At 71.1% G+C, this 55,233-nt stretch carries 54 protein-coding genes and 3 pseudogenes; 25 read left to right on the plus strand and 32 right to left on the minus strand.

What is annotated here, in order from left to right; genetic code table 11:
• From ACWEN3_RS01465 to ACWEN3_RS01525, 13 genes are all read left to right on the plus strand, one after another.
• The coding region (locus ACWEN3_RS01465; protein ID WP_452964181.1) for a sensor histidine kinase at positions 1 to 566 on the plus strand (566 nt) is incomplete at its 5' end.
• Positions 567 to 1,223: 657 nt separating this feature from the next.
• Positions 1,224 to 2,171, plus strand: coding sequence for an FAD:protein FMN transferase (locus ACWEN3_RS01470; RefSeq protein ID WP_452964183.1), 948 nt, complete (start codon positions 1,224 to 1,226; stop codon positions 2,169 to 2,171).
• Complete coding sequence (locus ACWEN3_RS01475) at positions 2,168 to 2,899, plus strand: ferric reductase-like transmembrane domain-containing protein (RefSeq protein WP_452964185.1); 732 nt, start codon at positions 2,168 to 2,170, stop codon at positions 2,897 to 2,899. Before ACWEN3_RS01470 ends, ACWEN3_RS01475 begins: the two co-directional genes overlap by 4 nt.
• Positions 2,896 to 4,239, plus strand: coding sequence for an NADH-ubiquinone oxidoreductase-F iron-sulfur binding region domain-containing protein (locus ACWEN3_RS01480; protein WP_452964188.1), 1,344 nt, complete (start codon positions 2,896 to 2,898; stop codon positions 4,237 to 4,239). Before ACWEN3_RS01475 ends, ACWEN3_RS01480 begins: the two co-directional genes overlap by 4 nt.
• A 5-nt stretch (positions 4,240 to 4,244) precedes the next feature.
• Positions 4,245 to 4,490, plus strand: coding sequence for a ferredoxin (locus tag ACWEN3_RS01485; protein ID WP_452964309.1), 246 nt, complete (start codon positions 4,245 to 4,247; stop codon positions 4,488 to 4,490).
• A gap of 146 nt (positions 4,491 to 4,636) precedes the next feature.
• A complete protein-coding gene (locus ACWEN3_RS01490; protein ID WP_452964189.1) occupies positions 4,637 to 5,248 on the plus strand; it encodes a hypothetical protein in 612 nt (203 codons plus the stop codon).
• Positions 5,249 to 5,468: 220 nt separating this feature from the next.
• A complete protein-coding gene (locus ACWEN3_RS01495; protein WP_452964192.1) occupies positions 5,469 to 6,653 on the plus strand; it encodes a 4Fe-4S dicluster domain-containing protein in 1,185 nt (394 codons plus the stop codon).
• Entirely contained in the window at positions 6,650 to 7,468 is an 819-nt protein-coding gene (locus ACWEN3_RS01500) for an FAD/NAD(P)-binding protein (protein WP_452964194.1), read from the plus strand. The genes ACWEN3_RS01495 and ACWEN3_RS01500 overlap by 4 nt, the downstream gene beginning before the upstream one ends.
• Before the next feature lies 1 nt (position 7,469).
• Positions 7,470 to 8,318, plus strand: coding sequence for an NADH-quinone oxidoreductase subunit B family protein (locus tag ACWEN3_RS01505; protein WP_452964197.1), 849 nt, complete (start codon positions 7,470 to 7,472; stop codon positions 8,316 to 8,318).
• Between the two features lie 23 nt (positions 8,319 to 8,341).
• A complete protein-coding gene (locus ACWEN3_RS01510) occupies positions 8,342 to 9,694 on the plus strand; it encodes a Ni/Fe hydrogenase subunit alpha (RefSeq protein WP_452964200.1) in 1,353 nt (450 codons plus the stop codon).
• Positions 9,691 to 10,170 carry a hydrogenase maturation protease gene (locus tag ACWEN3_RS01515; RefSeq protein WP_452964202.1) on the plus strand — a complete coding sequence of 160 codons (480 nt, stop codon included), beginning with the start codon at positions 9,691 to 9,693 and terminating at the stop codon, positions 10,168 to 10,170. Before ACWEN3_RS01510 ends, ACWEN3_RS01515 begins: the two co-directional genes overlap by 4 nt.
• Positions 10,171 to 10,292: 122 nt before the next feature.
• Positions 10,293 to 11,171, plus strand: a complete 879-nt coding sequence (locus tag ACWEN3_RS01520) for a universal stress protein (RefSeq protein WP_452964204.1) — start codon at positions 10,293 to 10,295, stop codon at positions 11,169 to 11,171.
• A gap of 202 nt (positions 11,172 to 11,373) precedes the next feature.
• Positions 11,374 to 11,817 (plus strand): universal stress protein, encoded by a 444-nt coding sequence (locus tag ACWEN3_RS01525; protein ID WP_452964207.1) that lies wholly within the window; start codon positions 11,374 to 11,376, stop codon positions 11,815 to 11,817.
• A 29-nt stretch (positions 11,818 to 11,846) separates the two neighbouring features.
• On the opposite strand, the gene ACWEN3_RS01530 is transcribed toward ACWEN3_RS01525, so the two are convergent.
• The 8 genes and pseudogenes from ACWEN3_RS01530 to ACWEN3_RS01565 all read right to left on the minus strand — a co-directional run bounded on the left by ACWEN3_RS01530 (position 11,847) and on the right by ACWEN3_RS01565 (position 20,190).
• Complete coding sequence (locus ACWEN3_RS01530; protein WP_452964210.1) at positions 11,847 to 12,503, minus strand: potassium channel family protein; 657 nt, start codon at positions 12,501 to 12,503, stop codon at positions 11,847 to 11,849.
• The gene (locus ACWEN3_RS01535) at positions 12,500 to 13,159 is read right to left on the minus strand and encodes a potassium channel family protein (RefSeq protein ID WP_452964212.1); all 660 of its coding nucleotides are present in this window, start codon (positions 13,157 to 13,159) and stop codon (positions 12,500 to 12,502) included. Before ACWEN3_RS01535 ends, ACWEN3_RS01530 begins: the two co-directional genes overlap by 4 nt.
• Positions 13,156 to 16,014 (minus strand): cation-translocating P-type ATPase, encoded by a 2,859-nt coding sequence (locus tag ACWEN3_RS01540; RefSeq protein ID WP_452964215.1) that lies wholly within the window; start codon positions 16,012 to 16,014, stop codon positions 13,156 to 13,158. The genes ACWEN3_RS01535 and ACWEN3_RS01540 overlap by 4 nt, the downstream gene beginning before the upstream one ends.
• The gene (locus ACWEN3_RS01545) at positions 16,004 to 16,462 is read right to left on the minus strand and encodes a CBS domain-containing protein (protein WP_452964218.1); all 459 of its coding nucleotides are present in this window, start codon (positions 16,460 to 16,462) and stop codon (positions 16,004 to 16,006) included. Before ACWEN3_RS01545 ends, ACWEN3_RS01540 begins: the two co-directional genes overlap by 11 nt.
• A gap of 39 nt (positions 16,463 to 16,501) precedes the next feature.
• Entirely contained in the window at positions 16,502 to 17,491 is a 990-nt protein-coding gene (locus ACWEN3_RS01550) for an Acg family FMN-binding oxidoreductase (RefSeq protein ID WP_452964221.1), read from the minus strand.
• 30 nt (positions 17,492 to 17,521) lie between these two features.
• Positions 17,522 to 18,400 carry a universal stress protein gene (locus tag ACWEN3_RS01555; RefSeq protein WP_452964223.1) on the minus strand — a complete coding sequence of 293 codons (879 nt, stop codon included), beginning with the start codon at positions 18,398 to 18,400 and terminating at the stop codon, positions 17,522 to 17,524.
• Between the two features lie 16 nt (positions 18,401 to 18,416).
• A pseudogene (locus ACWEN3_RS01560) lies at positions 18,417 to 18,599 on the minus strand (DUF1918 domain-containing protein); the annotation flags it as partial.
• Between the two features lie 205 nt (positions 18,600 to 18,804).
• A complete protein-coding gene (locus tag ACWEN3_RS01565; RefSeq protein ID WP_452964226.1) occupies positions 18,805 to 20,190 on the minus strand; it encodes a nicotinate phosphoribosyltransferase in 1,386 nt (461 codons plus the stop codon).
• Between the two features lie 163 nt (positions 20,191 to 20,353).
• Here ACWEN3_RS01565 and ACWEN3_RS01570 point away from each other — a divergent pair, with 163 nt between their 5' ends.
• The gene (locus ACWEN3_RS01570) at positions 20,354 to 20,776 is read left to right on the plus strand and encodes an Hsp20/alpha crystallin family protein (protein WP_452964229.1); all 423 of its coding nucleotides are present in this window, start codon (positions 20,354 to 20,356) and stop codon (positions 20,774 to 20,776) included.
• 64 nt (positions 20,777 to 20,840) lie between these two features.
• On the opposite strand, the gene ACWEN3_RS01575 is transcribed toward ACWEN3_RS01570, so the two are convergent.
• The 9 genes from ACWEN3_RS01575 to ACWEN3_RS01615 all read right to left on the minus strand — a co-directional run bounded on the left by ACWEN3_RS01575 (position 20,841) and on the right by ACWEN3_RS01615 (position 28,577).
• Positions 20,841 to 21,461, minus strand: a complete 621-nt coding sequence (locus ACWEN3_RS01575) for a V-type ATP synthase subunit D (protein ID WP_452964232.1) — start codon at positions 21,459 to 21,461, stop codon at positions 20,841 to 20,843.
• Positions 21,458 to 22,852 carry a V-type ATP synthase subunit B gene (locus tag ACWEN3_RS01580; RefSeq protein ID WP_452964234.1) on the minus strand — a complete coding sequence of 465 codons (1,395 nt, stop codon included), beginning with the start codon at positions 22,850 to 22,852 and terminating at the stop codon, positions 21,458 to 21,460. Before ACWEN3_RS01580 ends, ACWEN3_RS01575 begins: the two co-directional genes overlap by 4 nt.
• Positions 22,849 to 24,495, minus strand: a complete 1,647-nt coding sequence (locus ACWEN3_RS01585) for a V-type ATP synthase subunit A (RefSeq protein WP_452964236.1) — start codon at positions 24,493 to 24,495, stop codon at positions 22,849 to 22,851. The genes ACWEN3_RS01580 and ACWEN3_RS01585 overlap by 4 nt, the downstream gene beginning before the upstream one ends.
• Positions 24,496 to 24,647: 152 nt before the next feature.
• Complete coding sequence (locus ACWEN3_RS01590) at positions 24,648 to 25,157, minus strand: hypothetical protein (protein ID WP_452964237.1); 510 nt, start codon at positions 25,155 to 25,157, stop codon at positions 24,648 to 24,650.
• Positions 25,154 to 25,381, minus strand: a complete 228-nt coding sequence (locus tag ACWEN3_RS01595; RefSeq protein WP_452964312.1) for a hypothetical protein — start codon at positions 25,379 to 25,381, stop codon at positions 25,154 to 25,156. Before ACWEN3_RS01595 ends, ACWEN3_RS01590 begins: the two co-directional genes overlap by 4 nt.
• Before the next feature lie 2 nt (positions 25,382 to 25,383).
• Positions 25,384 to 25,797, minus strand: coding sequence for an ATP synthase subunit C (locus ACWEN3_RS01600; RefSeq protein ID WP_452964240.1), 414 nt, complete (start codon positions 25,795 to 25,797; stop codon positions 25,384 to 25,386).
• Positions 25,782 to 27,224, minus strand: a complete 1,443-nt coding sequence (locus ACWEN3_RS01605; protein WP_452964242.1) for a V-type ATPase 116kDa subunit family protein — start codon at positions 27,222 to 27,224, stop codon at positions 25,782 to 25,784. The genes ACWEN3_RS01600 and ACWEN3_RS01605 overlap by 16 nt, the downstream gene beginning before the upstream one ends.
• A complete protein-coding gene (locus ACWEN3_RS01610) occupies positions 27,211 to 28,143 on the minus strand; it encodes a hypothetical protein (protein ID WP_452964244.1) in 933 nt (310 codons plus the stop codon). The genes ACWEN3_RS01605 and ACWEN3_RS01610 overlap by 14 nt, the downstream gene beginning before the upstream one ends.
• Positions 28,140 to 28,577, minus strand: a complete 438-nt coding sequence (locus ACWEN3_RS01615; protein WP_452964247.1) for a hypothetical protein — start codon at positions 28,575 to 28,577, stop codon at positions 28,140 to 28,142. The genes ACWEN3_RS01610 and ACWEN3_RS01615 overlap by 4 nt, the downstream gene beginning before the upstream one ends.
• 167 nt (positions 28,578 to 28,744) lie before the next feature.
• On the opposite strand from ACWEN3_RS01615, the gene ACWEN3_RS01620 reads away from it, so the two are divergent.
• Positions 28,745 to 29,614 carry a CBS domain-containing protein gene (locus ACWEN3_RS01620; protein ID WP_452964250.1) on the plus strand — a complete coding sequence of 290 codons (870 nt, stop codon included), beginning with the start codon at positions 28,745 to 28,747 and terminating at the stop codon, positions 29,612 to 29,614.
• A gap of 12 nt (positions 29,615 to 29,626) precedes the next feature.
• Here ACWEN3_RS01620 and ACWEN3_RS01625 read toward each other — a convergent pair.
• Positions 29,627 to 29,809: pseudogene (locus ACWEN3_RS01625) on the minus strand (response regulator transcription factor); the annotation flags it as partial.
• Between the two features lie 125 nt (positions 29,810 to 29,934).
• Positions 29,935 to 30,591 (minus strand): CBS domain-containing protein, encoded by a 657-nt coding sequence (locus ACWEN3_RS01630; RefSeq protein WP_452964253.1) that lies wholly within the window; start codon positions 30,589 to 30,591, stop codon positions 29,935 to 29,937.
• A 219-nt stretch (positions 30,592 to 30,810) separates the two neighbouring features.
• Between ACWEN3_RS01630 and ACWEN3_RS01635 the strand changes: the two genes are divergently transcribed.
• Together ACWEN3_RS01635 and ACWEN3_RS01640 are read left to right on the plus strand one after the other, a co-directional pair.
• Entirely contained in the window at positions 30,811 to 31,716 is a 906-nt protein-coding gene (locus ACWEN3_RS01635) for a universal stress protein (RefSeq protein ID WP_452964255.1), read from the plus strand.
• A 22-nt stretch (positions 31,717 to 31,738) separates the two neighbouring features.
• Entirely contained in the window at positions 31,739 to 32,647 is a 909-nt protein-coding gene (locus tag ACWEN3_RS01640) for a universal stress protein (RefSeq protein ID WP_452964257.1), read from the plus strand.
• A 234-nt stretch (positions 32,648 to 32,881) separates the two neighbouring features.
• Here ACWEN3_RS01640 and ACWEN3_RS01645 read toward each other — a convergent pair whose 3' ends face one another.
• From ACWEN3_RS01645 to ppdK, 4 genes are all read right to left on the minus strand, one after another.
• Complete coding sequence (locus tag ACWEN3_RS01645) at positions 32,882 to 34,057, minus strand: site-2 protease family protein (protein WP_452964260.1); 1,176 nt, start codon at positions 34,055 to 34,057, stop codon at positions 32,882 to 32,884.
• 93 nt (positions 34,058 to 34,150) lie between these two features.
• Positions 34,151 to 34,723: an Rv1733c family protein gene (locus tag ACWEN3_RS01650; RefSeq protein ID WP_452964262.1), complete on the minus strand. Its 573-nt coding sequence runs from the start codon at positions 34,721 to 34,723 to the stop codon at positions 34,151 to 34,153.
• Between the two features lie 305 nt (positions 34,724 to 35,028).
• The gene (locus tag ACWEN3_RS01655; RefSeq protein WP_452964265.1) at positions 35,029 to 35,493 is read right to left on the minus strand and encodes a pyridoxamine 5'-phosphate oxidase family protein; all 465 of its coding nucleotides are present in this window, start codon (positions 35,491 to 35,493) and stop codon (positions 35,029 to 35,031) included.
• 8 nt (positions 35,494 to 35,501) lie between these two features.
• Positions 35,502 to 38,189 carry a pyruvate, phosphate dikinase gene (gene ppdK / locus ACWEN3_RS01660; protein ID WP_452964268.1) on the minus strand — a complete coding sequence of 896 codons (2,688 nt, stop codon included), beginning with the start codon at positions 38,187 to 38,189 and terminating at the stop codon, positions 35,502 to 35,504.
• A gap of 254 nt (positions 38,190 to 38,443) precedes the next feature.
• Here ppdK and ACWEN3_RS01665 point away from each other — a divergent pair, with 254 nt between their 5' ends.
• From ACWEN3_RS01665 to ACWEN3_RS01675, 3 genes and pseudogenes are all read left to right on the plus strand, one after another.
• The gene (locus ACWEN3_RS01665) at positions 38,444 to 40,162 is read left to right on the plus strand and encodes a sensor histidine kinase (protein ID WP_452964271.1); all 1,719 of its coding nucleotides are present in this window, start codon (positions 38,444 to 38,446) and stop codon (positions 40,160 to 40,162) included.
• 164 nt (positions 40,163 to 40,326) lie between these two features.
• A complete protein-coding gene (locus tag ACWEN3_RS01670; protein WP_452964274.1) occupies positions 40,327 to 41,028 on the plus strand; it encodes a CBS domain-containing protein in 702 nt (233 codons plus the stop codon).
• 122 nt (positions 41,029 to 41,150) lie between these two features.
• Positions 41,151 to 41,498: pseudogene (locus tag ACWEN3_RS01675) on the plus strand (hypothetical protein); the annotation flags it as partial.
• Between the two features lie 107 nt (positions 41,499 to 41,605).
• On the opposite strand, the gene ACWEN3_RS01680 reads toward ACWEN3_RS01675, so the two are convergent.
• Both ACWEN3_RS01680 and ACWEN3_RS01685 read right to left on the minus strand, forming a co-directional pair.
• Complete coding sequence (locus ACWEN3_RS01680; RefSeq protein WP_452964276.1) at positions 41,606 to 42,259, minus strand: CBS domain-containing protein; 654 nt, start codon at positions 42,257 to 42,259, stop codon at positions 41,606 to 41,608.
• A 42-nt stretch (positions 42,260 to 42,301) separates the two neighbouring features.
• Positions 42,302 to 42,760 carry a Crp/Fnr family transcriptional regulator gene (locus tag ACWEN3_RS01685; protein ID WP_452964278.1) on the minus strand — a complete coding sequence of 153 codons (459 nt, stop codon included), beginning with the start codon at positions 42,758 to 42,760 and terminating at the stop codon, positions 42,302 to 42,304.
• Positions 42,761 to 43,434: 674 nt separating this feature from the next.
• Between ACWEN3_RS01685 and ACWEN3_RS01690 the strand changes: the two genes are divergently transcribed.
• On the plus strand, positions 43,435 to 43,854 hold the full coding sequence (locus ACWEN3_RS01690) for a hypothetical protein (protein ID WP_452964315.1): 420 nt from the start codon (positions 43,435 to 43,437) through the stop codon (positions 43,852 to 43,854).
• Here ACWEN3_RS01690 and ACWEN3_RS01695 read toward each other — a convergent pair.
• Positions 43,781 to 46,468, minus strand: coding sequence for a bifunctional acetate--CoA ligase family protein/GNAT family N-acetyltransferase (locus tag ACWEN3_RS01695; RefSeq protein WP_452964280.1), 2,688 nt, complete (start codon positions 46,466 to 46,468; stop codon positions 43,781 to 43,783). The two genes, ACWEN3_RS01690 and ACWEN3_RS01695, sit on opposite strands and share 74 nt — an antisense overlap.
• A 284-nt stretch (positions 46,469 to 46,752) precedes the next feature.
• Here ACWEN3_RS01695 and ACWEN3_RS01700 point away from each other — a divergent pair, with 284 nt between their 5' ends.
• The gene (locus ACWEN3_RS01700; RefSeq protein WP_452964283.1) at positions 46,753 to 47,244 is read left to right on the plus strand and encodes a CBS domain-containing protein; all 492 of its coding nucleotides are present in this window, start codon (positions 46,753 to 46,755) and stop codon (positions 47,242 to 47,244) included.
• Positions 47,245 to 47,344: 100 nt separating this feature from the next.
• Here the strand turns inward: ACWEN3_RS01700 and ACWEN3_RS01705 are convergent, their stop codons facing one another.
• The 3 genes from ACWEN3_RS01705 to ACWEN3_RS01715 are packed head-to-tail and all read right to left on the minus strand — an operon-like array spanning position 47,345 to position 47,837.
• A complete protein-coding gene (locus ACWEN3_RS01705) occupies positions 47,345 to 47,533 on the minus strand; it encodes a hypothetical protein (protein WP_452964285.1) in 189 nt (62 codons plus the stop codon).
• A complete protein-coding gene (locus tag ACWEN3_RS01710; protein WP_452964288.1) occupies positions 47,530 to 47,652 on the minus strand; it encodes a hypothetical protein in 123 nt (40 codons plus the stop codon). The genes ACWEN3_RS01705 and ACWEN3_RS01710 overlap by 4 nt, the downstream gene beginning before the upstream one ends.
• The gene (locus ACWEN3_RS01715; protein ID WP_452964291.1) at positions 47,649 to 47,837 is read right to left on the minus strand and encodes a hypothetical protein; all 189 of its coding nucleotides are present in this window, start codon (positions 47,835 to 47,837) and stop codon (positions 47,649 to 47,651) included. Before ACWEN3_RS01715 ends, ACWEN3_RS01710 begins: the two co-directional genes overlap by 4 nt.
• 311 nt (positions 47,838 to 48,148) lie before the next feature.
• Between ACWEN3_RS01715 and ACWEN3_RS01720 the strand changes: the two genes are divergently transcribed.
• The gene (locus tag ACWEN3_RS01720; protein WP_452964293.1) at positions 48,149 to 48,904 is read left to right on the plus strand and encodes a GntR family transcriptional regulator; all 756 of its coding nucleotides are present in this window, start codon (positions 48,149 to 48,151) and stop codon (positions 48,902 to 48,904) included.
• 228 nt (positions 48,905 to 49,132) lie between these two features.
• Here ACWEN3_RS01720 and ACWEN3_RS01725 read toward each other — a convergent pair whose 3' ends face one another.
• The 3 genes from ACWEN3_RS01725 to ACWEN3_RS01735 form a co-directional block, all read right to left on the minus strand.
• Positions 49,133 to 50,647, minus strand: coding sequence for a DUF1254 domain-containing protein (locus tag ACWEN3_RS01725; protein ID WP_452964295.1), 1,515 nt, complete (start codon positions 50,645 to 50,647; stop codon positions 49,133 to 49,135).
• Positions 50,648 to 50,866: 219 nt separating this feature from the next.
• The gene (locus ACWEN3_RS01730; RefSeq protein ID WP_452964298.1) at positions 50,867 to 51,547 is read right to left on the minus strand and encodes a hypothetical protein; all 681 of its coding nucleotides are present in this window, start codon (positions 51,545 to 51,547) and stop codon (positions 50,867 to 50,869) included.
• Complete coding sequence (locus tag ACWEN3_RS01735) at positions 51,499 to 52,278, minus strand: MFS transporter (protein WP_452964299.1); 780 nt, start codon at positions 52,276 to 52,278, stop codon at positions 51,499 to 51,501. The genes ACWEN3_RS01730 and ACWEN3_RS01735 overlap by 49 nt, the downstream gene beginning before the upstream one ends.
• 537 nt (positions 52,279 to 52,815) lie before the next feature.
• Between ACWEN3_RS01735 and ACWEN3_RS01740 the strand changes: the two genes are divergently transcribed.
• Positions 52,816 to 53,694: a GlxA family transcriptional regulator gene (locus ACWEN3_RS01740; protein WP_452964302.1), complete on the plus strand. Its 879-nt coding sequence runs from the start codon at positions 52,816 to 52,818 to the stop codon at positions 53,692 to 53,694.
• Positions 53,695 to 53,962: 268 nt separating this feature from the next.
• Entirely contained in the window at positions 53,963 to 54,808 is an 846-nt protein-coding gene (locus tag ACWEN3_RS01745; protein ID WP_452964304.1) for an alpha/beta fold hydrolase, read from the plus strand.
• The last annotated feature ends 425 nt before the right edge of the window (positions 54,809 to 55,233 follow it).

The following is a 55,233-nucleotide window of genomic DNA, read 5'->3' on the forward strand; positions in this document are numbered from 1 at the left end:
CCCAGCTTGTGGGAGATGATGATCGAGGTGATGCCCTGGTTCTTCAGCTCCAGGACGGGCTGCTGGCGGTTGCGCGCGCCGAGCATGCGGTGCCTCGGCCGGTGCCGGTTCCGGTGGATCGGGTGGTGGCCGATCGGGTCGCAGCCTGGGAGCCCGTCGCCGACGCCCGCCAGGTCCGGCTCGCCGCCGACTGCCGCCCCGGTCTCACCGCGTCCTTCGGCGGGGGTGATTTGGAGCAGGTGCTCGACAATCTGATCGCCAATGCTCTTGACGCGGTCCCGGAGGGCGGTCGGGTCCTGGTCACCGGCGAGCGGCACAACGGCGCCGTTCTGTTGCGGGTCGTCGACAACGGTCCCGGGATGAGCCGGGTCGCGCGAGACAGCGCGTTTCGCAGGTTCGGCAACGCCGAGGCCGGCGGTACCGGGCTGGGCCTGGCGATCGTCCACCGGCTGGTCACGGCCAACGGCGGTACCGCCGAGCTGCTGGATTCGCCCGGCGGCGGACTGACCTTGGCGCTGTCCCTGCCCGCGTCCCGGCGCCGGCGCGACCGGATCGGGGAGTCCTGATCCGGCGGTACGAGGACGAGCGAGGCCTGAGCCCCGGGTGGGCCGATTCCTGACCGGCCAGCCCGTCCTGAGCACCTCACTTCACCGGTCTGACCAGTGCATTCACCGATCTTTGCGGGTTCTGAAGGATTCCTGAACCGGATATCGACAGACGCCTGCGCAGGCTGGTGGATGGACAGTCACAGGCGTGGCCGCGAGGTGCCGAGCGCCTCGCAGCAGCACGCCGACGGCCGAGGAGGAAACCGTGCCCCGTCCCGACCACCCCACGTCGCCCGGCGCCGTGCGCCGCCGTGACCGCGGCCTGCGCCGGGTCGGAACCACGACCCGCTGGGTGGCCGCCGCAGCGGCGGCCGGCTCCGTGGCGCTCGCCGCCGGATACGCCCAGGCCCTGCCCGGGAAGTCCTCCCCGAAGCCCGGTGACACCTCGCGGCCGCGGACTGTCACGCCTGCACCCGCGTCGACCGCGCCGGCCGTGTCGAAGACTCCGTCCCCCGGGACCGGCGCAGAGTCCTCCCGCCCGGCACCGCGCGCGACCGTCCCGAAGCGACGGACGGCTCCCGTCGCACCGTCCACGCCGCGTCGGGCCGCCCCCGCGCCCACCGTCACGAAGCCCCCTGCACCGACACCACAGCCGTCGCACACCACCTCGGGTGCGTCATGACGGCCGCCGCCACTCGCCCGGCCTCTGCCGTCTTCCCCGCGCTGGGCACCACCGCCTCGCTACTCGTCGCCGACCCGGACGGCATGGACGCGGCACGGCAGGTGCTCGACACCGAACTCGCTGCCATCGACGCCGCGTGCAGCCGCTTTCGGCCCGACTCGGAACTGTCGCGCGCCAACGCCGCACAGGGCGCCGCCGTCCACGTCAGTGCCCTGTTCGCCGAGGCACTGGACGTGGCCCTGCACGCGGCGGAGGTGACCGAAGGCGTCGTGGACCTCACCGTTGGAACCGCGGTGACCGCGCTCGGTTACGATGTCACGTTCGCCGCGCTGCGACCGCAGGATGTGCGTCCGGTACGCCCTGCCGGACCGTCAGCGGGCTGGCGTGCGGTGGCATGGGACCGGGACGTCCGGAGGCTCCGGCTGCCCCGGGGCATCGCGCTCGACCTTGGCGCGACCGCCAAGGCCCTGGCTGCGGACCGGACCGCCCGCCGTGCCGCCGAGGTGGCGGGCTGCGGTGTTCTGGTCAACCTCGGCGGGGATCTCTCCGTGGCGGGCGAGGCCCCGCAGGGAGGCTGGCGGGTCGCCATCGCAGACGACCACGCGGCGCCCGACACCGTCTACCGACCCACGGTGAGCATCACCGAGGGCGGGCTAGCCACCTCCGGCACCGTGGTGCGGGCCTGGCGCCGCGGGGACCGCCGACTGCATCACATCGTCGACCCCGCCACCGGCGACACACCCGTCCCGGTGTGGCGGACCGTCAGCGTCGCAGCCGCCAGCTGCGTGGACGCCAACACCGCCAGCACCGAGGCCGTCGTCCTGGGGGAACGCGCCCTGGGCCGGCTGCGCAGGGCGGGGCTGCCCGCGCGGCTGGTACGCGTGGACGGCACCGTCGAGCGCGTCTGCGGCTGGCCGGAGGACACCCTGGTAGCCGCCCCATGACCGGACTCGTTCCCCTGGCCGCCGGCCCCAGCCCGTTGTGGTACGCGACCCGGGCCGGCGGCACCGTCGCCCTGGTACTGCTCACTGCGACCGTCGCGCTCGGCATCGCCGTGGGCGGCCGGTACACGCCACGGCGGCTCGCCCGCTTCGAGGTGAGCGCGCTGCACCGCAACCTGTCGGTGCTCACCCTGGCCTTCCTGGTCCTGCACATCGTCACCGCGATCCTCGACACCTTCGTCCACCTGGGCTGGCTGGTGGCGGTGGTGCCGTTCACCTCCTCCTACCGGCCGCTCTGGCTCGGGCTCGGCACGGTCGCGTTCGACCTGCTGCTCGCGGTCGCGGCCACGAGCGCGGTGCGGTTGCGGATGGGCCAGCGGTGGTGGAAGGCCGTGCACTGGCTGGCCTACGGTGCCTGGCCGATCGCACTCTTCCACGCGGCCGGGACCGGCACCGACACCCGGCTGACCTTGCAACTCGCCCTCTACGCCGTGTGCCTCGCCCTCGTGGTCGCCGCCGTCTGGTGGCGGCTGTTCCGGGCGGGCCCGGGCCGGCTCGCGGCACGGCTCTGGGCGGGGGCCACCGTAGCGGCGGTGTCCGTGGCGCTGACCGCGTTCCTTGGCTCCGGGCCGCTGCAACCGGGGTGGGCGCACCGCGCGGGAGGCATCGCGCCCGCGAAGTTCGCGGTACACCCTGCGTCCGCTGATGACGACGAGGGAGGGTCCGAATGACCGACGGACAGACCACCCTGCTGACCTCCGGCGGACGTGACGGAATGACGGGCCCGTACGGCTCCCGGCTGCTCCACGGCTGGTACGCCACTGGCGAGGCGGCCGGTCTGGACGAACACCTCGGGCGGTACGGCCCACCCCCGTTGCCCCGCTCCGCGGACGCGGCCGGCCGCCTGCTGCGCGCGGTGGACGACGCCGGGCTGACCGGCAGGGGCGGCGCCGCCTTCCCCACCGGCCGCAAGCTGCGGACCGTGGCCGACGGCAAAGGCACCGCCGTAGTGGTCGCCAACGGTATGGAGAGCGAACCGGCCAGCCGCAAGGACGAGACCCTGCTGGAGCTCGCCCCGCACCTGGTGTTGGACGGCGCCGTGCTGGCCGCCGCGGCGGTGGGCGCCCACGTGGCACACCTGTGCCTGCCGCGAACCAGGCGGGACCAGGCGTACGCCCTGCGCGAGGCCGTCGCGCAACGCCAGAGGCTGGGCCTGGACCCGGTCCCGGTCCTGGTGCACGAACTACCCCACCACTACGTCTCCAGCGAGGAGACATCACTGGTGCGGTGGCTGAACGGCGGCGACGCCCGCCCGGCGGCGACCCCGCCGCGCCCCTTCGAGAAGGGGGTCGGCCGGCGTCCCACCCTCATCGACAACGTAGAGACACTCGCCCACCTCGCACTGATCGCGCGGTACGGACCCGGCTGGTTCCGCAGCGCCGGACGTCCCGATGCCGCGGGCACCACGCTGATGACCCTCTCCGGTGCGCTACGCGAGCCAGGCGTCTACGAAGTGCCGATGGGCCTACCGCTGGGTGCGGTGCTGGACGTCGCCGGGGGAGCCGCGGAACCGCTCGGAGCCCTGTTGCTGGGCGGCTTCTTCGGCAGCTGGTTGCCGGTGGCACCCGCACTGCACATCCCGTTCGCCAAGCAGGACCTGGCGGCCCTCGGCGCGGGACCCGGTGCCGGAGTGCTCGTTGCGCTGCCCGCTCGCACCTGCGGTCTCGCCGAGGCGGCCAGGACGCTCCGATACCTCGCGGCGCAGAGCGCACGGCAGTGCGGACCGTGCCGGTTCGGGCTGCCCGCGGTCGCCGAGGACTTCGCAGACCTCGCCTGGGGCCGACCGGACCCGCAGTCGCTACGGCGGCTGGAGGGCCGCGTGGGACTGCTCGCCGGGCGCGGCGCCTGCCGACACCCTGACGGCGCGTCACGATTCGCCGCGACCGCCCTGCGCGTCTTCGCCGACGACATACGCCACCACCTGAGCCTCGGGCCGTGCGCCGGGGCCGGACAGGACCCCGTCATGCCCGTCCCGGAGACACCGGCGCCGGACGACGCGGAGTGGAGGTGAACGGCATGGCCCGCCCGCACTCCCTCGGGATCGACCGCATGGCATGCTCCGGCTACGGTCTGTGCGCCGAGCTTCTTCCCGAACTCGTCGAGCTCGACGAGTGGGGCTATCCGATCGTCGGATCGTCCGCTCTCGCGGGTGAAGCCCTCCGTCACGCCAGGCGCGCGGTGGCCGCATGCCCGGCTTTGGCACTGCGCCTGAACCGGAAATCGGAGCGCGTGCCCGACCAGCAGCCGCCCCGGCGGACGTGAACGAGTCCTTAACCCCACGTCAGACATACTTCTGCCCGCTCCGGCACACGGTGCCGGAGTCGCGACAACAGCATTGCCATCCGGGCTGGGCGGGGCCTGATCATCAGGAGGACGGACGAGTGACCGTGATCGGCGGCCGGACACCGGTGCACAGTACGTTTGAGCCACCTGGCACGACGTCCGCAGGCCCCGAGGGCAACGAGCGGCTGACCGCCGCGACCGGTGCGGTGCTGCTGGCCCTGTTCGCCCTCGAGGGCGTCACCATCCTCTTCCTCGGCCAACTCCTCACCCTTCACTTCTTCATCGGGCTGCTGCTGACCGGCCCGGTCTGCCTCAAGATCGGCTCGACCGGCTACCGCTTCTACCGCTACTACACGGGATCGCCGGCATACCGCCGCAAGGGGCCACCGGCACCACTGCCGCGCGTGCTCGGCCCCCTGGTCGTCGCCACGAGCGTCGCCGTCCTGGGCACGGGGCTGGCGCTGGCCCTGCTCGGACCCGACACGGGTCCCCTTCCGGTGCTCCTGCTGCACAAGGCCAGCTTCATCTGCTGGGTCGCCGTGATGACTGTGCACGTCCTTGTACATGTCTGGCGCCTGCCCCGGCTTGTCGGCGCCGACCTGCGCCGCCGTCCCGCGCGACACGGGATCGCTGTCCCGCGACGCGTCGGCCGCTGGTTCCTGCTTGCGTTGTCGGTCGGCGCGGGCCTGATCGTCGCGCTCGCCGGGGTCCACCTGGTCTCCGGCTGGAGCAGGTAGAGCGCGAGCTTGTCCGTCTCCGCGCGTCGTCGCCGGACCGCCTGCCCGTAGTCGCTCTCTGCCACCACATCTGCCCGGCTCGGGTCTACGGGACCAATGGACCCCGTGCACGTACCACCCGGCTCTGTCGGCGCGGCGCCGCAGCGGAAATGCTGCGATCGTGGGCCTGAGGGGACGGCGGGGCTCCATGTGTCGTCCGCTGTGCCGAAGGAGGTCGGTCATGAGCACCGACGCCGATGTGAACGCCTCTCGGCCGCCCGTGTCCGACGGGCTCGTCATGGGCAAGGACGGCATGGCCGCACTCGTGGACGTGCTGATCCGGCGCGGCTTCACCGTGGTCGGACCCACCGTGCGGGACGGCGCCATCGTGCTTGCGGAGCTGCGGTCGGCCGACGCGTTGCCGTACGGATGGGGTGTGGAGCTGGAAGCCGGACGCTACCGGCTGAGGGAGCGGTCGGACGGCGCGGCCTTCGCGAACGCGGCGGGCCCCCAGTCGTGGAAGTCCTTCCTCCATCCGTCGCGGGTGCGGGAGTGGAGCGCCGACCGGGTGGAGGGCGAGCTGGTCCTCACCGCCGACCGGGCCGTGCCGCCTCGGTACGCCTTCCTGGGCGTGCGCCCCTGCGATCTGCGGGCCATCGCCGTCCAGGACCGGGTGCTGACCGGTGGGGCGTACCGCGATCCCGGCTACGAGGGGCGTCGCTCCGGGGCCCTGCTGATCGTGGCCGAGTGCAGCGAGCCCGGCGCCACCTGCTTCTGCGTCTCGATGGGCACCGGACCCGCTGCCGGACCCGGGTACGACCTGGTGATGACCGAAGTGGTCGACGGGGACGGGCACCGCTTCTGGGTCCGCAGCGGCAGCCAGGAAGGCGCGGAGATCCTTGCCGAACTGCCCGCTCGTCCGGCCGATCCGGAAACCCGGGAGACGGCTCGCGCAGGCGTCACGGCCGCCGCGGACCGCATGGGGAGGACCATGCCGGAAGCCGACCTGCGGGAGCTGATGGCCGGCACGCTCGACGCGCCTCGCTGGGACGACGTGGCAGGGCGGTGCCTGACGTGCGGCAACTGCACCATGGTGTGCCCGACCTGCTTCTGTACCACCACCGAGGACGTCACGGACCTCACCGGCGACCACGCGGAGCGGTGGCGGCTGTGGGACTCGTGCTTCGACCTGGACTTCTCCCACCTGCACGGCGGCCCGGTGCGCGCCTCCTCGCGCAGCCGCTACCGGCAGTGGATGACGCACAAACTCGGCACCTGGTACGACCAGTTCGGCTCGTCAGGCTGCGTGGGCTGCGGACGCTGCATCGTATGGTGTCCCGTCGGCATCGACATCACCGAGGAAGCGGCCGCCCTGCACGACTGGACACGGCCTGCGGAGCCGGCGTCCGCCTCCGAGCCACCATGACCACCGTGGCGCCCCCGCTGGCATACCGCGTCGCCGACACCTGGGCCGAGACCGCCGACACCCGGTCGATCGAGCTGGTACCGAGCAGGGAAGAACTCCGGCCCTTCTCACCGGGGCAGTTCGCGATGATCTACGTGTTCGGGGTCGGCGAAGTGCCTATTTCCGCCAGTGCCCTGCGCGGCCGCCACGGGGGACTCGTGCACACCGTGCGCGCGGTGGGTGCGGTCTCGACCGCGCTGTACCGGCTGCGCCCGGGCGACAGCGTCGGGCTCAGCGGGCCGTACGGCACCGGCTGGGACCTCGAAGCGGCGACCGGCCACGACGTTCTGGTGGTCGCCGGAGGCATCGGGCTGGCTCCGCTACGGCCGGTGGTGCACGAGGTACTGGGCCGGCCCGCCGCGTACGGTCGCCTCACGGTCCTGGTGGGCGCCCGCACCCCTGCCGATCTGGTCTACCGCCACGACATCGAGAGCTGGCGCGGTCAGGCCCGGGTGGAGGCGACCGTCGACCGGCCCGGCCCGGGCTGGCAGGGCGCGGTGGGCGTGGTCACCACGCTCCTGGACCGTCTCGATCTACGCCCCGCACGCAGTTGCGCGCTGGTGTGCGGACCCGAGGTCATGATGCGTCACACCGCACGCGAACTTGTGGCACGGGGTCTGGTTCCGCACCGCGTCCAGGTGTCTTTGGAACGAACCATGCACTGTGCCACCGGCCACTGCGGCCACTGCCAGCTCGGCCCGCTCCTGCTGTGCCGCGACGGACCGGTCGTCCGCTACGACCGCGTGGCCCGGCTGCTCCTCGTCAGGGAGTTGTGACATGGTCACCGAACCCGAATCGGCCACCGACACGCGGCCGACGCTCGCCGTGTGGAAGTTCGCCTCCTGCGACGGCTGCCAGCTGACTCTGCTGGACTGCGAGGACGAACTCCTCGACCTCACCGAACGCGTACGGATCGATCACTTCCTGGAGATGACTCCGGCCGAGGGCGCCGACCGGGAGCGTGCCCGGCTGGACGGCCGGGGGCCGTACGACCTTTCGCTGGTCGAAGGGTCGATCACCACCGCCGAGGACGCCGAGCGGATCCAGCACATCCGCCGCATCTCCCGGCACCTGGTCACCATCGGAGCCTGCGCCACCGCGGGCGGGATCCAGGCGCTGCGCAACTTCGCCGACGTCGACGAATTCCTCGCGGCGGTGTACGCCCGGCCGGAGTACATCGCCACGCTGGAGACCTCGACACCGATCTCGGCCCATGTGCCGGTCGACTTCGAACTGCGCGGCTGCCCCATCGACCGCCGTCAGCTTCTTGAAGTCGTCACCGCCCACCTGGCCGGACGCAAACCCCAGATCTCCGACCACAGCGTCTGCTTCGAATGCAAGAGGCGCGGCACCACGTGCATCACCGTCGCTCACGGCACCCCCTGCCTGGGCCCGGTCACGCACGCAGGGTGCGGTGCCATATGCCCCGCCTACGGACGCGGCTGCTACGGCTGCTTCGGCCCGTCGAGCAAGCCCAATCTGCGCTCCATGGTCGCGCAGCTGCGCCGCGACGGGATGAGTGAGCGGGACATCCAGCGTGTCTTCCGCACCTTCAACGCCGCATCGCCGGAATATGCCCCCGTACCCGACCTCGCGCCCGAGGAGCAGCAGAAACCTCCGGCCTGAAGAACGCGCCCGGAAAGGCTCGCATGAACCATCGCGGAACCCGCGTCCTGCGACTGGACGCGCTGGCCAGAGTGGAGGGCGAGGCAGCCCTCCACCTACGCGTCGACGGGGACTCGGTCGCCGAGACTCGGCTGCGCATCTACGAACCGCCGCGCTTCTTCGAGGCATTCCTGACCGGCCGGGGTCACACCGAGCCTCCCGACATCACCGCTCGCATCTGCGGTATCTGCCCGGTCGCCTACCAGATGAGCGCCTGCCAGGCGATCGAGAACGCCTGCGGCGTCATGGTGGACGGCCCTCTCGCGGAACTGCGCCGCCTGCTGTACTGCGGCGAGTGGATCGAGAGCCACACCCTGCACATCCACCTGCTGCACGCCCCCGACTTCCTCGGGCGGGCCGACGTCGTGGAACTCGCGCGCGACCAGCGAGCCGCCGTCGAGCGCGGCCTGAGAATCAAACAGACCGGCAACGCGATCCTCGAACAGCTCGGCGGCCGCCCCATCCACCCGGTCAACGTCCGGATCGGCGGTTTCTATCGGACCCCGACGCCGGACGAACTCCGCCCACTCACGGAACGGCTGCGGCAAGCCCGGGACGACGCGCTGGAGACGGTGCGCTGGGTCGCGTCGTTCGACTTCCCGGACGCCGTGTGCGACCACGACCTGCTGGCTCTGCGCGACCCCGGCCGCTACGCCATCGACTGCGGAACACCGGCGGTCATGACCGGACACGGCAACGGCGACAGCCTGGCGCTGCGTGAGTTCTGTCTGTCCGACTTCGAACAGCACGTCCAAGAGGAGCAGGTACCCCACTCCACCGCCCTGACGGCCGAGCTCGACGGCCGTCGCTACCTGACCGGCCCGCTGGCCCGCTATGCGCTCAACGGCCGCTGGCTGCACCCCGTCGCCGCCGAGGCGGCGCGGGAAGCCGGCCTGGGTGATCCGGCGACCGGTGCCCTCTGCGACAACCCCTTCCGCAGCATCGTCGTACGGGCCGTCGAGGTGGTGCAGGCCGTCGAGGAGGCCCTCCAAATCATCGCCGGATACGAACGCCCGCCCCGGCCGGCCGTCGAGGTCCCGCCACGCCGGGGTGTCGGCGTCGGGGCCACTGAGGCGCCCCGGGGCCTGCTCTACCATCGCTACGCCCTTACCGGGGACGGCTCGGTGACCGAAGCGCGTATTGTCCCACCCACGGCGCAGAACCAGACCGCCATCGAGGAGGATGTGCGCCGGGCGGTTCAGACACGCTTGGACAGGGCCGGGCCCGCCGCTGACGACGACGAGCTCACCCGTCTGTGCGAACGGGCCATCCGCAACCACGATCCGTGCATCTCCTGCGCCGCCCATTTCCTCGACGTGACGGTGGAACGCACATGAGTGGCCGGGTCGTGGTGATCGGTGTGGGTAATCCCCTGCGTGGTGACGACGGGGTCGGCCCGACGGCTGTGGAGGCACTGCGGGGCCGGGTTCCCGATGGAACGGCTCTGACCGTCAGCGACGGAGAGCCTGCCCGCATGCTCGACCTGTGGCGCGGCGCGGACACGGTGATCGTGGTGGAAGCCCTCCGGGCACGGCCGGGTCGGCCAGGAGAGCTGCACGCCCTCACGGCGGCGGACGCGGCCGCCCGAACGGCGCCTACGGCGAGTACGCATGCGCTCGGCCTCGGTGAGTGCCTCGCTCTGGCGGAAGCCCTCGACCGGCTGCCACCGAGACTCGTGGTGCACGCCATGGAGGTGACCGACGTCGAACTCGGCGCGCACCTGAGCGAAGCGGTGCGGTCGGCTCTCCCCGAACTGATCGACCGGGTCATCGCTTCAGTGCGGCAGGCGCACGAACGCGACCACGAACGGTAGGGGGCCGAAGGTCCTCCGGCACGGGCCGAAACGCCCTCGCGACCTCGCCCACAGGGGTGCGACCGTGAAAGTCACCCTCATGTGCTGCGTGAAGGGCGGCCCCATGAAAGGCGGTGGGGACGATGACACTTCCTCTGGTGGTAGGCGTCGACGGATCGGACTCGTGCCTCACTGCGGTCGACTGGGCCGTGGACGAGGCCGACCGCCACGGTCTTCCGCTCAGGTTCGTGTACGCCTCCCTCTGGGAGCGCTACGAGGTCGGCCTTCCCTCAGTGGGCCCGGGGCGCCCCTCCGGCCAGGTGCTGGCCGAGCACATCGTGGCCTCGGCGGCCGATCGCGCCGAGCGGCGCAACCCGGATGTGAAGGTCACCACCGACATCGTCCCGGAGGACCCGGTGGACGCTCTCGTTCGGGAGGGCGATCAGGCCTTCACGGTCGTGACGGGTTCGCGGGGCCGGGGCGAGGTGAAGGGGCTGCTTCTCGGGTCGATCTCTCTGGCCGTGGCGGCTCGGTCGCACAGCCCTGTGATCGTCGTCCGGGGCGATCCGGCGGGGCTCGCGGGCACACATGAGCGGATCCTGCTCGGCATCGGCGACGCTGACGACACGAGCACTGAGGCCGTGCGGTACGCCTTCCGGGAGGCCGAGGTGCGCGGCTGCGTCCTGGACGTGGTGCATGCCTGGCGCAGGCCCGCCTTCGACAGGAACGGCAACCGGATACATGCAGGAAGTCCGGCGGACACATACGAGGAGCGTGCCTCCGCCGTCGTCGAGGCTCGGCTCAAGGCTGCGATCGACGAGTATCCGCATGTCCGCACACGCCCGGCGACGCCGGAAGGAGCAGCCGCCAGGATCCTCGTGGACCGGTCGGCCGCTGCCGACCTGGTGATCGTGGGGGCACGGCGCCGAACGAACGCCTTCGGGTTCCAGCTCGGACGCGTGAGTCATGCGCTCCTGCACCGCTCCGAGTGTCCGGTCGCGGTCGTCCCTCAGAGGCAGTGAGCGGTTCCGGATGACGATATATATGTGTGGGGTCAGCGCATGCTTCGAGTCCCGCTCACCGGTGAAGTAGGGGTGCCGAGGGCGCGTACCGTCGCCCGTCATGCCGCCGGACGTTGTTCGCTGGCGCTGAGGCCATGCGTCCCGCAGCGTGGGAGACAAGAGCGGACCCAGCCAGGTGGGCGGCACAGAAGAGGTGGGACGCATGAACAATCATGTCTCCGAGCGGCGGGTGGTGGTCGGCGTCGACGGGTCTCAGTCCTCGTACGAGGCACTGCGTTGGGCAGTGCACTACGCGGGCCTGATCGGTGGCACCGTGGACGCGGTCGCGGCGTGGGAGCTGCCGGGCCTGTACGGATGGTCGGCGCCCGCCGTGGACATGGACGTGGACGTGGACGAGACCCGGCAGAAGGTGGAACTGGAGCTGACCGACGTGCTCGGCCCGGACGCTGCGGGCTCGGTCCGGACCGCTGTGGTCCACGGCAACCCCGCGGACGTTCTGCTGCGGGCCGCCGAGGGTGCTGATGTCCTGGTGGTCGGCAGCCGGGGCAGAGGTGGGTTCGCCGCCGCCCTGCTCGGCTCCGTCAGCCAGCACGTGTCCCAGCACGCGAGCTGCCCGGTCGTGATCGTGCGCCCGGGGAAGCAGTGATCCGAGGTCCGGGATGGCCTGCCCCTCGATCACTGGAAGGCCGCATGGATCTCCTGTTCGGTCGCCTCGTGCGACACGAGCAGGAGTTCGTCGCCGGGAAGCAGCTGCATCGCGGGTCCGGGAACCGTGGGCCGGCCGTCGCGTACGACGGTGGCGACCACGGTGCCCGTGGGCAGGGTGATCTCGCCCAGGGTGCGCCCCGCGGCCCGGGAGCGCTCCGTGATGGCGGTCTCGATGACCTCGACTCCTGCCTTGCTCAGCCGCAGCAGAGCCACCGTGTCCGTGGCGCCGGTGGCCTCCTCGATCAGGGAGATCAGCGGAGTGGCCGCGGGCACCGCCACATCCACGCCCCATCTTCGGTCGAAGAGCCAGGCGTTCTCCGCGTCGTTGACGCGCGCGGCCACCCGCCCCACTCCGAACTGCCGCTTCGCCAGCAGGCTGATGACGAGGTTGTCCTCGTCGCGGCCGGTGGCGGCGATGACGAGGTCGCAGGCGAGGGCTCCCGCGTGTTCCAGCAGACCCGGCTCGCAGGCGTCCCCGGCCACGACCCGCACATGCGGCAGGTCTTCCAGCTCGGACACCCGGTCGTCGTCGTGCTCGATGAGGGTGACGTCGTTGCGCGCGGCGGACAGGACCTGGGCGATCCGGGTGCCCAGCCGGCCCGCGCCCGCGATCATGACCTTCACGTTCCCAGCTCCTTGTCGAGAAAGCCGCTCAGCCGGCCCAGCGCGGTCGCGGCGACGCTGAAGGTGACCAGATCGCCGGACTCTGCCAGGACACCGTGCGCGGGCAGCAGGGAGCGGCCGCCGCGGGTGATCTCCACGACCCGGATCTCGCCGTCGACGTCGAAGTCGGTGACCTGGCGCCCGACGAGATATGACGGCAGCTGGGAGCGGACGAGGAGCGTCTCGCCGTTGCCGAAGGAGACTTCGGGGCTGAGGTGGCGGTGCAGCAGCATCTGATGGATGCGGCCCACGGCCCAGCGGACGCTCGAGATGGTCGGGATTCCCAGTTCCCGGTAGATGTCGGCGCGACGTGGATCGTGGATGCGGGCGAGGACGATCGGGACCCGGTACGTGTCCTTGGCGGTGCGCGCGCTGACGATGTTGCTGTTGTCCCCGGAGGTGACCGCGACGAACGCGTCCGCGTGAGCGATGCCGGCCGTTTCCAGCGCTGCGCGGCTGAAGCCGTTGCCCACGTGGAAAGCACCGGGGAAGCCCGGCGACAACTTCCTCTGTGCCTTGGGCTGCAGGTCGATGAGTCGTACGTCGTGACCTTCGGTGACGAGTTGCGTGGCCAGAGCGGCCCCGACTCGTCCGCAGCCCGCGATGACCACCCTCATGGCGTTGCTCCTTTCGGGGATGCCGAACTCCGGCGTCGCAGTACCCACTTCCGCAGTTCCTCGGCGACCAGCAGCAGCGCTCCGAACGCGGCCAGTACCGCCCAGTCGGCGGGGGACAGGGGAGCGGTGTGGAAGATTGCCTGAAGCGGTGGTGCGTAACTGATGGCGGCCATGAGCCCGATGCCGAAGCAACCGGCGGCCAGCAGCCACGGATTGCCGAGCAGACCGGCACGGAAGACGCTCTGCCGGTCGGTGCGCACGGCGAGGGCGTTGAAGAACTGGCTGACGACGATGCCCGCCTGGACCATGGTGATGGCTTCCCGGTAGACGGGATCGCTTTTGGTGAAGTCCGCGTAGGGGATGCCGGAGGCGCGGATGTGCCAGAAGAAGACCGCGCACACACCGAGGGCCTGGATGCCGCCGAGGAAGAGGATGCGGCCCATCACAGCGGTTGAGAACAGCCGCTCCTGGCGCGGCCGCGGTGGGCTGTTCATGACATCGGGCTCCATCGGCTCCGCGCCGAGCGCGAGGGCGGGCAGCACGTCGGAGCCGAGGTCGATGGCGAGGATCTGCACGGCCGTGATCGGCACGAGCGGGAATCCGGTGAACGTCGCCGCCAGGATCGGGACGAGTTCGGCGATGTTGTGGCTGAAGAGGTAGATCAGGAACTTGCGTATGTTCCGGTAGACGGAGCGGCCCAGTCCCACCGCGGTGGTGATGGAGGCGAACGAGTCGTCGAGCAGCACCATCACGGCGGCCTCACGGGCGACGTCGGTACCGGAGGCGCCCATGGCGACACCGATGTCGGCGTGCTTGAGGGCGGGGGCGTCGTTGGCTCCGTCGCCGGTGACGGCGACGACTTCGCCACGCCGCTGCAGCGCCGTGACCACCCGCATCTTGTGCTCCGGACTGACCCGGCACAGCAGCAGCTCGGTGGAGCCCGCCAGCAGAGCGTCGAGGCCGCTCTCGTCCAGCACGTCCAGTGCGGCGCCTGTCGTCACGGTCGGGGCCGGCTCGCGCACGATGCCGACACGGCGGGCGACGGCCTCCGCGGTGAGAGGGTGGTCGCCGGTGACCATGACGATGCGGATCCCGGCCCGTCGGCAGGAGTCCACCGCCTCCTGGACTTCCGGCCGGGGCGGGTCGTACATCCCGGTCAGCCCCAGCAGCGTCAGTTCGGACTCGACGTCCCCGACGGCAAGTTGTGGACCGCAGACCTGCCGTCTCGCGACGGCCAGTACGCGCAGACCCTGCCCGGCCATGCCGTCCGCGGCCGCAGCCACCCGCGCGCGGGCGGTGTCCGTCAGCGGTGTTCGCGTTCCGCTCCGGTCGATGGTGTCACAGCGGCCCAGCAGTTCGAGCGGTGCGCCTTTGGCATACGCGAGGTAGGTGCCGTCGCCGGCCTGGTGCACGGTGCTCATCAGCTTGCGGGCGGAGTCGAAAGGGTGCTCCGCGACCCGAGGCGTCAGGGCCTCCTCCTGTGCCGGGTCCAGGCCCGCCTTCGCGGCGGCCACCAGCAGGGCGCCCTCCGTGGTGTCGCCCAACACCCGCCACTGATCCCGTCCGGCCGGCGGGACCAGCCGGGCGTTGCTGCACAGAGCCGCCCCCCGCAGCAGCTCCCGCGAGGGCCCCGGGTCGGTGATCTCGCCGACCGGCGCGAACCCCACTCCGGTCACAGCGTGCGAAACGTCGTCCGCCCACAGCTGTACGACGGTCATCTCGGCCTGTGTGAGGGTGCCGGTCTTGTCGGTGCAGATCACACTGGTCGAGCCCAGCGCCTCCACCGCGAGCAGTTGCTTGACAAGCGCGTGCCGACGAGCCATGCGCCGCACGCCGATCGCCAGGGACACGGAGAGCGTGGCGGGAAGCCCCTCCGGCACGAGGGCGACCATCACGCCCAGCGAGAAGACGAACGTGTCGACGAACGGCTGCCCGCTGGGCACGCGCACCGCGAACAGCACGGCTCCGGTCGCCAGTGCCACGCCCGCCACCCGGCGGGCCATGACGGCGACCTGGCGCTGCAGTGGGGTCTGCTGCCGCGGGGCGGCGGCGGTGAGCCGGAAGATGCGTCCGAACTCGGTGGCCGCACCCGTCGCGATCACGACGCCTTTGCCCGTGCCCGCGACCTGGTCGGTGCCCATGAAGACGCAGTTGCGCGCCTGAAGGGGCGGCGTCGACGGCACGGGTTCCGCGACCCGGGCCACGGGGTCGCTCTCGCCGGTGAGCGCCGCGTTGTTGACGGTGGTTTCCTGAGCCTCGACCAGCCGGCAGTCGGCCGGTATCGCGTCCCCGGCCTCCAGGACCACCACATCCCCCGGTACGAGATCCCGCGCGGGAAGCTCCCGCCGCTCCCCGTCACGCAGCACACGGCAGGTGTGCGGCACCATCGCCTGCAAGGACTCGGCCGTACGTTCCGCGGAGTACTCCTGCGCGAAACCGATCCCGGCGTTCAGCAGCACGACCCCGAGGATCGCCAGGGCGAGCTGGAGGGTGGCTGGATCCCGGGGCTGCCCCAGCAGGTAGGCGAGGAACGTGATGGCCGAGGAGACGAGCAGGACGACAGCGAACAGGTCGGTGAACTGAGCGACGAGACGACGCCATATATGGCCGTGGCTCACGCCGGGCAGTTCGTTGGGACCGTACCGGTCCTGTCGCGCGGTCGTCTCGGCCGAGGTGAGGCCCCGGGGCGAGCTGCCCATGGCGGCGAAGACGTCGGACACCGTCAGAGAGGGGAGGGAGGACGCGGTGGCGACCGGCCTGTCCGGGGGCGGCTCCCGCGCGGTCGCAGTGCCGCCCGCGGGCCGGCTGTCCTCGCGCAGAGCGGCAGTTGCCCGCCGGGCCGGGTCAGGGCTCATGCAGGGCTCCAGCCTCGGAGCGAGGGCCCGGTGGCTCCTGCAGGACGCTCCAGGCGACCGGGCCCAGCATATCGGCGAGGCGACGGAAGACGTCGAGGAACAGGTCGTCGATCGTCAGCACGCCGACCACCCGGCCCGCGTCCAGCACGGGAAGCCGGCGGACTCCTGTGCGCCGAAACGTCCGGTAGGCGACCTGGAGGTCGTCGGCCGCTTCCACGGTGATGACTCGGGCCGACATGACCGACTCCACCGGAGCCTCCGTGCTCACTCCGCCGCTCATGCCGCGAACGACCAGGTCGCGGTCGGTGACTATGCCGCGCAGTGCTCCGTCCTCGGTCACGAGGACGGAGCCGACCGCGCGCTCGGACATCCGGCGGGCCACGTCGGCCACGGAGGCGTGGGGCGGTACGCACACCGGTGGAGCGGTCATCACCTCGGAGACCTTCATGCTGCTCTCCTCGCGCCGGGCGACCGGTACCCGGCCGCGTCAGAGGACGTCGAGCACATCGGCCACGGGTCGCCGTGGGCTCGCTGGACCTTCGGGGCCGTAGCCGAGCCGGATCACCATCTGGACGTGGGCCATGGCCGACACGGGATCGCGGACGGCCCACCGGGTCTCGGGCCACTCCAGGGGCTGGGAGGTGAGGGAGGAGACCAGCCCGTCCGTGGTGGCCCGGAGCAGGACCCGCTCCAGTGCCTGACCGGTCAGGAGCCAGTCCGGAGGGCCGTCGTGGGCCGTACCGAGCAGGGCGATGTTCGGGTTCTTCTCGAAGGACGCCCAGGCGCGTCCGGGCATCGGGCGGCCGGCGGCGAAGTCCCGCACCGGGGCCGAGGTACCGCGCTGCCGGGGGCCGAACGCCTCACCGGAGATGCCGTCGGCCGCCTCGGCGGCATGGGGCAGCTCGGTGTGCGTCCAGCGTGCCGCTTCCTCACGTACGTCCGGGGCCAGCGCCTCCCTGTCCTCGGCGTCCCGCACCAGCTCCAGGATCGACCGCACATGCCATGCGCCGGGGAACGACAGCTGGGCCCCCTCGTCGCGGGCCGCTTCGGACAGCCTCTCCCGCACGGCGGCGGGGATTCCCTCGTCGCGGAAGGGGAGACGGCTGGAGTGACGGCGGCGGATCGCCGGGTTCAGCTGGGCGAGCGCCCCGTCGGGCGTGCCGCTGCCGCACAGATGCACCTCGGCGAGGAGCTCTGGGTAGGCGGGGTCGGGCAGTAGCCGGACCACCGGTGCCAGCCCCGCCGCCGCGGCGGCCACGCGCAGGTTCATCAGCGCGGCGCCGCAGCCGATGTGCAGGCCTCGGCGGTCCGGGTCGATGTGCGGCAGTGCGCGCTCCGGGTCGGCGTACAGACGCAGGACGCCGACGTCGCGCAGGTAGCGGAACGCCCAGGGCTGGGCGTTGTGCAGTGAGGGCGCCGCGGTGGCCTCCGTCACGAGCGCGGCGACGGCGTGCACCTCAGGAGGTTCTGCAGTCACGGTGGCCTTCCTTCGTGCCGGTGCGGTGGCTCACCCATGGGTCGGGACCGCGATGACAGGGCAACTCGCGTGGTGCAGTACGCCTTGGCTGACCGAGCCGAGCAGCATGCCGGCGAAGCCTCCACGGCCACGGGTCCCCACCACCAGGCCCAGCGCGTGCGCCGAGGCGTCGGCGAGCACCTGGACGGGGTGCCCGACGAGCACCTCGTGGCGCAGGTCGACCTCGGGGTAGCGGGCGTGGCGGCCTGCAACGATCTCGGACAGCAGCCGCCGGGACTCCTGCTGCGGCTCGTGCTCGTCGAAGATCCTGAGCGGCCCGGGCTCCCACACGAGCAGGGCCCGCAGCTCGGCGCCGCGCAGGGCCGCCTCCTCGAACGCCACGTCGACCGCGGCACCGGAGTGTTCGCTGCCGTCGACGCCGACGACGAAGTACGCGGGCTCCTGGGTGACGTGCTCCGGCTCGGGGACGACCACCAGGGGACAGCGCGTATGGGCCATGAGCGGCAGGGCGACCGACGCGGAGCCGAACACCTCCTGCTTCCGGCTCAGGTGGCGCGATCCCAGCACGACGGCGGTGGCGTCCCGACTCTCCTCGCGCAGTACCCACACCGGGTCGCCTTCCGCGAGCAGAGCCTCGACGTCGAGCTGCGGGTGCCGGGCGGCCACGAAGTCCACGGCTTCATAGAGCACTTGCTGCCCCGCCTTGTGCAGTGCCTCGTTCCACTCCTCCCACGACGGCGGGACCTCCCGCCTCCGGTAGCCCCTGGTGGGAACTCCCTCGACGTGGACGGCGCGCAACGGCAGCCGGCGGCGGGCGGCCTCGTCCGCCGCCCAGGCCAGTGCCATCCGATGGGCCGGATCAGGATCCACTCCCACCACGACCGGTCGGCGGTCACCGGGCCGGGACATGTTCGCCCGCCATGACCAGGTGCCGGATGTAGGCGTCAGGACCCGGGAAGTACAGGGTCACCCGTCCGTCCTCGGCCCAGCGCACGTCGTAGGGCGGACTGCCGTCGGGATGATGGAGGCCGACGATCTCGCCGTCCCGTGCGACGACCCCGGCCGTGGTCCCGCGTACGACGATCTCGTCGCCCACCCGGGCGCGCATGGAAGCGCCGGTCGCCTCGGGGCCGGTCACAGCCCGGTGGTTCTTCTTCGCTGGAGCGGGAGCGGTCATCGCCCTCGCCTCCTCCCTGCGGTGGCGCGGAAGGGGTGCCACCGCCTCCTCCATGGAAGGCTCCGGCGGCGTGGGCCTGCCAGGGGCCATTGGTCCCCGCGGGGGACCTGCCGACCCTTCGCCGGAACACGGCCGGTCAGTCTCGGGAGGCCGAGACCGTCGTCGCGTGGGAGCCGACCCTGTCCGTGCGACGGCTCGGGCACAGGCGGGCTTCGATGTCGGCCCGTACCGAGGCCGTCAGCCATTCGAGGTTCTCGGACCGGACCGGGCGGACCGGCTCGGGGTTCTCGATCCGGCGTGCTGGTCCGGGCACGCCGTCTATGTCCTCGCGAAATCGCCGACGTGCGTCCTGCCAGTGGTCCGGCGAGCGTGTCCGGTGCCCATCACGCATGACCCGGTGCAGCAGTGGCTGTGCGGAGTCCGGCGGCTTCTCGGTCGCCAGGGCGATGAGGTCGGGCCGCCCGGGTCGGCGGAAGACCTGCTTGCGGCCCGGGGCCGTAACTTTTGCCGAGGACAGCTTCATCACGGGACAGCCGTCGTACTCGACGAGTTTGTACGCGGCGTCCAGGTACGGGGCGTCCGCAGCGACGCCCGCCTTCGTGCCCACGGCGTACACGTCGATCGGGGCACCGGCGCGCACCAGCCGGTCCACGCCGTACTCGTCCAGTCCGCCGCTGGCCACGATCTGCACGCCGGTCAGTCCGGCGGCGTCCAGAAGGGCGCGTGCCCGCCGCGAGAGTGCGTCGAGGTCGCCGCTGTCCAGGCGGATCCCGCAGCCGGGGCCGCGCCGCAGGTCGTTCAGGACACGGGAGGCGATGCGCACGCCCTCCTCCGTGTCGTAGGTGTCGACGAGGAAGGTGACCGGACCGGGGTGACAGCGTGCGAAGGCACGGAACGCCTCCTCCTCGCCGGGGAAGGCCTCGATGTAGGAGTGGGCCATGGTGCCCGAGGCAGGAATGCCGAGTGAGGTGGCGGCGGCGACGTTGCTGGTGCCCGCGAAGCCCACCATGGCGCCCAGCCGGGCGGCCTGCAGCCCCGCCCAGGGTCCGTGCGTGCGGCGCAGCGAGAAGTCGATGACCTGCCTGCCGGCGGCGGCCAGGACACAGCGTGCCGCCTTGGACGCCACCGCCGTCTGGTGGCAGAGCTGGTTCAGCAGGTACGTCTCCACGAGCTGTGCCTGCGGCAGCGGCGCGGTCACCTCCAGCAGCGGCTCACCGGCGAACACCACGTGCCCCTCCGGAACCGCGCGCACCTCGCCCTCGAAGACGAGACCGAGGAGTGGTTCGAGATCCACGGCAGGGCGATGCAGGGCGTCCGCGAATACGTCGACGTCTTCCCGCTCCACGCGGAAGCCGCTCAGGAACTCCAGGGCGGATTCCAGGCCCGCGGCGACCAGGAAGCCCCGGCCGGGCGGAAGATCCCGGACGAAGAGGCTGAAGGTGGCCGGTGACCACATGTCCTCCCGGAGGTAGGACATGGCCATGGTCACCTCGTAGAGGTCGGTGGTGCTGACGTCGGACATGGTGATCGCCGCCGGGTCTCGTGCGTCCCTTGGGTTCAGTCTGACCGTGACCCCACGGGACGAAAGGGACCAGAGGACTCCTGTGTGTGGGCTGTTCGGCCTCAGCGCCAGATGTCGCCGCGCGCTGAACTGGAGGTGTCCGGACAGCCTAGGAGGCATGGCGATGACCACGCAGCCACGCAAGCAGAGGTTCGCGTTCCCGGAGATGCCGGACTGGTTCGAGAACCTTCCGGCCCGGTTCGCGATGCCCACGATGGGGGACCTGTACACGGTCCGGATCGAGGACTACACGCAGGACGACCGCTATGTGATGCGGGCGGAGCTTCCAGGTATGGGGCCCGACGACATTGACGTCTTCATCACTGACGGCGTGCTGACGGTCCAGGCCGAACGCACCGAGAAAGAGATCACCAAGAACCACAGTGAGATCCGGTACGGCGCGATGAGCCGCAGCGTGTCGCTGCCGCCCGGCGCCGACGACGACGACGTCAAGGCCGACTACACCGACGGCATGCTCACCATCAGCGTGGGCCTGGGCACCCAGAAGGCGGAGGCGAAGCACGTGGAGATCAAGCACGGCACCTGACGGCGGCCGGCGCTGTACGGCGGGCCTCGCTCGGGCCCGCCGTTGGCACCCGGTGTGCGGCGTGTCACTGATCGGCGCGGTCGGCCGCCCAGCGGCGCCGGACTGCTTCTTCGTGTTCGGACTCTTCCAACGCCAGCTCCAGCGCTGCGAGTTCTTCCCGCAAGCGAGGGATCCAGTGCCGGCGCAGGGCGCGGACCCGCTGCCGCGTCCTTCCGGCTTCGGCGGCCAGCAGGTCGGCGGCCGCCCTGTGGGCGGCGAGGTCCGCCGCGGCCCCGACCGCGGCACGGTACGCCGTCTCGGCTTGTGAGAGTGCCGTGTTGGGCGGAGTGGGCTCCGCAGGGGAGCGTACGGGGGCCTTCCACTCCACTGCCGCGGGATGGCGTACGCCCATGAGTGCGGCCCACTGGATGTCGACACGCGCCCGGTTCGCCGGCGCCGCTTGGACCAGCGCGTGTTCGCCGCCCAGCAGCACCCCTCGGAGCAGCCAGGTGTCCGCGTCGGCCAGCTTTCCCCTCCACACGTGGTCCGCGTCCTCTGCTGCCCGCCGTGCCGTCTGCTCGCGGTCCAGCAGGAGACGGAGTTTGCGTTCCAGCAGGTCGGCCCCGCGCACCGCTGTGGCGAGATTGCGGCGCAGCCGCAGGCGCCCGGCTCGTCCTGCCGGAGCCCGGCGGCGCCGCGGGCTCATTGCGGCTCCTCGCCTCGTGGCGGAGCATGGACGTCGAGCAGGTCGGCCGGGAGCATGCCGAGCTGGCTGCGTGGCAGGGTGAGCAGCACCTCCCAGGCGCGGTCCAGAGATTCCTCCAACGGCCTGTTCTCGTCATTGCGTTGCGCGAGGAACCGGTGCCGGAAGGCGTCCTCCAGGTCCAGGTGGCGCAGATCGGTGGGGCTGAGCGCGGAACGGCCGATGAGGTCGGCGAGTTCCGCCACCTGCCGGGACCGGGCCAGGGCGGCGATCAGCTGTGCTGCGACGGCCGGATGGTCGGGGCGCGTCCGTCCCGCTCCGGTTCCCTTGCGCATGAGGCGTGAGAGCGAGGAGAGCGGATCCACGGGCGGATAGACGCCGGTGGCCTGCACCTCGGCCGAGAGCACGATCTGGCCTTCCGTGATGTAGCCGGTGAGGTCGGGGACGGGATGGGTGATGTCGCCCGCGGGCATGGTGAGCACCGGCACGATGGTGACCGACCCCGGTCGCCCCCGGATCCGGCCGCAGCGTTCGTAGAGGGAGGCGAGGTCGCTGTAGAGGTAGCCGGGATAGGCGCGCCGAGCCGGTATCTCGCCGCGTGCCGCGGACACTTCGCGCAGTGCTTCGGCGTAGGCGGTCATGTCCGTCATCACCACCAGCACGTGCCGGCCTTCCACGAAGGCCAGCTGTTCGGCGACGGTCAGGGCGAGTCGTGGGGTGAGCAGCCGTTCGATCACCGGGTCGTCGGCGGTGTTGAGCAACAGGACCAGTTCCCGTGCGGCGGAACGCGCGGCGAGCCCGTCACGGACGAACGCCGTGTCGGCGTGGGTGAGCCCCATCCCGGCGAAAACGACGGCGAACGGCTCACCCCCGCAGGTCGCCTGAGCCGCGATCTGTACGGCCAGTTCCAGGTGCGGAAGGCCGGCCGTCGAGAACACCGGCAGCTTCTGGCCCCGCACCAGCGTGGTCAGCACATCCACGGCGCCCACGCCGGTGAGCACCGGCTCGTCCGGTGGTTCCCGGCGTACCGGGTTGATCGGCGCGCCGCCGACCGCCGCGTACGATTCACCGAGCACCGGCGGTCCGCCGTCCGCGGGCTCGCCCCGGCCGTTGCACACCCGCCCCAGCCACCCGCCGCCCACCGGAATCCGCAGCGGCGTCCCCGAGAAGGCGACACGGGTGCCGGAACGGTTCATACCGGCCGTGTCCTCCAGCACCTGCACCACCGCGAGCGCGTGGTCCACCTCCAGGACCAGGCCGTGGCGTCGTTCACCGGAGTCCAGGACGATCGTGGCGAACTCGTCCCAGCCCACCCCGCTCACCCCTTCGACGACCACCAGCGGGCCGCGCAACTCCCGCACGCCCGTGTACTCGATGCCGACCGCGCCGCTCACGTCGTCTCCTTGAGCCGGGCCAGCACGAGGTCACGGGCCGCCGTCACCGGAGCGGTCTCCGCGGGGCCCGCCTGCTCCCGCGCCCGGAGGAGGGGGGTGAAGTCGACCGCTTCGACGGCATCCGCCTGGGTACCGGAGTCCACCAGCTCCAGACAGCGGTCGATCACGGCCAGCACAGCCTCCACCAAGGCCGCCGTCTTCTCGGGCGTGCTGTAGGCGTCCGCCGGGGACAGCGCGTTCTGCTGGATCACGGCCTCACGCAGCAGCCGACCGGCCAGCACGGTGATCCGCTCGCGGGGCGGCAGAGCGGTGATGCCGACCAGTTCGACCAGGTCCGCCAAGCGGTCCGCCTCCGCCAGCTGCCCCGCCACGCGCCCGCGCCGCTCGGCCCACTCGGGGTCACCGGCCCGCGCATGCGCGACGGCCAGTGCGGCGGCGTCCCGGGAGAAGGACTCCGACCACGAAACGGCCGGATAGTGGCGGGCGTAGGCGAGTTCGCGGTCCAGGCTCCACAGGCACCGGACGAACCGCTCGGTGTGCGCGGTGACGGGCTCGGTGCGGTCGCCGCCCGGCGGGGACACCGCGCCGATCACGGTGACGGATCCGGTCGTGCCGCCGAGCGTGCGAACGGTCGCCGCCCGCTCGTAGAACGCGGCCAGCTGGGAGGCCAGCCCCGCCGGATAGCCCTCCTCGGCCGGGAGTTCGCCCATACGGGAGGCGAACTCGCGCAGTGCCTCCGCCCAGCGGGAGGTCGAGTCGGCGATGAGTACGACGGCAAGACCCATGTCGCGGAAGTACTCCGCGACCGTCGCGCCCGTGTGCACACTGGCCTCGCGGGCCATCATCGGCATGTTGGAGGTGTTCGCGATCGTCACCGTCCGCTCCGCCAGCCGGCCCCCGGTCCGTGGGTCGACCAGCTCCGCCAGTTCCTCGATGACGTCCGCCATCTCGTTGCCGCGCTCGCCGCAGCCGACGTAGACGATCACATCCGCGTCGCACCACTTGGCGATCTGCTGCAGCAGCATGGTCTTGCCGGTGCCGAAGCCGCCGGGGACGGCAACCGCGCTGCCGCGCGCCACCGGGAAGAGGAGGTCCACGGCGCGCTGTCCGGTGTTCAAGGGCATGTCCGCCGGCAACCGGCCGGCCACCGGTCGTGGCCTGCGCACGGGCCACGACTGCGTCATGCGCACCTCGTACCCGCCGACCACTGCCAGTACGTCGTCCGCGGAGTACTCGCCCTCCCTCGCGATCCGTGTCACCTTGCCGGACCGGTCCGGCGGCGCCAGAAGCCGCAGCCGTACACTCGCGCCGATCTCTCCGAGGACGTCGCCGGGCTCGACCGAGGCTCCCTTCGGCATCGACGGCGAGAACGGCCGATCGACAAGATCTCGTTCGCCGCTCTGAGACCCGCTGGTCGTGAGAAGGTCGCCGATGCCGGCCAGGGGCCGCAGCAGACCGTCGTACACACCGCCGAGGAGATCGGGGGTCAACCGCACCGACAGTGGCCGCCCCTGGGGCTCCGCGGGATGGCCGGGGGCCAGCCCGCCGGTGTACTCGTAGGCCTGGACGGTGGCTGTGTCGCCGTGGATGGCGACGACCTCGCCCGGCAGCCGGGCCGCACCGAGCGCGACCAGGTCGTGCATGGCCGTCGTGGCAGGGCAGGTGATCTCAACGAGGGGCCCGGCGACGCGGAGAACGTGCGGGCGGTCCGCATGGCCGGGTGCCGTGGCACTGGTCGTTATGTGCGGGAACGGGCGCGCGCCGGGCGCATCCGACGCCTGGCCGCCGATGCCGCTCACGGCGGTCCCCACAGCGACTCGACCCGGACACCCAGCCGGTCCAGGGCCGCGTCGGCGAGGGTGTCCGCCGACAGATCGAGCCGGCGGCCCGGCACCTCGGCCGTCACCCCGCCCCCCGGCGCGGCCGTGACCCGTGCGTCCGGGCCCAACTCGCCCCGGGCCACCCCCGCGAGGCGCGACGGTGAAACCGCGCCCTCCGCCAGCGCGCCCCGCACACCTGCACGGATCGCGGCCCTCAGCGCTCCGTAGACCTCGGCACGGGCCGCGAGTTCCGCCGCCCAGGCGTCCTGCGCGGCCCGCACCCGCTCCCGGTCCGCCTCGGCCGCGCCGTCGGCCTCGCCGAGCCTCCGGGCCCGGTCGAGCACCGCCTCCGCCGTGGCGCGAGCCGCGCGCAGAGTTTCCTCGGCGTCGGCGCGCGCACGGTCCAGTACGGTGGCGGCCGCGGCCTGTGCCGCGCGCAGCAACTCGGCCCGCACGGGGTCCAGCGCCTCGACGGGTGCGGTCATGGAGGCATCACCACCGTCAACGGGCGGGCCGGGTCCGGCGCCCTCGCCGCGCCCCCCAGTGCGCCGGCGGCCTCGGCCGTGAGAATCACCAGGCCGACCGTGTCCGGCAAAGCCCGCCAGGCCGCGCGTACGGCTTCCGGCCCCTCCGCCACCAGGACCTCGACGCCGGCGAGTGCCAGTCCGCACACGTCGGTCCGGGCGCCGATGGCGGCCACGGTGCCCATCGTCACGCCTTTCCGATCAGCAGGATCGCGACCACCAGCCCGTACACGGCGATGCCCTCCGCCAGTCCGACGATCACCATCGCCCGGCCGAACATCTCGGGTCGTTCACTCAACGCGGCCAGCGCCGCAGCGCCCGTATAGGCGACGGCTATCGCGGCGCCTATCGACGCGCCGGCCACCGCGATGGCCGCCCCGATCAAGGCGGATCCGCCCACTCCGCCTGTTGCGGCGGCCTGGGCCGAGGCGTGGGCCGGGCCCGTCAGGGCCGTGGCGAGGACGACCATGGCCCCGACCAGCAGAGCGAGGTTCGTGCCCAGGAGCCAGCGGAAGGCGTGTCTGGTCCGGTGCCGCCGCAGGAGCCGGACGGCGCCGAATACCGCGACCAGGACCGGCAGGACGATCAGCCAGACGAGCATGGGATCACCTTCGCAGCGGGATCGGCAGGCTCCGCCGGGGGAACGTGCCAGGGACGGAACGGGCGGCCCTCGGTCTCGAAGAGCCGGGAGAAGAGCTCGTAGTACTCCAGCCGCAGGGCCTGCACACCGGCCACCAGAGCCTCCAGGGCGAAGGACACGGTCGTGCCCACGGCGAACAGCAGGGCGGCACCCGCGACTCCAGCGGTGCCACGCCCTGCCAGAGCCGTGCTGCCGCGCCACACCAGATCGGCGAGGGCGGCATGAGTGAGGCCGAAGGCCGCCAGCCGGGCGAACGACAGGGTGTTGGTGCCCGTACGCACGACGACGTCGAACAGGCGCACCAGCGTCTCGGCGACTCCCGCGCCTCCGCCCGCCGTGGCACGGAACAGGCCGAGTGCCACCAGCGCCAGTCCGGCCAGGCCCATCGCGGCTCCCCCGAGCGCCGCCCACCGCATGTGGAGCAGCAGGCCGGCAACGGCCAGTGCCAGACCCAGGTAGAACAGCAGCCCGGCGCAGCCGGACGCCCCGTACAACCCCGTGCTCCAGCCGCCCTCGCGCACCCGGTTCAGCGCGCCGGCGGCATGCGCGAGGGCCAGCAGACCAGTTCCGAGGACGACGGCCGCTGCCAGCAGACGTGCGGGGTCGTCGAGGGGGTTCAGCCACAGCACCGGGAGCAGTCCGGTCGGCCCGAAGAACTCGCCGTACGCGGCGCCCGCAAGCATGGAGGCGATGCCGGCGCCCGCGAGGAACGGCCACAACGGGCGGAGCCGAGCCCATCGCCGTGGCTGCCCGAACCGGAAGGCGATGGCGCCCAGTACCAGCAGCCCCCCGTGGCCCACGTCCCCGAACATGATCCCGAACATCGCGACATAGATGAGGCCCGCCGGCCACGAGGGATCGAGATCCACATACGCGGGTGTGCCGTACGTCGTCACCAGGGGGGTGAAAGACGCGGAGCGGGCCGGGCGCAGGAAGGTCGGAGGATCGGTTCCACGCGGGGACGGCAGCGGCAGCAGCGCCCCGCCCGCCGTGGCCAGCCGACCCGCGACGCGGGGCACCTCGGCGGCCGGGCACCACCCGGCCAGCGCGGCCACCTCCCCACGCCGAACGGCACTTTCCGCCCGCTCCTCCAACTGAGCCTCACCAGCCAACAGGACGAGATCGCCGCGCCGTTCGAGCCGATCGAGGTCGGGAGGGCCGGCGGCCAGGGCGACCGACGAGGCGTTCTGGGGCGCGGTCGTCGTCCCATGGCCCAGCAAGCGCTGCAACCGCACTGCCGCCGCTCCCGGTGCGGCTTCCTCGGCACGGTCCAGTTCCACGCAGCCCTCCTCGGCGATCCGCACCAACGCGCCTCGCAGGGCCGCCTCCGGTACGACCACCGCCACACGGCACATCCGCACCGGTGTCATCGCCTCAGACCAGGGCATCGAACACCTCCCCAGGGCGTCCCCCACGCGCCGCCGACTCCAGGGCCGCCCGCACCCGCCAGGCGTCCACGGACAGCACCGCGACCGCGCCGACCACCACGCGGGGCCCGCACAGGCTCTCCCGCAGCATCGTCGCGCCGTCGGCTTGCACCGTCTGCCACCAGCGGACCTCGGCCCGCCACAGCGCGGCCGGCTCGTCGACGTCCGCCAGGACCCAGCGGGCCGCCGGGGGCAGGCCCTCGCGGAGCTCCTGGTACGAGGCGGCGACCGGAGCCCCCGCGCCCAGCAGCCGGGCCGCGTCTCGCCGCGCGGGCTCCGGAAGAGAGCGCCGGTGTACGAAGAGTTCGCGCGCCGCCAGCAGTACCGCTCGTCCCTGGGCCCAGCGGCGGGCGGACGGAACGGCGACGGCGGTCCGCCGAGCGGCTGCCATCCGCATGCCCGTGACCAGGGCCCACGGAGTGTCCCCGCCAGGATCGCCCCAGGGCGAGGCGGCGAGCGCCGCCCGAAGTTCCGCAGGCGTGCCCGCACGTTCCAGACCGCGCCAAGCGGTCTCCAACGCCCCCAGGCGGTAGGGCGGTGGTGCCACGGGGGCTCGGGGACCGTCCGGTGCGGGCAGGCGGGAGATCACGTTGGCGATCTCGAAGCCGGCGGCGAGCGGAATCAGCATGCGGGCCCCGCCTCGCGGCAGCCATCCGGCGAGCACCCGTAGATGCCACAGCAAGGTGTCGGCAACCGCCCGCTGCGCCTCGGGCAAGCCCACCGCCGTCCGCGCGTGTCGTGCGTACGGCGTCGTGGCCAGGCGCTGCAGGGCGTCGTCCAGCGCTGGACCGCGCGCGATCTCCCGCGCGCCGGCGGCCCCCGGGTGCCGGCCGGCCAGGGCCTTGGCCCTCACGGTTCCGGCAACCCACCCGGCGGTCATGGCTCTCCTCGTGCCCCATCCGTGAGACGCAGGGCATCCGCCACTGCGACGTCCACCAGGTGGGGCATGCGTTCCCCGGCCCGCTCACGGACCGCCGAAGCCGTGCGGTTCCCTTCGGTGCGCACTGCCTCGGCCTCCCGCAGGGCCTGCTGGACGACGGGCTCCGCGGCCTGCTGACGGACCCCTGGAGCCTGCTCCCCGGCGGCCGCCACAAGGCGTTCCGCTTCCCCCGCGGCCTCCTGCCGAAGCGTCTGCGCCGCCTTCTCAGCAGCGACCCTCACATCGGCAGCCCGCTGCTGAACACCCGTCAGCTGTGCCAGCATCGGGGCGAGTTCTGCCTCGCGCTCGGCCGTACGGTCCACGGGCACCCCTGTGGCGGACGCGCCCGGCGTGCCCGCCGGACGGAACCGCTCCAGGAAGTCCCGCAGGCTCATCGGCGGCCTCCTGCCGGTCGGCTGCTCCTTCAGTCTCACCGTTCCTCGTCCGCCCCGCACCGCATAGGGCCGTCACGCCGTTTCACCAGGGCCGTTCGGCTCTTGGCATGGGCAGGAAGAGCGAAAGACTGGGACGGTAGCCGATTCGACGGAGTCAGGAGGCCGCCGTGAACGCGCACGAGAACTCCCGTGCCGAGGCCGAAGCCCGACGAAATGTGCCCTCGCGCCCCTGGAGCACCGATGAGGCGGCACGACAGGACATGATGCTGCGCTACCTGGGAGCCCTGGCCACGGCCGCGGCCAAACACTCGGACACGGCGGCGAAGCTTCCGGGTGCCGATGAGCGCGCACCGACGGCCACCGCGGCACCTCCGAGTCCGGCACCTCCCACCGAACCCGGGCCGCCTTTGATCCGGGACGTGATGGACGTGCCCGCCGTCTACGTTCGCGAAGACCTGCCGTATCGCGAGATCGCCCGCTCGCTGGCACGCGAGCAGGCGGGCGCGCTACCGGTGGTTGACGCCGACGACCATGTGGTCGGCGTCGTCTCGGAGTCCGATCTGCTGGCGAAGGTCGCCTTCGAGGCCTCCGGGCACCGTCCCGGACGCATCGGCAGGCTGCGCGAGCGCCGGATGCATGGAAAGAGCCGTGGAGAGACGGCCGCCGACCTGATGACGAGCCCCGCGATCACGGTACTCCCCGGCACGACGGTCGCCGAGGCCGCCTGGCTCGCCGCGCTGTCCCGGCTGAAGCGCATGCCGGTCACCGATCGCCAGGGGCGCCTGGTGGGCGTCGTGCGCCGTGACGCCCTGCTTCAGGCGCTGATCAGGGACGATGCCGGCATCCAGGCGGAGGTGCTGGCCATGATCGGAGCCTGCTGTCCACCGGCTGACCGGGAGGGCGTGGAGGTGACCGTGCACGACGGCACAGTGGAGCTGACCGGGCGGATGCCCTCGGCGACCATGGCCCGGCTGGTGGCCGAGGTCGAAGGGATCGCCGACGTCGTCGAGGTGAAGAACCTGCTCACTGCCGCCTGAACCCTCGCCGGGGACGTGCGGGCGCAGCGCGGGGCCCCGCGCCAGCGCATGTTCGGCCGTGTCCGCGTCGCCCACCACAGAGATGTCCGGTTGCGCGTCGAAGAGGTCGGCTAGGCCGCGTCGTACGACCTCGTGGTCGTCGAGCAGGAACACGCGGATCGGCTCCTGCTCACTGAAGGTGCGTGTTTCGGTCATGGCGCCCCCACGTGCAGCTGACGTTGACAGGCCGGCGGGCTGTCCCAAGGATCGATCATCACGTGCCGGAAACGGCTGCACCAGGGTCGACCGGCCCAGGCGCCCCGTCCTCATACCGGGTCCGGTCACCGTGTCACGGTGTCGTGAGCGAGGCCGAACTCCACGTCCACCACCCCTTCGACGGCCCTGACCAAGCGCGCTGCCACCGGGACGAGGGCGGTGTCACGGATCCGGCCGGTGAGCGTCACGACACCGTTGTTCACCGCCACCCGTACGGCCGACGCCGGCGGCGGGAAGAGATACGAGGTGATTTCGCGCCGTACCTGCTCGGCGATGTCCTCGTCGTCGCGCAGGAAGACCTTGAGGAGGTCGGCACGGCTGACGACGCCCGCCAGCAGACCGGTGCCGTCCAACACCGGCAGCCTCTTGACTCCCTCGTGCGCCATGATGCGCGCGGCCGCGGCGAGGGTGGCGTCGGCCCGGACCGTGACGGCAGGGGAGGTCATGAGGTCTCCCGCCGTGAGCGCGCCCGCCTTCGCCACGTCGACAGGTTGCCTCAGTTGGAGATAGCCCGCGTCCGGGTCGTCCCGGAGTTCCTCCTTGGGCAGAAGGTCGGCCTCGGAGACCACGCCGACCACACGGCCCTCGCCCTCGATCACGGGCAGGGCGCTGACCTGCCAGTCCTGCATCAGCTCGACGATCTCCTTGAAGGGGGCCCGGCGGCCGACGGCGGCGACCGTCTGGGTCATGACATCGCTGACGATGTGCGGGGTGCCGTACATGGGTGACTCCACAAGGGCCTCGATGGGGTGTCCGGCATCTCCCAGAGTGGGCCGGAAGGCGGGAATCGGGCCAGGGGCCGCCCGGCCCTCGCCCGGGCCCATCGGGCTTCCGTGCCGCGGAGGGTCGGTCGGTCCATGACGGGGGCCGTGTGGCCCCTGATCCGCGAGTCGCGGCGGCGCCACGCTGATACCGCAACCCTCAACCGGGAGGCGGAGACCATGTCACGAACCGTCACCGCAGGCCTCGACGACTCGCCCGAGAGCCGCGCCGCGGTCGAGTGGGCGGCGCGCGAGGCACTGTTGCGCGGCCTGCCCCTCAAGATCGTTTACGTCCGGGAGCCAACTCACAGGATCAGGGCCTGGACCCCGCTGCTGGACCCCGAGACTTATCGGCAGTGGGCCGAGCAGTGGACACGCGAGACGGCGGAAGGCGTCCGGCTGCGCCACCCGGGCATCGAGGTGATCACCGAACAGCTGACGGGGACCGCGGCCGACATTCTGTGCGAGGCCGCGGGCTACGCGGAGATGCTGGTGCTGGGCTCACGGGGCCTCGGCGGACTCGAGGGATTCATGGTCGGCTCGGTCAGCCTGGCCGCCGTGGCCCGCGCCGAGCGCCCGGTGGTGATGGTGCGGGCGGGCGAGCAGGCCGCCGACGAGCACAGGATGGATCCGGCGGGCGTGCCGTCCGCCGTCGCGCCGTTCCGGCCCGTGGTGCTCGGCCTCGACATCGAGCAGCCGGACGACACATTGCTGGAGTTCGCCTTCGACGCCGCCGCACGCCGCGAGACCTCGCTGCGGGCCGTTTACGCGTGGCCCGAGCCGCCGACCTCCTTCTACCGTTTCTCAGGCGACGCCGAACTCTACGACTCGCTGGAGCGCGGTCAAGCCGCTCTCCTGAACAAGGTGCTTCGCCCCTGGCGACAGAAGTTCCCGGATGTCGAGGTGCTCGAGGCGAGCCGGTGCGGCAGCGCCGCGCAGGTCCTCGTCAACGATTCCCGAGACGCCTCGCTGGTGGTCGTCGGCCGGCGCATCCGCACCAGCTCCTTCGGTGCTCATATCGGCCACGTCACCCATGCCGCCCTGCACCACATTTCAGCCCCCGTCGCTGTCGTCGCACACAGCTGACTCACCCGGTCAGGAGGAAGCCATGCCGGCACCGGAGGCCCGTTCCGACGGAGCGTCCCTGGACCTTCCGATCGTCGTCGGCGTCGACGGCTGCGAGCCGAGCCTGAGGGCCGTCGACTGGGCCGCCGACGAGGCGGCCCTGCGCGGCGCGTCGCTGCGACTGGTGCACGCCTCGCTCTGGGAACGCTATGAGGGCGCATCAGTGGCCCCCGACCTTGCTGAGCCGTCCGAGGAATTGATGGTCGAGGACATCATCGGAACCGCCGAGCGGCGTGCCCGCCTTCGGCAGCCGGGCGTCAAGGTCACCACCGACGTACTGCCCGAGGAACCGGAGTACAGCCTGATACGGGAGAGCCGCAGCGCTCTCGCGCTGGTCGTGGGCTGCCGTGGCCGCAGCAGTGTGACCGAGGCGCTCCTCGGCTCCGTCAGCCTCGAAGTGGCCGGTCACGCGCACTGCCCGGTGATCGTGCTGCGCGGCAGCCATGACAACCGGGCCCGCCCAGGCGCTCGTGGCAGGATCGTCCTGGGGGTCGGTGGGAAGCCCGCGCGGTCGGCCGCCGCGCGGTTCGCGGTCGAGGAGGCTCTGCTGCGCGGAGTCCCGCTGGACGCCGTACGGGCCTGGCGTCGCCCTGTGCACGAGGCCTCCCGGCATCCGCTGATCGTCGGAGAACCGGCCAACCTGCAGGAGCGGCAGGCAGCGGAACTGGTCGAGGAGGCGTTGCGGGACGCTCCGAGGGGCTTGCAGGCCCAGCGGCACACGGTCGAGGGCTTCGCACGCGATGCCCTGCTGGCGATGTCGCGTGAGGCCGACCTGCTCGTCGTCGGGGCTCGTCGCCGCCAGGGCCACTTCGGTCTGCAACTCGGCCGGGTCGCCCACGGCGTACTCCATCACGCGGTCTGCCCCGTGGCCGTGGTACCGGAGCCTGTCTGAGCCGGGCACGGGTGGCGGACCTCGTCCGGAGGCCGGCTGCGGCCCCTGAAATGGAGACGGTTGAAATGGAGACGGTAGGTGCCCGAATCGCCTTGCAGCGTCCTGCGGGAAGCTGCGAAAGGACACCGAGCCATGCCCATCGCGGTCGACGCCCACTGGGAACGTCGGACGCCACGTCGTCGTCCTGCTGCTGCGCGCCGGAATTCGCCCGCTGGTAATGTGCCTGACCCAGCGTCATGACGACTCCTTCATGATGTGCCGATCGGAGCCGTGCGGCACCGTCGCAGAGTGCCCGGTGGGCCAGGCCAGGGCGCGGGTGATGTCGGCGACGGTGAGAATGCCGGTGAGGCGTCCTCCGTCGAGGACCACCGCTCGGCGTACGGGACTCGTCTCCAGCCGGGGCAGCAGGTCGAGCACGGGTTCCCCGGGGCCGGCCACGACGATGTCGTCGATCGGACGCATCACCTCGCGGACGGTCGTGGTCGCACGCGCGGGGGCCGGTGTCGCCTGGACGCTCCGCACCGCGAGCAGACCGGCCACCGAACCGTCGCACGTCAGCACCGGAAAGGCCGAATGGCGGTAGGGACCGAAGGGTCCCTCGGACACGAAGTCGGCGATGGTCGCCGTGTCCGGTACGGTGACCGGGTCCGGGGTCATGACGCGGCTGACCGGAACACCGTCCAGTACGCTCCGCATCTCGGCTTGGCGACCTTCCGCGGTCGCCGCGCTGATGAGGAACCATCCGATCAGCGCGGGCCACAGGCCGGACAGGTTGTGTCCGAACAACACTGCGGCGAACCCGGCCAGTACCATGAACCAGCCCAGCGCTCGGCCCGCCGCGGACGCGCCCCGCGTGGCCCGGAGCCGGTCGCCCGTGCGGTGCCACAGGTACGCGCGCAGCAGCCGTCCACCGTCGAGGGGGGAGGCGGGCAGCGCGTTGAAGACGGCCAGCAGAATGTTGATCGCGGACAGCCAGACGACCGCCTCGACGATGAGGCCGGACGTGTGCATGGCGAGCAGCCCTGCGGCGACGCCGGCAAGAACACCACCGACCAGCAGACTGGTGAGTGGCCCGACGGAGGCCATGCGCAGCTCCGCGGCCGGCGTGGGTGCCTCGCTGCGCAGGCGGGCCGCGCCGCCGAGCATCCACAGGGTGATGCCTTCGACCTGCACGCCGTTACGGCGGGCGACAACGGCGTGCGCCAGCTCGTGTGCCAGCAGCGAGGTGAGGAAGGCGACCGCCGCGAGCAGGGCCAGACCCCAGTACCCCAGGGCGGGGTGGCCCGGATGGGCGGCCGGCAGTTGGCCGCGCGCAAGCGAGACGGTCACCAGCGCGACAATGACCAGGACACTCCAGTGCAGGCCGACTCGTACTCCGGCGATCCGACCGAGGGACACCGTCTCGTTCATGAACCTCGCCTCATCCTCCGGTGCCGGCGGGCCGCCGAGCGGGCCCGGCGGCTGCGAGCGGTAGGGCTCCTGACACCTTGAGAAACCTCTGCTTCAGCTCGTCTTCGGGCCCCACTGCGGTCCCAGCAGCTCCCATTCGTGGTCCCAGTGGGCCATGCGGCGCCGGTCGAGCCGTACCCGCGCCATGACGGCGGCACCGACCACCGGGGCGGCGACGGCCAGGGCGGCAGCGGCTCCGAAGAGGGCGGCCTCGACATGTCCCTGGGTCCGGCCCGTCGGCGGCGAGAGCATGAGCCGGCCGTGGTCGTCCTGCCAGACCGTCACCCTGGCTCCGGCCTTCAGGCTTTCGTCCACCAGGGTGTGCCCGGTGCGGGAGATGCCGTCGGGAGCCGTCCAGCGCACGGAGCCCTGGACGCGGCCCTTTGTCGACCAGTCCCCGGTCACGCTGCGCGGTGCGTCGGCGAGCAGGACGGCGGCGACCGGACGCCGGTGGGCTCGCTGTTGCGCGAACTCGTGCTCGGTGCCGCTGACCGCAGCGAGTGCGGCGACGGCGCCGGCAACCACTACGACCAACCAGGTGACCAGGACGATCCAGGCCTCGACGACATCCTCATGCCGCCGCAGCGGATTGCTCCGCCACCGCCACAGCCGCTTCGTGGTGCCCATGACGGAACACCTCCTTGCGAGGTCGCCTATCTCGACGGTGACTCCGGGGCGGCCGCCCCCACAGGGGCCGAGGGGCCTTGGCCGGCGGGCCACCCGGTCCCACAACCGAGGGCGGGACAGACCATGGGGCCCAACTGGAGGTGTGGCGTGTGCGGCCTCTCGCGGGTGGTGCGTGACTCCCGGGCACAGTGCTGGTAAGCCCTGGGCGAGCGGACGTCGGGGAGCTGTGGGGCGGATCGACCCGGGCCCTTACACCGGACGCGGGACCACCGCGTGAGCGGCCGACGCGACACACGGCGGCCGTATCACCCGCGCGATCGGGCCGTCCGCTGGTCATGCGCCTCGACGAGGAGGATCCCGGTGACCAGCTCAGGACGGATGCGCACCGCCTGATCCATGTCCTCCACGGGCGCCCAGGGCTCCAACAAGGTCTGGATGCGGGCCATTTCGGTCGGATCGTTCACCACGTGGGCGTATCCGGTGACGACCACGCTCCAGCCGAGGTGGGTGTCGGGGTCGATGGCGTCGGCTTCGTAGGCCACGACGACGTCCGCGTCGACGGCCTCCTCCGCATGGGACGTCAGGGCCGGCCCCTCATGGGTGCGGATGACGATGTCGCCGCCGTCCAGGACGTGGTTGACCGGGCGGACGGTGGGCAGGGCCTGCCGGGTGAACACGATCCGTCCCATCGACACGCTGCCCAGCAAGCGCAGCGCCTCGGCATAGTCGAGGTCGATCCGCCTGTGCGCCGGGTCGTGGGTGCGGGGCATGGTCCCTCTCACCTGCTGTCAATGGCTTCCGCGCCGTACAGTGCCGCCCGGCCGGCCTCTAGCCGGGCTACCGGCACCCGGAACGGCGAGCATGAGACGTAGTCCAGGCCGGCGGCGTGGAAGAAGTGGATCGACTCCGGGTCGCCGCCGTGTTCGCCGCAGACGCCGGTCTGCAGATCTGGACGCACCGCACGTCCCTCCTCGACGGCGATCCTGACCAGCCGGCCCACGCCCTCCCGGTCGAGTGTCTCGAACGGCGAGGCGGCGAGGACGCCCTTGTCGAGGTAGGCGGAGAAGAACGCGGCTTCCACGTCGTCGCGGGAGAAGCCCCAGGTGGTCTGGGTGAGGTCGTTGGTGCCGAAGGAGAAGAACTCCGCCTCCTCGGCGATCCGGCCCGAAGTGAGCGCGGCCCGGGGCAGTTCGATCATCGTGCCGACCGGGCAGTGGACGGGCACGCCTGTCTCCTCACCGACCTCCGCCAGCACTCGTGTGACCTCCTCGCGGGCCAGTCGGAGTTCCTCGACCGCGCCGACCAGCGGGACCATGATCTCCGCGTGCGGTGAGCCGCCCGCGCGGGTGCGCTCGACGACTGCCTCGCCGATCGCCCGTACCTGCATCGCGACCAGGCCGGGAACCACCAGCCCGAGCCGCACGCCTCGCAGGCCGAGCATCGGATTCTCTTCGTGCATCCGGTTCACCGCGTCGAGCAACTCCACGTCGTGGGCATCCGGTTGTTCTCCCGTGGCCTTCACTGCCGCGATCCGCACGGCCAGATCGGTGCGGTCGGGCAGGAACTCGTGCAGCGGCGGGTCGAGCAGCCGGATGGTCACCGGCAGACCGTCCATCGCCTGGAGAAGGCCCGTGAAGTCCTGGCGCTGGAACGGCAGAAGAGCCGCCAGCGCGCGGCCGCGATCCGCCTCCGTACGGGCCAGGATCATGTCCTCGACCAGTTTGCGCCGTTCACCGAGGAACATGTGCTCAGTGCGGCACAGCCCGATGCCCTGAGCCCCGAAACGCCGGGCTCGCGCCGCGTCCTCGGGAGTGTCGGCGTTGGCCCGCACCTGAAGCCTCCGGACGGAGTCGGCGTGTTCCAGAGCCCGGACCACCGCGGAGACGACGCTGTCGGCCTGCTCGCCGCTCTCCAGGTACCGCATGGTCGCCGAGGCGGCCAAGGGCACGGCCCCGGGGTACACGGCGCCCGTCGAACCGTCGACCGAGATGACGGTGCCCTCCTCCACGACGGTGCCGTCCCGGGCGGTGAAACGTCGTGCACCGGCGTTGACGGTGACGTCCTGCGCGCCGCACACGCATACCTTGCCCATCCCCCGGGCGACGACGGCCGCGTGGCTGGTCTTGCCGCCCCGGCCGGTCAGCACCGCCTGCGCGGCGACCATGCCGGGCAGGTCGTCCGGAGTTGTCTCCTCGCGGACGAGGACCACCTTCTCGCCGGCAGCGGCACGGCGCAGCGCCTCCGCCGAGTCGAACACGGCGGCACCCACCGCGGCGCCCGGTGACGCCGGCACGCCGTGCGCGATTGGCTCACCGGTGGCGGTGGTGTCGAAACGGGGGAACATCAGCCGCACGAGTCCGTCGCCGCTGACCCGCGCCAGGCCCTCGTCAGCGCTGATGAGTCCCTCCTCCACCAGCTCGGCGGCGATGGCGAAGGCGGCCTCGGCCGTGCGTTTGCCCACCCGGATCTGCAGCATCCACAGTGTCCTGCGTTCGATCGTGAACTCGATGTCGCACAGGTCGCGGTAATGGCGCTCCAGCGTCTGCGCGTGGTCACGCAGCCCTCGGTACGACACCGGGTCCAGCTGCTCCAGTTCGGCCAGCGACACGGCGTTCCGCACGCCCGACACGACGTCCTCGCCCTGCGCGTTCGGCAGGTAGTCGCCGTAGAGTCCGGGACGCCCGGTGGCCGGGTCGCGGGTGAAGGCGACGCCGCTGCCGGAGTCGGGACCGAGGTTGCCGAACACCATGCGCTGCACGGTGACGGCGGTACCGAGGTCGTCGGGGATGTGCTCGCGGCGCCGGTAGAGGCGGGCACGCTCGGCGTTCCAGGACCGGAACACGGCGAGCACCGCCTGGTGCAGCTGTTCGGCGGGGGACTGCGGGAAGTCGCGGCCCGTCTCGTCGCGGATCAGCCGCTTGTACGTCTCCACGAGCCAGGCCAGGTCGCTCGCGTCCAGGTGCAGGTCGTCGGGGGCCTCGCGAGCCTCCTTCAGCAGGGTCATGGCCTCGTCGAACAGGGCCTGGTCGACGCCCAGGACCGTGGTGCCGTACATCTGGAGGAGCCGCCGATAGGAGTCCCAGGCGAAGCGTTCACTGCCGGCGACCTTGGCCAGACCGAGGACCGAGTCGTCGTTCAGGCCGATGTCCAGGACGGTCTCCATCATGCCGGGCATGGAGAAGCGCGCCCCGGAACGGACGGACACCAGCAGCGGATCGTCGGGTTGCCCCAGAGGCCGCCCGGCGGTCGTCTCCAGGGCCGACAGATGCCGGGAGATCTCCGCCGACAGACCCTCGGGTTCGTCACCGGTCGCCAGGAAGGCCCGGCAGGCCTCCGTGGTGACGATGAACCCCGGAGGCACCGGCAGCCCCAGGCGGGTCATCTCGGCCAGGTTCGCGCCCTTGCCCCCGAGCAGTCCGGCCAGGTCGCGGCTGCCGTCCTGGAAGTCGTACACAAAGCGGTTCATGACGCCACTCCCGGACCCTCGCGGTGTAGGCCTCCTCCCAGCCTGGAGCGGCGACGGCACGCCGGGGGAGGTGCCCACTGTCCCGCAAGGTGGGCCGATCGGCCCACGCCTGCGGAGGGTGTGGCGCGTGCGGGTGCTGAGGCGAGCCCTTGGCGTCCTGACGACCGCGCTGTCCCCGACCGTTGCGGAAGGCTAATGTGACATATGGCCCCGAGTGTCCATCTCTTGCGGACGAAGGGGTCTGGAGGCGCGGGGTGGCAGGCCCGGAGGAGCCCACCGTTCGATTGCCGCAACTCAAGATCGATGAGCTGTTGGAGGAGTTGCGGGCACGGATCAGTGCGGCCCGGGGCACCCAGGACCGCGTGCACAGCCTCTTGGAGGCGGTGCTCTCCGTGGGACGGGAGCTCGACCTCGAACAGGTCTTGCGTTCGATCGTCGAGTCGGCCGCCGTGCTGGTCGACGCCGACTACGCCGCTCTGGGCGTCATCGGGTCCGACGGCAGGTCCTTGTCGGCTTTCCACACCGTCGGTGTGAGCGAGAAGCAGATCGCCGATATCGGTCACTGTCCAGCGGGCCACGGCATCCTCGGCGAAGTGATCCAGCACCCCGAGCCGCTCCGTCTGGAGAAACTCTCCCAGCACCCGGCTTCCTACGGATTTCCGCCCCACCATCCGCCGATGAACAGTTTCCTGGGGGTGCCCATCCGGGTCCGGGACCGGGTCTTCGGCAATCTCTACCTGACCGAGAAGCGCAGCGGGAGACAGTTCGACGAGGACGACGAGTCGGTGCTGTGCACGCTCGCTGTCGCCGCAGGCGTGGCCATCGACAACGCCCGACTGTACGAGCAGTCCCGGCTGCGTGAGCGCCGCCTTCTGGCGAACGCCGAGATCAGCCACAGCCTCATGTCCGGCAGTGCCCGTACCGTAGCCCTCAAACTGATCGCCGAGCGCGCCCGCGAACTGATGGGGGCGGCCCTGGCGGCGGTGGCGATGCCCATGAACGGCAGCGAGTCCCTCACCGTCGAGATCGCCGTGGGCATGGACGCGGACGCGCACCGTGGGCTGGTTCTGCCCCTGTCCGGAACGCTGATGGGCATGGCCTTCTCCGCCGCCGCCCCGGTCGCGAGCGACGATGCGACGGAGGACGATCGCATTTCTCCCGAGCCGCCGCGGTTCGAGGGGCTGGGACCGGCCGTGGCCGTCCCCATCGGTAGCGGACAAGGCGGTGTCCGAGGCGTGGTGTTGGTGGCCCGCGAGATGGGCCGGCCCATGTTCTCGGGCAAGGAGACCGAGATGTTGCAGGGCTTCGCCGCGCAGGCCGCCATCGCGATGGAACTGGCCGAGCGCCGCAGGGACGCCGAACAGATCGCCGTGCTGCAGGACCGCGACCGGATCGCCCGTGACCTGCACGACCTGGCCATCCAACGGCTCTTCGCCACCGGAATGACGCTGCAGAGCGCGGGCCGCTTCATCGAACACCCGGAGGCCGCCGAACGCGTGCTGAGGGCGGTGGACGACCTCGACGAGACGATCAAGATCATCAGGTCGGCGATCTTCGGGCTGCGTTCCCGGCCGGGCGGCGCGGGCGACGGTTTGCGGGCCCGGGTCGTGCGTGTGGTGGGCGAGGAGATCCCGGTGCTCGGCTTCGCCCCGAGCGTGCGAATGGAAGGCCTGCTCGACACCGACGTGCCGCGTGAGATCGCCGACCACATCGTGGCGGTCCTCTCCGAAGCACTCACCAACATCGCCCGCCATGCCCACGCCGACCGCGCACAGGTCGTGCTGACGACCGATGGCCACGAGGTGTTCCTGACGGTCTCGGACAACGGCGTCGGCATCCCGTCCGACGGCCGGCGCAGCGGGCTGCGCAACATGGCCGAGCGGGCGAAGCAGTCGGGTGGGCGCATGGAGGTGTCCGGTCTTGACGGGGGCGGCGCGACGCTGTGCTGGCAGGTACCTCTTCCCAGCGCATGAGTGCGGACACGTGTGGAGCCGGGCTGCCTCGGGGCACGGGAACTCAGGTCACCGACAGCCTGGCGAAGGGCCCTGGTACGGGCCACTTGGCCCATGTCGGGGGGCGGGCCGTCGGAGCAGCCTGGAGGTGTCGTAGACCGGCACCCGGCCCGTCGGAGGACGCTATGAACGGCACCCCCACCGTCGTGAACGACGTGATGACCCGCACGGTCGTCGCCCTTCGCACGGGGGCGGCGTACAAGGACATCGTGCGGACGATGCGGGAATGGCACGTGAGTGCCCTCCCGGTGCTGGACGAGGGCGAGCGTGTCGTCGGCGTGGTGTCCGAGGCGGATCTGCTGTGCAAGGAGGAGTACAGCGAAGGCGTCGTGGGCCGGTACGGGCGGACAGGGCACCTCGCCGACGTCCACAAGGCCGACGCGGTGACGGCAGGGGAACTGATGACCACGCCGGCCGTCACCGTGGCGTCCCACACCACTCTTGCCCAGGCCGCGCGCACCATGGCGCGCACACGGGTCAAGCGACTGCCTGTCGTCGACCGCGACGGAAATCTGAAGGGCATCGTCAGCCGGTCCGACCTACTGAAGGTCTTCCTGCGGAACGACGTGGACATCGCCGAGGACGTCCGGCGCGAGGTCGTCGCACGGCTGTTCGGCGCACAGGGGGAAGCGATCCGGATCGGCGTGCGCGACGGCGTGGTCACGCTGTCCGGCCAGGTGCACGAAAGGCCTCTGATTCCGCTTGCCATCCATTTGACGCGGACCGTGGCCGGCGTGGTGGACGTGCACGGCGCGCTGACCGGGTCGCCCCACCACCCGGATCCCGATCCGGATCTGCCGGACCCGCAGCGGTCGGCGTCTGCCTGACGACGGCCGGCGTCACGCGCGTGGCGGCGGGCCGATGGCGGGTACACCGTCCACCAAGGTGGCGGTGGCGCCGGCGGCCCAACGCGCTCAAGCGGCGCAGCGATGTCGTCGAGGCCTGGATCATGCCGGTCACCTGGGCCCTTGTCCTCCTCGGCGGAGTAGTCGGCGGCGGCGATGACGAAGGCCGGGTGTGGGCGACCGTGCGCTGGACGGACGCGGACGGCTCTGTCCACACGTGTCTTGCCGACGTCCTGCCGGGCGCGCTCGCGGGAAGCAGGCTGACCGTGTGGACGGGCCGTCACGGCCCCATCGTCCGCCCACCGCTCGACGGGACGGATGCGATGGTGCAGATGGTCATGAGCGGTGCCCTCGTGGCCCCGCCGACGGCTGCGACGGTCTGCGCCGCAGGCCGGCTGATCCGCGCACGGCTCGTGCGGCGGCGCCTCGCCGAACGGGGTGAGGAGTGGAACCAGGTCGGTCCGGAGTGGGCCGAACTCGGCGGAGGCCGCAGCAGATGGCCGCCCTTGACGCCCGAACCGGCCCGCTGTGCGGCCCACTCCGGGGTTGTAGCTCAAAGTCACCCGGCATCGGCGGCGATGAGTCGGCAGTCCACGCCCACGACCCCTTCGACGCCCCGCACCAGCCGAGTGGCCAACGGAATCCGCCCGGCGTCGCTGACGCGTCCGGTGAGGGTCGCGACGCCGTCGGTCACCATGATGTGCACGGGTTCGATCGGGGCCGGGAAGAGGACGTCGACGATGTCCCGGCGGATCTCGTCGGCGAGTTCGTTGTCCGGGCGCAGGAACACCTTCAGCAGATCGCCACGGCTGACCACGCCCTCGAGCACGCCTATGGCGCTCACCACGGGCAGTCGCTTGACGTGCCGCAGTGCCATGATGCGTGCCGCCTCGGCGAGCGTGGCGTCGGCGTGCACGGTGACCGCCGGCGTGCTCATCAGCTCCTCGGCCGTGACCGCTCCGGCCTTGGCGAGGTCGGGCAGGCGGCGCAGCTGGGTGTACCGGTCCGGGTCGCTGTCCCGGAACTCCTCCTTGAGCAGCAGGTCGGCCTCGGAGACCACTCCGATCACCCGGCCGTCGCCCTCCAGCACCGGAAGTGCGCTGACCTGCCACTGCTCCATGCGCTCGACGATTTCCTTGAACGGGGCCTTGCGGCCGACCGCCACGGCGGCGCGCGTCATGACGTCGACCACCCGGTGCGGGCTGTTGCGCATCTTCACTCCTCGAAATCCCGGCTGTGGCGAGCACCCCCGCCCTCATACCAGGCTGCCGCTGCCGTACGGGGCGTAGAGGTCGAGCAGCCGGATGCGGGAGGCGTGCAGCCGCTGGGCGGCCACCCGTCCCACCCACACGGCTACGGCCCGGCCGAACTCGGCGTCTTCCGCGCACGTCGTGCGCACGGCCTCGGCGTCGAACTCCCAGGCCCGCACCGGGCTCGTCGCTTCGGCACCGAGGTGCCAGACGTACGGCGGGAAGTGCCAGGACCAACCGACCAGTTCACCGCTCCCCAGCGTCTCGATGAGCGCGGAACGACGGCCGGGGACGTGCAGATCGAGGGCGACGGTGCCGGTACGCACGATCCAGAAGCGATCGGCCCGATGCCCCTCCTCGAACAGGCGGGTGCCGGCGTCGAAGGAGACCTCGCGGGCCAGGCACATCAGCCGTTCGCGATGCAAGGGCTCGAGGGCCGCGTTCATGGCGGTGGCGGAGGTCATGGCACCCGCTCCCTTCATGGGGTCGTCGATCCCAGCGTGCGCGCTCCCCGGCAGCGTCACCACGGGCCGCCCGGACCCGGCTGTGGGCTTTTCGGCCCATGCGCTGGATCTGCCGCCACGCAAGACACGTACGCCACGCCCATGGCGATGGGAGCAGGGCTCTGTCGAGCGGCGGCCCGGTCTTTGCCATGACCGGGCGGGAAGGGCCACCCGCTTCTCGCGGATCCGGATTGCGCGGTGCGCGGCTGCCGGCCGCTTCTCCGCCTCTCCCAACGGGTCCTTCCCGCCACTACCAGCACACCACCGGAATCGCCGCTCCACCAGAGCCGATAGTCCCTGATACCTTCCTCGACTGCGGCCTCTTCCAGGATCTCGCCGATCTACGGCGACGCAACCGGCGCAGCCGTGCGACGCTGACGACATCGAAGCCGTCGCCATCACACACGCCCACCTGGACCACTGCGGCGATCGTGCCGCGCGACAGTGCCAGGCTGCAGATGGAGGCCGCCCAGTCGGCAACCAACACGGTTGGCCCAAGCATCGGCCCGCACAGCCGCTGTACGACGGCTCCGACGTGGACCGCACCCTCAAACTCCTCGACCAGGGCGGGCCGCATCGCGGCGTCCGTACCCGTATGCGCGGACACTCCCATGGCGCCGGCCGCGCTGGACGTCATCGCGGAGGCCAAGGCCGCGCTCAGTCCCGAGACCTTCCTCGCTACGCGTACCGTGCAGGAACGCATCCACATCAGCCGCTGCAGCGGCTCGGCGACCATTGTCTCGGCTTCGGGCATGGCCACCGGCGGACGCGACCTGCACCACCTGAGGAAGTTCGGCGAGCAGGTACCCGTGCGTGCCACCGTCGCGGACGTGATGATGCGACCGGCGTCGGCATGGGCAGAGAAGTCCGGCCGCACTCCGCGACCGCATCGACCGCCGACCGGGCTGGACGGCGGTCGTACCCCGTTCCGGGGAGCACGTACTCGTCCGCTGAGTGCAGGCGGCCGCGGGCGTGCTGCGGTCAGCGCAGTCGACGAAGGTAGGGATCGTGGGAACGGCGGGGGACGAGCCGTACCCGCGCGTCGAGGCTGGTGACGCCGTGCGGCCCGGCCAGGACGGGGTTGAGGTCGGCCTCCGCCAGCTGAGGGAGGTCCGAGGCCATGCGGGACAGGCGATGCAGGAGCTGTGCCAGGCGGTCGACATCGGTGGCGGGGGAGCCGGCGTAACCGAACAACAGGGGGGAGCAGCGCGGGGAGGCGAGCAGGTCGTGCACATCGAGGTCGGTCAGTGGGGCGAGTCGCGCGGCGTGGTCGGCGAGCAGCTCGGTCGCCGTGCCGCCGAGCCCGAAGACGACGAGCGGCCCGAAGACCTCGTCCTGCACCACGCCGGCGAACAGCTCGGTACCGCGTTCTGCGAGCGGTTGGACCACCACGCCCGTCATCCGGTCGCCGAACCGGCTGACGAGATCCCGGTGGGCGGCCTTGATCTGGGTGACGTTCCGCAGATCGAGGTGCACGGCGTGCTGCTCGCTCTTGTGCACGAGCCCCGGCCAGTATGCCTTCATGACGACGCGCCCGTCGGGGCCTTTCAGCCGGTCGGCTGCGGCGACCGCCTCGTTCTCGTCCCGTGCCCAGACCCAGGGGATCTGGGGAATGCGGTAGCAACCGAGGAGCGCGGCGGTCGTCTGTGGATCCAGCCAGCCGCCCTCCGGATCGGCATCGAGGAAGGCGGCGGCCAGTTCGCGCGCCCGCCCGGTCTCCACGTCCGGCAATTCCGGTACGACGCCGGCAGGCCTGCTCAGCCAGCGGGCGCGGGTGGCGGCACGGGCCAGGGCGCGGGCGGCGTCCTCGGCGTCGGAATACGCGGGCACGCTGCCTTCATCGACAGTCGGCAGCAGTGCGACCCGGGGCGACTGCGCCGGCAGCACCGCCACCACGGGCCGCGCCAGAGGCAGCCGCGCGCCGGTCAAGGCACGCCTCAGGTCCTCGCCCGTCGCCGCGGCGACCGCCGTCGGGACCAGAGCCACGAGGACGGCATCGACGGCACTGTGCCGGGCCAGCAGATCGATACACGCTCGCAGTTGTTCCTCTCCCACGGTGGCTGTGACGTCCACGGGGTTGGTGACGGTGGCGCCGCCGGGCAGCAGATCGAGGAGCTCGTCCACCAGATCCGCGGGGAGCGGCGGCACGACGAGTCCGGCGTCGGCGCAGGCGTCGGCGGCCAGAACCGCCACTCCGCCCGCGTTGCTGACCACGGCGACCTTCGTACCAGCGGGCAGCGGTTGGGAATGCAGCAGGGCCGCGGTGTCGAGGAGTTCGCCGATCGTACGGGTGGCGGTGATGCCCGCCTGGGTGAACAGGGCCTGCCGGGTCATGGCCGGGGTGGCCGCGGCCGCGCTGTGCGAGGCGGCGGCCCGCCGTCCGGCCGCCGAGCGGCCGGCCTCCACGGTCAGAACGGGCATCCTGCGGGCGACACGACGCGCGGTGCGGGAGAAAGCACGGGGATTGCCGAAGGACTCCAGGTGCAGCAGCGCCAGATCGGTCTGCCCGTCGCTCTCCCACCACTGGAGCATGTCGTTGCCGCTGACGTCGTACTTGTCGCCGAGCGAGACGAACGTGGAGACGCCGAGGCCTAGCCGGGCCAGCCCGTCCAGCAGCGCGATGCCCACTCCGCCGGACTGCACGGCCACCCCGGCGGTGCCGGCCCCGGGGTGGTGTGCGGCGAAGGTGGCGTCGAGGCGGATGCCGGCCTCGGTGTTGGCCAGCCCCAGGCAGTTGGGGCCGACCAGTCGCATCCCGTGGCGCCGGCACACGTCGATCAGGGCGGCGGACTGGTGGGTGTCCAGGCCTGCCGAGACCACGAGCAGGGAGTGCACCCCTTTCTTGCCGCATTCCCCAGCCACTCCGGGGACCGCCCCGGCCGGGACGGCTATGACCGCGAGGTCCGGTACCTGGGGGAGGTCGGCAACGGACCGGTAGGCCCGCACCGTGGCGATCGTGTCGGCCTCCGGATGCACGGCGGACAGCCGCCCGTTGAAGGAACCGTTCTGGATGTTGCGCAGAATCGCGCGTCCGACCGACCCAGGCGTGCGGCCCGCACCGATCACCACGACGGCCCGCGGGCGCAGCAGGGACCGAAGGCTGACGACATCGGCGACGAGCGCCCGGGTCTCGACAGCACTCAAATACGTCTCGTCTTCGGTGAGTTGAACGGTGCAGCTGACTTCCGGGCCTTCGAAGTCGCGGGTGACGCGCAGACCCAGGTCATGGAACACCTTGAGCACCTCGTGGTTCTCGGCCAGGGCGTCGGCTCTGAACGCGGTGACGCCGGCGCCGCGGGCGGCGTCGGCCGCATGCTCCAGCAGCAGCGTGCCGACGCCCTGGTGGTGCCAGTCGTCGGCGACGGCGAGCGAGACGTCGGCGGTGTGGGTGCCGGGAAGTACCTCGTACTCGGCCAGGCCCACCAGCCGTCCGCCGACCTCGGCAGCGAGCGCGCGGTATCCGGTGCGATTTCCTGCCGCCACGCGGTCCGCCGCCCGCCGAGCGGAGGCCGGGCTTACGGAGAAGAAGCGAAGCCGAAGGTTCTCCGGTGACATCTCCTCGTACAGCCGCAGAACCGCTTCGCGGTCGGCCGGGCCGGCCCGCCGTATCCGTACTGTCGTGCCGTCGGTCAGCAGGGCGTGGACGGGAGCCTCCTGGATGCCGGTCATCGCGAGATCTCCTTCGAGACGCTGGGCCTTCAGCGTCCGGCCGGTCCAACTGGGCCGGCCAGGGGCTGACCGGGCAGCACCGAGGGCCGAGTGGCCCCGCCACATTGATCGGGCGAGCGGCAACCGGTCCCGTGGTGAGCCCGTCCGGCCCATGACGGAGCGCGTCTGTCCAGGGACGGTGAGTGAGTACGGCGTACTTCGCCGGCGCCGCCAGAGCGTCATGTGCACAAACCCCTGGACCACCCACAGCCCTGTCGCTGGCGCCCAGCACAAGGGAGGCAACCGTGAACCAGCCCACGGTGCGGAGCCTGATGGAGACCGCCCCGTACTCGATCAGCGAGGACGAGAGCGTGCTGATCGCCTGGGAGGTCATGGAGAGGTCGGAGCAGCGTCACCTGCCCGTGGTGCGCGGGGACGGCACTTGCGCCGGACTCCTGGACCGCGCGGAACTCGCGGTCGTCTGCGGCGCAAGCGCCTCGAGCTTGTCCCGGCGAAGGGTGCGCGAGCTTGTTCATGCGCGCCGAACGGCGAGCGTTCACCCAGAGGACTCCGTCCTGCGGGCCGCGGCCGTCATGACGGCCGAGCATCTCGACGCCCTGCCGGTCACCGACCTGCGTGGACGACTGGTCGGCCTGCTCGCGGCCCAGGACTACGTCGCCTCCGCCGCCGGTCTGAACGGCCGGGCGGAACCGGTCGTCCAGGGCTGCCCCAGGGGCACCCTGCACGGGCTGCCGCCGCAGCATCCGGCGCGGGGAGGCGGAATCGTCATCCCCTGACGGACCACTACAGGGGCTGCCCGGGCCGGAGCCGAGTCGTGCTCCTGCTCGTCGGTCCGGTCGCTCAGCCAGGGGACGGCGCTGCCGTCTCCGGCACTCCTCACGAGCCCGAGGGCGAGTCGTCAGGGGAGGGCTCCTGGGTGCCACGAGGCCGACCCGGCTCCGAGAGCAGGTCGTCCCAATTGAAGTGCGGCGGATTCCACAGCAGGGTCACGCCGTGCTCTGGGCAGTAGGCGCCGGTCGCGTCCTCGATCGGGAAGTCGTGGTTCCCGTGGATGCACTTCGTCATCGTGCCTCCCTCAAGGCCTTGCGCAGAGCGGCTCCCTCGGCACAGTTCCCCGGGCAGTCCGGGCACTCCACGGCGTGGTCGTAGACGGCCTTGTAGGCCTCCCAGTACTCGTCTGTCACTGCTCCGTCCTCTCGGTCTTGGAGTCGAGCTGGGCCCACAGCCCCCGTCCGTCGTTGTTCAGGCCGGAGAGGGTTGAGAGGCCGCGCACGATGAAGAAGCCGGGACCGTGGCCGTGGTGGAGCTTCAGCTCGACCGAGCCGACCGCCGTCACCTGGGCCCGCGAGCCTGCCGTGGAGAGGGTCATCAGAACCGTCTCGGTCCCACTCGCCAGCACTGAGACGAACAGCTCGTTGGCGACCTGCGGGGCATCCGGAAGGCCTAGGCGGGTGTCGACCCACTCTCGAACCTGGCGAGCCTCAGCCGGATGCGCCTTAAATTCTCGACGCCATGTCTGTCCCGATTCAGACATACTTGTCCCCCGGTTTCGCAGCTTTCTGTGTATCAGATAGCTATTATCTGTTGCACAGATTGGCGGGCGGGGTTGGCGCTGGTCAAGCTCCGACGGGCAATATGTGTGCGCAGATTGGAAGCGATCACTCGAAACGGTGGTGGGGCATGGAACGGCCGGGATACCTACGCATCGCTGCCGACCTGCGGAACCGCATCAACTCCGGCGAGTACCGGATCGGTGATCAGATCCCGACGCTTCCGGCCCTCGCCGAGCGGTACCAGGTCTCCGAGACGACGATCCGCAACGCCCTCGCGCTCCTGCGGAACGAGGGGCTGATCGAGACCAGGGCTCGTGCCGGGACCCGGGTCCGGGAGAGGCCCCCGATCCACCGGCTGACCTCGGACCGGTACCGCAACAAGTTGGGTGTCCCCTCGACCCCCTTCACCCGGGACCAGCAGATCGGCTGGAGCGAGTACCGCTTGGACAAGAAGTTCGAGCGGGTGGAGGCCACTCCGGAACTGGCGTCCCTCTTCGAATGCGAGGTGGGTGAGCCCCTGTTGGCCCGTCACTTCGTCTTCTTCGACAACGATCAGCCCCACCAGATGAGCACCTCGTACGTGCGCTGGAGCGACGTGGAGGGGACCCCGGTGGCGGACCCGATTCACGAGCCCTGGCCGGGCGGCACCGTGGCCCAGATGGCCACCCTGGGAATCCAGGTGACCCTGATCAGGGAGTCCTTCACCTGCGGCATGCCGACAGAGCGCGAGGCCAAGACCCTGAAGATCGGCTCTGGTGTGCCCGTGCTCAGATACGTGAGGCGCCACATCGCCCAGGGTGGCCGGGTCGTGGAGGTGGCCTCACCGATCGTGAGGCGCGGGGATACCACCGTGGTGGAGTTCGACATCCCCCTCAAGGGCTGATCGGTACCGACGATTCGGCAAACCGCGGCGTACGATGCGGTCACCGTCTACAGGTCGCGAGGTTCTGGGCCACGCCACGTGTCGGCCCGTTCCGTCAGGTCGCGCCTGACCCTCCATGGCCGCGGGGCGGGGTTCGGACCACCGGAACGGGCCTTGGCCGACGGTAGCTCGCCCGGCACGAGCTCCAGAACGTTTACATGCTGGCGAGCGGGTCTTGAAACGGCATGATCAGCCGACGCGGGTCAGCGGGGGGCATTCCCAGGTCGCGTCCAGCACCTCGGAGCGTGGACGGTACATCCGCAGAACCACGAACCAGGCGGCATCTGCGGCCGTGGGCAGCCAGTTGGCCTGGCGGTCCTCGCCCGGCGACTCCCGCTGCAGGTGAATGGTCAATCCACCGTCACCGTCTTTCACAAGGCCCGCGGTGCGGTCACCCACCGAGTAGCGGCCGGCTGGGTTGGGAATGAGGTTCATGTCCTGCCCATACGGGGTCACAGACCAGAAGGCGTCCACCGGAGGCAGCCCGTCCCTGTCGAAGCGCAGGGCGTAGCGTCCATCGGGCGACAGCGCGTTGCCGTCCGCGTCATCGAAGTTGATCAGGTAGACCGCTTCGGCAGGGTCGTTAGCCGCGACACCCAGCAGTGACTGGTCGGCGGCCCGCTTGAGGAAGTCGTCGCCGAAACGTCCCATCTGCGCCGGTGGGTAGCGCCAGCCGTTGACGAGATGAGCCCAGTCACCGCTGAGGCTTTGCCGTTTCAGCATCAACATGCCAACCGTGGCTGCTCGCATCAGACTCCGCTTGATCGCGTCGGTCTGCGCCTCGACATCCAGTCCGGGGCCTACGCCGATCTCCGCGAACTGCTTGAGGAGCACGCCGTGGTGGGACGGCGGAGGATTCTCGGTGAGCATGGCGTTCAAGGTCTTCCACGGCCCGAGCGGATCCTCATCGGCCCGCAGCGGTTTGAGTACGTCACGGCTCTCAGGGACTTCCGCAGCTGGGGTGCCGAACAGCCCGAGCGGGGTGAGCTGGTATTGCTCCTGCAGCTCACGGACGCTGGACACATCTTCCGGGCCATCGACCAGGGTTCGGCCGAGGACAAGAACCCAGGGACTGGGAGCCCTGTTCGTAGGCTGCACACCAGCGGGAAGTTCACCGTCCCAGTCGGGGCCGATGAGGGCGAAGTGAGCCGCCCGAGAACCGGTGGTGCGCTGCCCGACGTAGCCGAAGTTGTCGGAAGTGACCCCGACCAGCTCGAAGGTGAAGTACCGGCCGCCCATGTCCGGATGGGAAAGGACGATCGGCTCCCCGCTGAGATTCACCCAGGCTGCCGAGTACAGTGTGTCGTTGCTTGGGCAGCCACCGTCACGATATGTCGCGTCCAGTAGCCGCTGCGCGTGCCAGAAGTGGTTGACCGCCGCGTACGGGACCGTCGCGGGGTTGCGTGGTTGTGTCACCCAGTCGTACCTGAGCTGGGCGTTGTAGATGTACGGGAACCCGTACACGAACGCTTGCTCGCCGAGGGTGTAGGCGTATTCACCCCGCCAGTCGTCCACCCGCCCGGTCAGTATCGGGCCCACCGCCTGGCGTAGCGCGGGCAGCACCTCCGGCAGATGGCGGGCACGCTCGAAGGCGCCCTTGGGGTGGGTGATCGCACGGCCGGCCGTCCGCGCCGCCGTGAAGGCTGCGCCCACCGCCTCACGCGGCATACGCCATGCAGAGTGCGTCGTCGATGACTCGGACATGTCGGCACCACTTTGCCTGCGAGAGAGTTCTCCAGCGGGCCCAAGACCCCGGGCCTGCTGCCTTCCCCCTTCAGCCATCCTCCTCCGCCGTCCTGATCGCCGCACCTGGAGGCACGTCGGTGGCTATCTGGGCAGCGGAAGGCGCAGATGAAGGTTGGAGTCCCTACCGCCATGCAGTGAACCGCGACGAGTGCCGCCTTGCGGCCGAACAACAAGTGATCACGGTGAGTCGGGGGATTGTTCGTGGTCCGAGCGAGCCTTTCGACGCTCCGTGCGACGGGGCATCAGCAGGAGGGCCCCCGCTGCCACAACGAGCGGCAGGATGCTCACGGTCAGCATGGTGAGTCGCAGTCCGTCGGCGAAGTCCAGCCCGAGGTTCAGACCCGAAGCCTGCCGGAGCAGGTTCGGGTCGTACACGCTGGCACCCGGGCTCTCCGCCATCCCGCTGCGCACTGCACCCACGGCCTGTGTGGCACGGGCCACCGTCAGCCCGCGCGTCTTCGCGTCGGCCAGCCACTGTTGCTGGAAGAAGCGGTTGAGAAGCAGAAGGTAGACGGTGGGGCCGATCGCGGCGCCGGTCACCGCGAAGGCCATCTGCACGGAGGCCACCGTGCCGGAATGCCCGGGCTGTGCCTGGGAGAGCACCGTCTCGGACACCGAGGCCGACGTGACCACCGACCCGAGGTTGCACAGCCATGTGGCGAGCACGAGTAGCCACGACGCCATGGCGGGACTGGCGGTGCCAGCCGTCAGCAGGCCGCTGGCCGCCATCACCAGCAGGCCGGTGACCATGACCGGCCGCGGGGTGCACTTCCCGACCAGGTGCCCGGCGAGGATCACGGAACCGGCGATCAGCAGCGTGCCGGGCAGGTACAGGAGGCCGATGGCCTCAGGGGACATCGTACGGCGGCAGCAGCGCCGATTGCCAGCGGCACCCAGGTCTCGGGTCGGAAGACGCCGTTCTGCGCCGCAGCGAGTCCGATGACAAGGGCCAGCAGGGTCAGTCCGATCAGGGCGAGACCCGGCGTGTCGAGACGATGGCCCTGCCGGAGGGGGGACTCCGGGACGTACCGGGCGGTCAACAAGAGCGAAACCAGGCACAGCAGAGGGGCGATCAAGAACATCAACCGCCAGCCGACAGCCGCCACCGCCCACCCCGTGAAGGAGGGGATCAGCCCACATAGGATCACGTCGACGGCCATCAGGACACCGATGGCCACTGGCCGCTTCTCCGGTGCCACCGACGACTTCAGCAGGGCCAGCGGCACTCCCAGCAGCGCCGTCATCCCCAACCCCGCCAGAAGCCGCATCGTCAGCAGAAAGCCGTAGCCGGGGGACAGCATGGAGAGCAGGTCGACAACCGTGACGACGGCAAGCCCCAGCATCAGCAGTCGCTTGAGCCCGAAGGCGTCCCCGAGCCTGCCCGCGGCGAGGACGGAGGCGGCCATCACAAGCGTCGCCGCTCCCCCCAGCAGACCAACCACCTGTGGCGGCACACGGAGGGCCCGGCTTACCTCTGGCATGTTCAGGTTGAGCACCAGGGGGTCGACGACTGTGACTGTGAAGGCGAGGGCTAGGGCTAGGATGATCGGCACGGGCGACGAGACGGGGCGTGACGCTGCAGTCGACACCGCAATACCTCCCGTGCGCCCGCGTTGCATGCCAGTCGACAGTAACCCGGCCACCATGTGGCGTCGGGTTTCCACGGGCGATGCGTGCAGAAGCCCTGCTTTCGGCTCAGGCGGGCTTGCGCGCACCCCGAGCAGGATCGTCACCGCACGCCCGCGGCCCGACAATGCGGACTGCCCGGCATTGAGGGGTGCTTCGCACCTTGCGGAGAGGCCGGCCGACCCGCCGAGGCGGTCGGAATCATCTCGACTCGTTTGCCACAGCGCGGCCGACCGTCCTATCGAAACCTGCAGATCATGGGGCTCTACGGCTGGCTCGCAGGCGAAGTCATCGCACGGCACCCGGGCAGGCGATCCGCCGGCAACGTCTTGGACGGATCTTCTCTGCAGGTCCGAGCGCCACCCACGCATTGCAACTCATTACCGACGACCTTGCGGCACGGCGCGTGCAACTGTGCCTCGACGCGCTCGACGAGACGACTCCCCCGATCCACCATCAGAAGGATCAATCTTTGGCCAATCGGGTCGAGTTGTATCCGCGTGTCCGACCGCGGGCGACCGACGTACAGCGATCGCGTCTCCGCAGCGGCGGCCTTCGGGGAGCCGTACGCGCTCGACTACATCGCGGAGCAGGCCCTGGTCTCCAGTGCTCAGGGCCTCGTGCTGAATGCCCGGACGGACTGGCCGGAGCTGAGCCGGAACGATTTTGTCGTGGTCCCGGGATGGAGAGCGCCCGCCCTGAGGGGCGCACCCCGCCTCGGCCCCGCCACCACCGAGCGGCTGCGCGCACACCATGCCGGCTCCGGCACCGTCGCCAGCGTCTGTGCCGGAGCGGAGGCCCTGGGACAGGCCGGTCTGCTCAACGGCCGCCGCTGCACCACGCATCATCAGCTCCAGGACGAGCTCGCCGCCTGCTACCCGCGGGCGACCGTGGTCCGCGACGTCCTTTTCACCACGGACGACCGGGTCGTCACCTCGGCGGGTATCGCCAGCGGCATCGACCTGGCCCTGCACCTGCTGGCCGTCCGCCACGGCCCCGCCCTCGCCGCCCAAGCAGCTCGGGAAATGGTGATCTACGCGCGCCGCAACGGCAACGAGCCCCAGGCCAGCGCCATGCTCCGCCACCGGAGCCACGTCAACGACACTGTGCACCGCGTCCAGGATTTGATCGACACCCGCTACACCGAGCCCCTCCCTCTCGCCCGACTGGCCGCCCACGCGGGTGTCAGCGCCTGCACTCTCACCCGCCAGTTCACCAAGGCCACCCGCGGCCTCACCCCCCTGCGCTATCAGCAGACGCTGCGCCTCGAGCGAGTCGAACACCTCATCAGCCACGGCGCTACGGCCGAGTCCGCAGCCCGAGAAGTCGGTTTCGAGGACGCCCGTATGGTTCGCCGCCTGAGCTCCCGGCCCTCCTGACAGACGACGCTGGCGGAACAGCCTTCGGCACCCCAACGCTCCGAACGCAGCTGGACGAAGGTCCGCACGACAAGGCGGACCCGTGGGATCACATGGCGCTCCCCCTCTGGCGGGCGCCTGCGGTGCCGGGTTACTGCGGCTGGACCATTCCACAGCCGCACCTGCCTACGCGGTCACCAGTCGGCGCTTCCCAACGCCGCTGAGCACCAGGGAAGTGCGCGTCAGCGGGTCCACCTGTGTATCCGGCACCTCGGAGGTACGCTGGCGGATGCCGTCTGAGCTGCAGTGGGTCAACCATGAGGTCGACGGGTTGCTGGTACGCGAAGCGCGTGACGTGCGTGTACGGCAGCGGGGGTACATCGTCATGGTTCATGGCGCTCAGCAGGGCTGGTGGGTCTTCGAGCGCTGGATCCCGGTCTTCGCCCGCTCGGGCTGGACCGCCCTGGCACTGTCCCTGCCGAACCACACAGGCTCCCGTGTTCTGCCGAGGCCGGCGTTTGTGTCCTTGACCATCATGGACTACGTGCGCGAGGTGCTGCGCGTGGTGGACCGCCTGGCTCCACGACCCGTACTGCTCGGGCACAGCATGGGGGGACTGCTCGCGCAAATGGTGGCCGAGCGGATGACACCCGAAGCCCTCGTCCTGGTCTCGTCCGTGGGACCAGGCCAGCTCGGCGCGATGCGGACAACGGTGTTTGCGCCGGACGAGCCGGTCGTCTACAGCCGGGATCAGATTCGCGAACGGTGGTTCCACCACATCACCGAGGCCGCCATGGACGCAGTCATGGCGCGTGTGAGCCCGGAGTCCCCCGCTGTCGTCAACGCGTACAGCGACGGGAGCGTCCGCGTCGACACCAGAGCCGTCCACTGCCCTGTTCTGGTCGTCGGCCCGCAGGAAGACCGCACGCCCGTGCACGACGCCCGTCGCATCGCTGACCTCTACGGCGTGCGCCCGCTGCTGGTGCCCGGCGTCGGCCACAGCATGATGCTGGAGGACGACGGTGTCCCCATCGCTTCGACCATCGCCGAGTGGCTCGACGCGCGAGGAGCCGGACAAGGCCACGGCGGTCGCGAACGCCCCGGTCCACCAGGGGAGCCGGTAGTACGCCCATGACAGCTCGGCCGCACCGCCTACGGCCACCGGCCGACGAGACCGCCCACTGCACGCAAGTGGAAGGCGTAGGCCACCGAGGTGATACTCGCTGCGCCAGTCATCCGGCGGCATGCCGCTCGCCGTCTGCCGGTCCGTCGGACAGCAGAGGGGCGGGCCTCGGCGTATGCCGGTGCATCCTGGCCGTGGCCGGCAGGCCGGGCCGCCCACCGGACAGGACCACCCTCATGCGCGGATCGCTCCGCGCGCATCTCCCGGTCGGCGAGCTCGACGAGGACCTGTCCGGCGGCGGCCCCCACCGCCTTGTGGTGCTCCGGGCACAGCATGCCGAGCGGCAACAAGCCCCGATGGCTGCATCCTGACGCTCGTCGTGCGTGATAGCGGGCTAGGAGTGGCGACCACGTTCCCACTGTTCGAGCCTGCCTGGA

The organism is Streptomyces sp. NPDC004561 (genome assembly GCF_053602155.1).

Coding starts and splice junctions, on each gene's coding strand:
- ACWEN3_RS01470 (WP_452964183.1), top strand. CDS start 1,224: ATGACGGCCGCCGCCACTCGCCCGGCCTCTGCCGTCTTCCCCGCGCTG.
- ACWEN3_RS01475 (WP_452964185.1), top strand. CDS start 2,168: ATGACCGGACTCGTTCCCCTGGCCGCCGGCCCCAGCCCGTTGTGGTAC.
- ACWEN3_RS01480 (WP_452964188.1), top strand. CDS start 2,896: ATGACCGACGGACAGACCACCCTGCTGACCTCCGGCGGACGTGACGGA.
- ACWEN3_RS01485 (WP_452964309.1), top strand. CDS start 4,245: ATGGCCCGCCCGCACTCCCTCGGGATCGACCGCATGGCATGCTCCGGC.
- ACWEN3_RS01495 (WP_452964192.1), top strand. CDS start 5,469: ATGAGCACCGACGCCGATGTGAACGCCTCTCGGCCGCCCGTGTCCGAC.
- ACWEN3_RS01500 (WP_452964194.1), top strand. CDS start 6,650: ATGACCACCGTGGCGCCCCCGCTGGCATACCGCGTCGCCGACACCTGG.
- ACWEN3_RS01505 (WP_452964197.1), top strand. CDS start 7,470: ATGGTCACCGAACCCGAATCGGCCACCGACACGCGGCCGACGCTCGCC.
- ACWEN3_RS01510 (WP_452964200.1), top strand. CDS start 8,342: ATGAACCATCGCGGAACCCGCGTCCTGCGACTGGACGCGCTGGCCAGA.
- ACWEN3_RS01515 (WP_452964202.1), top strand. CDS start 9,691: ATGAGTGGCCGGGTCGTGGTGATCGGTGTGGGTAATCCCCTGCGTGGT.
- ACWEN3_RS01520 (WP_452964204.1), top strand. CDS start 10,293: ATGACACTTCCTCTGGTGGTAGGCGTCGACGGATCGGACTCGTGCCTC.
- ACWEN3_RS01525 (WP_452964207.1), top strand. CDS start 11,374: ATGAACAATCATGTCTCCGAGCGGCGGGTGGTGGTCGGCGTCGACGGG.
- ACWEN3_RS01535 (WP_452964212.1), bottom strand. CDS start 13,159: ATGAGGGTGGTCATCGCGGGCTGCGGACGAGTCGGGGCCGCTCTGGCC.
- ACWEN3_RS01540 (WP_452964215.1), bottom strand. CDS start 16,014: ATGAGCCCTGACCCGGCCCGGCGGGCAACTGCCGCTCTGCGCGAGGAC.
- ACWEN3_RS01545 (WP_452964218.1), bottom strand. CDS start 16,462: ATGAAGGTCTCCGAGGTGATGACCGCTCCACCGGTGTGCGTACCGCCC.
- ACWEN3_RS01555 (WP_452964223.1), bottom strand. CDS start 18,400: ATGTCCCGGCCCGGTGACCGCCGACCGGTCGTGGTGGGAGTGGATCCT.
- ACWEN3_RS01565 (WP_452964226.1), bottom strand. CDS start 20,190: ATGTCCGACGTCAGCACCACCGACCTCTACGAGGTGACCATGGCCATG.
- ACWEN3_RS01570 (WP_452964229.1), top strand. CDS start 20,354: ATGACCACGCAGCCACGCAAGCAGAGGTTCGCGTTCCCGGAGATGCCG.
- ACWEN3_RS01575 (WP_452964232.1), bottom strand. CDS start 21,461: ATGAGCCCGCGGCGCCGCCGGGCTCCGGCAGGACGAGCCGGGCGCCTG.
- ACWEN3_RS01585 (WP_452964236.1), bottom strand. CDS start 24,495: ATGCACGACCTGGTCGCGCTCGGTGCGGCCCGGCTGCCGGGCGAGGTC.
- ACWEN3_RS01590 (WP_452964237.1), bottom strand. CDS start 25,157: ATGACCGCACCCGTCGAGGCGCTGGACCCCGTGCGGGCCGAGTTGCTG.
- ACWEN3_RS01595 (WP_452964312.1), bottom strand. CDS start 25,381: ATGGGCACCGTGGCCGCCATCGGCGCCCGGACCGACGTGTGCGGACTG.
- ACWEN3_RS01600 (WP_452964240.1), bottom strand. CDS start 25,797: ATGCTCGTCTGGCTGATCGTCCTGCCGGTCCTGGTCGCGGTATTCGGC.
- ACWEN3_RS01605 (WP_452964242.1), bottom strand. CDS start 27,224: ATGCCCTGGTCTGAGGCGATGACACCGGTGCGGATGTGCCGTGTGGCG.
- ACWEN3_RS01610 (WP_452964244.1), bottom strand. CDS start 28,143: ATGACCGCCGGGTGGGTTGCCGGAACCGTGAGGGCCAAGGCCCTGGCC.
- ACWEN3_RS01615 (WP_452964247.1), bottom strand. CDS start 28,577: ATGAGCCTGCGGGACTTCCTGGAGCGGTTCCGTCCGGCGGGCACGCCG.
- ACWEN3_RS01630 (WP_452964253.1), bottom strand. CDS start 30,591: ATGTACGGCACCCCGCACATCGTCAGCGATGTCATGACCCAGACGGTC.
- ACWEN3_RS01635 (WP_452964255.1), top strand. CDS start 30,811: ATGTCACGAACCGTCACCGCAGGCCTCGACGACTCGCCCGAGAGCCGC.
- ACWEN3_RS01640 (WP_452964257.1), top strand. CDS start 31,739: ATGCCGGCACCGGAGGCCCGTTCCGACGGAGCGTCCCTGGACCTTCCG.
- ACWEN3_RS01645 (WP_452964260.1), bottom strand. CDS start 34,057: ATGAACGAGACGGTGTCCCTCGGTCGGATCGCCGGAGTACGAGTCGGC.
- ACWEN3_RS01650 (WP_452964262.1), bottom strand. CDS start 34,723: ATGGGCACCACGAAGCGGCTGTGGCGGTGGCGGAGCAATCCGCTGCGG.
- ACWEN3_RS01655 (WP_452964265.1), bottom strand. CDS start 35,493: ATGCCCCGCACCCACGACCCGGCGCACAGGCGGATCGACCTCGACTAT.
- ppdK (WP_452964268.1), bottom strand. CDS start 38,189: ATGAACCGCTTTGTGTACGACTTCCAGGACGGCAGCCGCGACCTGGCC.
- ACWEN3_RS01670 (WP_452964274.1), top strand. CDS start 40,327: ATGAACGGCACCCCCACCGTCGTGAACGACGTGATGACCCGCACGGTC.
- ACWEN3_RS01680 (WP_452964276.1), bottom strand. CDS start 42,259: ATGCGCAACAGCCCGCACCGGGTGGTCGACGTCATGACGCGCGCCGCC.
- ACWEN3_RS01685 (WP_452964278.1), bottom strand. CDS start 42,760: ATGACCTCCGCCACCGCCATGAACGCGGCCCTCGAGCCCTTGCATCGC.
- ACWEN3_RS01695 (WP_452964280.1), bottom strand. CDS start 46,468: ATGACCGGCATCCAGGAGGCTCCCGTCCACGCCCTGCTGACCGACGGC.
- ACWEN3_RS01705 (WP_452964285.1), bottom strand. CDS start 47,533: ATGACGAAGTGCATCCACGGGAACCACGACTTCCCGATCGAGGACGCG.
- ACWEN3_RS01715 (WP_452964291.1), bottom strand. CDS start 47,837: ATGACCCTCTCCACGGCAGGCTCGCGGGCCCAGGTGACGGCGGTCGGC.
- ACWEN3_RS01720 (WP_452964293.1), top strand. CDS start 48,149: ATGGAACGGCCGGGATACCTACGCATCGCTGCCGACCTGCGGAACCGC.
- ACWEN3_RS01725 (WP_452964295.1), bottom strand. CDS start 50,647: ATGTCCGAGTCATCGACGACGCACTCTGCATGGCGTATGCCGCGTGAG.
- ACWEN3_RS01730 (WP_452964298.1), bottom strand. CDS start 51,547: ATGTCCCCTGAGGCCATCGGCCTCCTGTACCTGCCCGGCACGCTGCTG.
- ACWEN3_RS01745 (WP_452964304.1), top strand. CDS start 53,963: ATGCCGTCTGAGCTGCAGTGGGTCAACCATGAGGTCGACGGGTTGCTG.